Raw genomic sequence first — 51,165 nt, forward strand, 5'->3', positions numbered from 1 at the left:
GGATCGTCAGGTTCGCGCCGGCGAACTGATTGGCGATGGCACCGATTTCCAGGCTGTCGCCGGTCGTCTCGAACATGCCGGTCGTGATCGGCACGTCGCTGAGTGACCGAAGGTGGCGCAAGCGCAGGTTCAACGTGTTGCCAAGACCTTGGGCCTTCAGTTCGAAATGGAGCGGGTGAGGCGCTCCTCCTTCAAACTGCGGCCGCTCGTCTGGGCTGGCAAAGCACACGGCCCACAGGCGTGAACTCCAGAGGCGTGTGGCGTTGATGAAGATGGAAGCCAGTTGATCGCTGCTATCGGGCTTGCTGATGAACAGACGCGGCAGGGAGGCTCGGCCATCCACCGCCATCTGGTCGCCCTCGTCCGCGAAGGGCGCTTCGATCAGATCCACGCCGGTGCCGGACTGCAGAGGATGCGTCTCGTCGTCGGTCCGCTCGTAAACGGGGACATAGCCGCCGAGCGGGATGCGGATCCGCAGCGTTTCATGGCGGCCTTCGCAGGCGTAGAACTGGTTCAAGAGCTTGCGCAGCTTGCCGGCCTGGACGCGAACCAGCGGATCCGTGCCTGGATCGAAGCCGTGGCTGCGGCTGAAGACGTCGATGCCGATCGTGTAGCCCTTCAGTTGATGGGAGAGGCCGAGCTGTTCCATCTCGACGACGAACTTGAGAAAAGAGCGCAGTCGCTCGGAGCGCGCAAATGTCTGGCTCCGCAGCACGCGCTGAAGGGCTTCCGATACCTGACCGCCATCGATCCTAGCTTCCATCGACATAGCTGCTCCAAACCGTTTCGGTGGACGCCTGCGCCATCCGCCACCGCGCATTTGTGCGTTCCGTCACAATCAGGAGCTTGAGTAGCGGATGCGGGCGAGGGGTCAATACCCCAAAGTCTAGGGGGTGCGGGCAGTTGCCATGCATCAATTTCGCGCATCGGATTATTTGCGATTCTCGTTGGTCTTCAGTCTCGGGATGCCGTAAGGATGCCGCCTACATCTTCATCGCCGGATCATGCCGCCATGCCTGCCAAGCTCTCCGTCAATCTCAATGCCATCGCCATGCTGCGCAACCGCCGCGATCTCCCCTGGCCTGATGTGGCCGATCTCGGGCGGATCGCGCTGAGGGCAGGTGCGAGCGGTCTCACCGTCCATCCCCGGCCAGATCAGCGCCATATCCGCTTCAGCGATCTGCCGGTGCTGCGGGCGCTGATCGACGACGAGTTTCCAAGCGCCGAGTTCAATATCGAGGGCTATCCGAGCGAGGACTTTCTGGCGCTGTGCGAAGCGACGGAGCCGGAGCAGGTGACACTCGTTCCCGATGATCCGTCCCAGGCGACCTCGGATCACGGTTGGGATCTCGACAAGCATCAGGAGTTCCTGAAGGGTGTGGTCACGCGCCTCAAGGCCAAGGGTATGCGGGTGTCGCTCTTCGTTGATGGTGACGGACGTGCCGAGGCCATGGCGCTTGCAAAGGCGACCGGTGCAGAGCGCGTCGAGCTCTATACCGGTCCTTATGGCGGCTGCTACAACAATCCCGACAAGGCTGCGCGGCAGGTCGAACTGCTGGGACTGACGGCCGATGCCGCCATAGCGCAAGGCCTTGCTGTCAATGCCGGTCACGACCTGACGGTTGCCAACCTGCCGCTTCTGGTGAAGCGTATTCCGCATCTCGCGGAAGTGTCGATTGGCCATGGCCTGACGGCCGATGCGCTCGAATATGGCATGGCCGAGACCGTCAGGCGCTTCTGCCGCGCCTGCGGCCAGACGATCTGAGCCTCAGGCGGCCTGTCTGCCAACCATGCCGGCAAGCGCGAACTCCACGGCCGCGTCCGCATGGATGGTCGTCGAGTCGTAGCCGGGAAGCGGCAGATGCGCCGGATCCAGGATCAGGCAGATCTCGGTGCAGCCGAGGATGACGCTGTCGGCGCCGTCTGCGCGTGCCTTTTCGATGATGCCCATCAGTTTCTCCCGCGAACAATCCTGGACGTGTCCGGCGCAGAGTTCGTCGAAGATGATGTCATGCGTTGTGGTGCGGCCTTCCGCATCGGGAACCATGACCTCGACGCCCTGGCGGCGCATGCGCTCGGCATAAAAGCCGTGTTCCATCGTATAGCGGGTTGCGAGTAGAAGCGGGCGGCGGGCGCCATTCCTGACAAGGCTTGCGGCAGTTTCGTCGATGATGTTGATCAGCGGGACCGCGACGCGGGCAGCGACCTCATCGGCAACCAGATGCATGGTGTTGGTGCAAATCAGGATGCAGTTCGCGCCTGCGCGCTCCAGGCCTTCGGCGGCGCGTGCCAGTCGGTCGGCAGCCTGGTCCCAGCGACCGGCCTTCTGCAGGGCGACGATCTCTTCGAAATTGACGGAGTGCATGATGATTTCGCCGGAGGCGAGGCCGCCCAGCCGGGCGCGCACGGTCTCGTTGATCTGGCGGTAATAAACCGCCGAGCTCTCGAAACTCATTCCGCCAATCAAACCAATCGTCCGCATGTTCATCCCTCGTGTCTGTGGTGGGGAAAGAATGCTGCAAAAGCCGTGCGCAGCGTTTGCGTTTTGACGGACAAATGCGGTTGTTGCGGCGCTGGAGTTTCGGCCATATGATTGCGAGGCGCTGATTTTTTGCGCGCTTGTCCAATTGCATCGGAGCAGACGGCGTGATCGACGATAGAGACAGGAAGATTCTCGACATCCTGCAGCGCGATGCCGCGACGCCTGTCACGGACATTGCCGAGAAGGTTTCCCTCTCTGTGTCAGCTTGCTCGCGGCGCATTCAGAAGCTTGAGGAAAGCGGATACATCGCGCGGCGGATAGCGGTGCTCGACCGCGAAAAGAGCGGCGTGCCGACCACGGTCTATGCGCTGGTGAAAACCGCTCACCATGCTGATGACTGGATCGAGGAGTTTCGGCGGGCCATCAGCGACATTCCGGAGATCGTCGAGGCGCATCGGCTCACAGGGCACTACGACTATATCCTGAAGGTCGTGTTGCCGCGCGTGGAGCACTACGATGTCGTCTATCGGAGGCTCGTCAAGCGGGTCGAACTGTTTGACGTGTCCGCCTCCATTTCCATGGAAACGCTCAAGCAAGGCTTTGCCGTGCCGGTGGACTACGCCGAATAAAGCCCACGCCATCCCTTTAAAACGCAAAAAAAGGCCCCGGGGCCGAAGCCCCGAGGCCCACCACGCACCCTTGAATTAGGAGGCGTTGGACACCGTGCGGTTGACGAGGGTCACCGACTTGTCGGCGTTGACCTTGTAGATCTCGCGAACATCGCGGCCGTCACCGTTCGAGAACGTGTGGAAGAAGGTCGAACCGGCCGGAGCCTTTTCCAGCATGACGTTTGCGTTGTCGTAGGTGATCGAGCCCGGGATCGGCTGAACGGAAGCGAAAGCGGCCGAGCCAGCCGCGAGGGTGATGAGGGCTGCAGAGATGATGGTCTTCATGGTGATATTCCTTGTGTAGCGTTTGGGTTGCCGGCGACCCGGTTGGGGGAAGGGGGAGAGGGGAACCGGGCCGGCCGCCGAAGAGTGCGTCTTGGGAGGCGCGTTGATTAAGAAGCGTTCGAGACAGTGCGGTTGACGAGGGTCACCGACTTGTCGGCGTTGACCTTGTAGATCTCGCGAACGTCGCGGCCGTCACCGTTGGAGAAGGTGTGGAAGAAGGTCGAACCGGCCGGAGCCTTTTCCAGCTGAACGTTTGCGTTGTCGTAGGTGATCGAGCCCGGGATCGGCTGAACCGATGCGAAAGCGGCCGAACCGGCAACGATGGAGATGAGGGCTGCAGAGATGATGGTCTTCATGATCTTAGTTCCTTTGTGCGTTGTGTGTGGCGGCGGCTCGGGGCGGTGGAGAGGGGCCGAGCCTGCCGCTGGAGGTCTTTTGCGTCTTGGGAGGCGCGTTGATTAGGAAGCGTTCGAGACAGTGCGGTTAACCAGGGTCACCGACTTGTCGGCATTGACCTTGTAGATCTCGCGAACGTCGCGGCCGTCACCGTTGGAGAACGTGTGGAAGAAGGTCGAACCAACAGGTGCCTTTTCCAGCATGACGTTTGCGTTGTCATAGGTGATCGAGCCCGGGATCGGCTGGACGGATGCGAAAGCGGCCGAACCAGCTGCGAGGGCGATGAGGGCTGCAGAGATGATGGTCTTCATGGTGATGTTCCTTGTGTAGCGTTTGGGTAGGCGGCGGCTCGGTGTCAGGGGGAGGGGCCGAGCCAGCCGCCGGGGTCTTGTTTGCGTCTTGGGAGGCGCGTTGATTAAGAAGCGTTCGAAACCGTGCGGTTGACGAGGGTCACCGACTTGTCGGCATTGACCTTGTAGATCTCGCGAACATCACGGCCGTCACCGTTGGAGAAGGTGTGGAAGAAGGTCGAACCGGCCGGAGCCTTTTCCAGCATGACGTTGGCGTTGTCATAGGTGATCGAGCCCGGGATCGGCTGAACGGCGGCGAAAGCGGCCGAGCCAGCTGCGAGGGTGATGAGGGCTGCAGAGATGATGGTCTTCATGGTGATATTCCTTTGTGCGTTGGGTGGTGTGGCGGCGGCTCGGGGCGGTGGAGAGGGCCGAGCCTGCCGCTGGAGGTCTTCTGCGTCTTGGGAGGCGCGTTCGTTCAGGCGCTTCGAATTAGGAAGCGTTCGAGACAGTGCGGTTGACGAGGGTCACCGACTTGTCGGCATTGACCTTGTAGATCTCGCGGACGTCGCGGCCGTCACCGTTCGAGAACGTGTGGAAGAAGGTCGAACCAGCAGGTGCCTTTTCCAGCATGACGTTTGCGTTGTCATAGGTGATCGAGCCCGGGATCGGCTGAACGGCGGCGAAAGCAGCCGAACCGGCAACGATGGAGATGAGGGCTGCGGAGATGATGGTCTTCATGGTCGTTTTCCTTATCTAGAATTGAGCGACACGCTTTGTGTTCAGCTCAGGATTGTGGTTGTGGGTGTGGTCAGTCTGTAGTCTCGGTCGTCAGTCTCAGAGATGTGTCTCTGGTCGTCTGGGCGTTCAGTCGCTGTTTGATACGGAACGCGAGACGAGGGAGACGGTCCGGTCTGCATTCACCTGATAGATCTCGTGGACCTCGGATCCATTGGCGTAGAAGGTATGGAAGAAGTTCGAACCGGTGGGAGCCTGTTCGAGCCTTGGCTGCGCACCGCCATAGGTGATCGAGCCTGGGATCGCCTCTACCGCGAAGGCGGCCGATGTGCCTGCGAGGGTGGTGAGGAGTGCTGCTGCGATGATCTTCATTGTGGTGTACCTTTAGAACCTTGCTAATCGAACTGCTCGGTTCGATGAGATGTATTTGGCGCAGAACGATTGGGATTACAATACCCCTTTGCGCACAATCGAACTGATTGGTTCGGTGAAAATACCCGGTATCCAGGTTGGCACTTGAAAAATGGAGTAAGGAAAATCAGTGGCTTAGGCTGTCTTTTTGCCGTCATTTAACTATGACATACAACGATTATTTTTTATTCTTTTCACCCTTTTGTGACTGCCGTTTGAGCGGTTTGAAGGGTGGCGGGGGCTGATTTCGGAGCCTTTAAAATGTGCGAGCTGCCCAAGAAGCAGACTCGGCCGTAGCGGAATTGCCGAGAATTTCTTCAGTCGGGGGATTGACCTCTCAGGCTTCGCCGGACATAAAAGGTCAGAACCGTACCGTACGGTACTAGGAGGCGTCCATGTCCATTGATAGCCAGACCTCGGAATTCACACCGCGTCAGAACGCCGTTCTGGCCGAGGCGCTGCGTCTGCTCGTTGAGGGTGGCGACAAGGCGGTGACGACGGCTGGTCTGGCGCGGGCTGCGAATTGCTCGAAGGAAAGCCTCTACAAGTGGTTCGGCGATCGCGATGGCCTGCTGTCGGCGATGATTTCCTACCAGGCAAGCAAGGTTCGTACATTTGAGCGTCCCGGCGAAAGGCTGACCGTCGCCAGCCTCACCGAGCATCTCGACGTGTTTGCCCGTGACCTGCTCGAAGTTCTCGCCGGTGATGTCTCGCTGGCGCTCAACCGTCTTGCCATCGGCCAGTCGAGCCGCGACGGCTCCAAGCTCGGCACATTGCTTCTGGAACGCGGCCGCCGGCAGATCGATCGCCGCGCCCGGGCCTTGCTTGATGCCGGTCAGAGGGACGGCCTCTTGCGCTTCGGCGACGGCGAAGACGCTTATCGCACGCTATACGGCCTCATCGTCAGCGATCTGCATGTCCGCATGCTGCTCGGTGAAGCGCCGCAGACCCACAAATTCGGTGGCCGGGCAGCCAAGGCGGTTTCTGCCTTCCTCGCCCTTTACGGCACCGACCGCGTATTGGCGGGCCTCGACGGGGCATCCCGTTCAGGCTCGCCGACCAACAACATCCACCACAACTGACAAGCATAGGGAAGGACACTACAATGCGCGTCTATTACGATCGTGATGCCGACTTGAACCTGATCAAGTCGAAGAAGGTTGCTATCATCGGCTACGGCTCCCAGGGCCGCGCGCATGCGCTGAACCTCAAGGATTCGGGCGCACAGAACCTCGTCGTTGCCCTGAAGGCCGGTTCGCCGACCATCAAGAAGGCTGAAGCCGACGGTCTCAAGGTCATGACGGTTGCCGAAGCTGCCGCCTGGGCCGACCTGATGATGATGGCGACCCCGGACGAACTCCAGGCCGACATCTACAAGGCCGACATCGCACCGAACATCCGTGACGGCGCCGCCATCGCGTTTGCTCACGGCCTCAACGTCCATTTCGGCCTCATCGAGCCGAAGTCGACCGTCGACGTCGTCATGATCGCTCCGAAGGGCCCGGGCCACACGGTCCGCGGCGAATACCAGAAGGGCGGCGGCGTTCCTTGCCTCGTCGCCATCCACCACAACGGTTCGGGCAACGCCCTTGAACTCGCGCTCTCCTACGCCTGTGGCGTTGGTGGCGGCCGTTCGGGCATCATCGAAACCTCGTTCAAGGAAGAGTGCGAAACCGACCTCTTCGGCGAACAGGTCGTTCTCTGCGGCGGTCTGGTCGAACTGATCCGTGCCGGCTTCGAGACGCTGGTCGAAGGCGGCTATGCCCCGGAAATGGCCTATTTCGAGTGCCTGCACGAAGTGAAGCTGATCGTTGACCTGATCTATGAAGGCGGCATCGCCAACATGAACTACTCGATCTCGAACACGGCCGAGTGGGGCGAATATGTCACCGGTCCGCGCATCATTACGGCTGAAACCAAGGCTGAAATGAAGCGCGTTCTGCACGATATCCAGACCGGCAAGTTCACCTCGGACTGGATGCAGGAATACCGTGCCGGTGCTGCCCGCTTCAAGGGTATCCGCCGCATGAACGACAGCCACCAGATCGAAGAAGTCGGTGCCAAGCTGCGTGGCATGATGCCGTGGATCGCCAAGAACCAGCTGGTCGACAAGGCCCGCAACTAATCTCGTCTTCGAGATAAAACGAAAGCCGGGAAGGGCAACCTTCCCGGCTTTTTCGTGCGTGTTTGTTTGCCCGTCTGCCCCTAGGCTTGGCCGAGCAGACGTTCCGTGTCGTCGTTGTCGCATACCCTGTTCCGGCCGTCTGCCTTCGCCCTGTAGAGGCGCCGGTCGGCGGTGGCGACGAGGGATGCTTCGTCTTCGTGCTGGGCGGCGACCGCCACCCCGATGCTGATCGTCAGGCTGGCCGTGCCGCCAGTTTCGGTTGGCAGCTGGAGTTGGGCGACGAGTGTCCGCAGTTTTTCGGCAAAGGCGGTGGGTTCAAGTCCGTCTGGGCCCTGCAGGAGAACTGCGAATTCCTCACCGCCGTAGCGGGCAGCCACGCCGTCCGCTTGCCTGATGCTGTCCAGCAGCAGTTCGGCCACCACCTGCAGACACCGATCGCCTGCCTGATGGCCATGGGTATCGTTGAAACGCTTGAAGTGGTCGACGTCGATCAGGAGGAGGGCCAGCGGCCGGCCGGTGTGGCGCATCAGGTTAAGGCGACGGGAGAGTTCCTCGTCGAAGCCCCGTCGGTTGTCGAGGCCGGTGAGTGAGTCGGTGCGTGCATGCCGACGCAGCTGCTCGTTGGCGCGCGTCAGTTTCTCGTTGCTGTCTGCAAGGGCCTCGACCAGCACGCGGGTTTTCCGTTCGGCTTCGATGCGCTTTTCGTCGAGGCCGATCAACCGGACCATGTAGCTGGCGAGGAAGCCGACATAGGCCGCACAGATCGGCACCATGATCCAGTTGCCTTCGCGGATGGCTGCAGCATTCACCAAGGCGGTGACGATCAGGATCACAAGCAGCGTCGAGCGCGGCGCGAGGTAGGCGCGGGCGGCACTGGACTGGACGATGCCGCAGCCTACGGCAAGCACGACGACCTGGGTGTCGGGGCTGCCACCGGTATAGAGGATGCCGAGCGCGCTGCCCCAGGCCACGCCCGAGACGAGGGAAAGAAGGACAAACCGGTCGAGCCAGGGCTTGAGGCAAGCGTCGGCGGGGCGTCGACGATAGCTGTAGTCACCCCAGCCACGAAGTCCGACCTGCAGCGCGAGGATCAGGCAGATGATACCGACCTTGGCCGTCTGTCCTTCCAGATAGGGCAGAACCGAAGCGGACAAGATCGCAGCCGCGGCAATCAGATGCGGTGTGATGCTGAACAGAACGGAGAGGTGATCCCACGGGGGATTTGTTTCATCGTCAGTGCCGAGGATGGGCAGTGTAAGCTTTTGCAGCAGCAAGTCATATGTCCTTCAGATTCCCCGGCAAACATAGGGGATTCTTCCATAAGTTTCAGTGCAAACTCTAAAACAAGCCCGTCATGGTTTCAGACTGGTGAATTCCCGTCGAGAGGTAAAGAACTCGATAGGTCAGCATTGTTGACCTATCGGGATTTTCGTGGTCTTCTCGGGCCATAACAACAAGCCCGAGGAAACACCGATGCTGAACTGGGATCACGTCTTTGCCACGCGGTCTTCGCGCATGCGCGCGTCCGAGATCCGCGAATTGCTGAAGCTGCTCGACAAGCCCGATATCATTTCGTTTGCAGGAGGCATCCCTGACCCGGCACTGTTCCCGCAGGCGGAATTCGCCAAGGCCTATGCCGATCTCTTTTCAGACGGGCGTGCCGGTTCAGCGCTTCAGTATTCGGTGTCTGAAGGCTATCTGCCGTTGCGCGTCTGGCTGAAGGAAGAGATGGGTCGGTTAGGCATCGCCTGTGATGTCGACAATATCTTCATCACATCCGGCTCCCAGCAGGCGCTCGACTATCTCGGCAAGCTGTTCATCTCACCCGGTGATACCGCACTCGTGACTTGGCCGACCTATCTCGGCGCGCTGCAGGCCTTCAATGCCTATGAACCGCAATACGACCAGCTCGGAACGGGCAATCGGACGCCGGCAAGCTACCGCGCGACGGCAGAGGCGCACGGGAGTGCCGTCAAGTTCGCCTATCTCTCCACCGACTTTGCCAACCCCACGGGGCAGACGGTGAGCCTCGAGGAGCGGCAGCAGATCCTGGCACTTGCCGACGAACTCGATATCCCTGTGATCGAGGATGCCGCCTATCAACATCTGCGCTATGACGGCGACCCGATCCCGCCGATCCTGTCGCTCGACATCGCCCGCAGCGGCGGGATCGACGCCTCCAGGACGATCTATTGCGGCAGCTTTTCCAAGACGCTCGCTCCCGGCCTGCGCGTCGGCTACGTGGTCGCGGCAAAGCCCGTCATTCGCAAGCTGGTGCTGATGAAGCAGGCGGCTGACCTGCATTCCTCGACCATCAACCAGATGGTCGTGGCAGAGGTCGCAGAGACGCATTTTCCCGCCCAGATCGCCAAGATCCGTGCGGCCTATGTGGCGCGCCGTGATGCGATGCTTGCCGCACTCGACAGATACATGCCCGAGGGCGCTGAGTGGACAAGACCGGAGGGTGGTATGTTCGTCTGGGTGACCTTGCCGGAGGGCATGGACGGCGCGGCGCTGCTGGCGCGGTCCGTCGAGACGGAGAAGGTTGCCTTCGTTCCCGGCCAAGCCTTCTTTGCCGACCGTTCGGGTGTGAACACGATCCGGCTTTCCTATTCCTGCGCCAATGAGGCGATGATCGAGGAAGGCATCCGGCGTCTGGGACGCCTCATCGGCACGGCGCTCGATCGCGCGGCCTGATCGGGGCTGTTGGCGGAGCGCATGAGGCAAGCCGCGGGACTTTCGGTTGCAGCGGCGGGGAGGGCGTGGTTGAGTGCGCCCGATCCCACCGCTTGAAGCTCCTTTTGACAGGTGCCCATGTCCATACGCATCGCGACCTTCAACATCGAGAACCTGATCGCCCGGTTCGATTTCACCGGCTTTCGCAACCAGCTGAAGTCCGATCGGGTGCTGAAGCTCTTCGAGATCAAGTCGGAAGCCGACTACCAGCGACTGGAAGCGGCTCGGATCGTCTCGTCCACCGACGATACGCGCCAGCTTTCGGCGTTGGCGATTGCCGATACCGATGCCGACATTCTGTGCCTTCAGGAGGTCGACAACATGGAGGCGCTCAAGGCCTTCGAATACGGCTATCTGTTTCGCATGGTCGGCTCAGGCTATCGGCAGAAATATCTCGTCGAGGGCAATGACAGCCGCGGCATCGACGTCGCGGTGCTGATGCGCGAGGAGACGCGCGACGGGCAGCGTATCGAATTGCGCGATGTTACCAGCCACGCGGCGCTCACCTATCACGATCTCGGGCTTTACCATCCAGGCCTCGGGCCCAATGTCCGTCCCGAGGACAGGATCTTCAAGCGGGACTGCCTGGAACTCGACCTGCGTATCGGCGGACGACCGCTGACCGTCTACGTCGTGCACTTCAAATCGATGACCAATGGTCGCGACGGCGTCGATGGACGCACATCAACCATGCCGATCCGCGAGGCGGAGGCCAAGGCCGTGCGCCACATCATCGAAAATCGCTTCGGCCGTGAGAATGCAAGCCAGCAGAGCTTCGTCATCTGCGGCGATATGAATGACTATCAGGAACGGGTTGATATCGTCGGGGATCGCCGATCAGGCTATCAGTTCGTTCCTCATGGAAATCTGCCGAGTGCGCTTGATGTGTTCTCGCATGACGGCTTTGCCGAGAACGCCATGCTGCGGCGCGAGGTGCTTGATCGCTGGACGCTCTATCATGCGCGGGGACCGGAAGAGCAGCATCTCTGCCAGCTCGATTACATCTGGCTGTCGCAAGGTCTTGCTGCGGCCAATCCGCAAGCGGTGCCCGACGTGATCCGCAACGGCCAGCCGTTTCGCACACCGTTTCCGCCGGGCCAAGACGTGGAGCGCTATCCGCGCACCGGCTGGGACCGGCCCAAGGCGTCCGATCATTGCCCCATGGCCATCACGTTGCATCTGCCATGAGCCTTTCCCCGATTGACGATACCGGTCTGCCCGCCGACGGCAGCATGCATGTAGTGCGCTCGCTTGAACTGCGGGTGGCGGACGGTCCGCATCCGCTGGAGGTCGCCAAAGCGCCGAGCATCGCGGAGAATTGGGCGAGGGAGGTCGCCGCCAATCCCGCCCTCTTCAACGGCAAGATGATCCTGCAGCAGCGGATTCGTTATCGTGACGGGCATCTGGTGGCCGAGGGGCATGTATCAAGCTTTGCCACCTTCATGTGGTGGCGGCGGCAGCCGGATCTTGCCGGGGCCTGCCACCTGTTCGGCTATCCCGTCCTCGTGTCTTCCGATGGCGCGCTGATTGCGGTCGAGATGGCGCCGCATACGGCCAATCCGGGCCAGGTCTATTTCGCCGCCGGTTCGCTCGATCTGTCCGACGTGGTCGACGGGCGCTGCGATATCGAAGGCAATATGCGCCGCGAGGTGCAAGAAGAGACCGGTCTCAACCTCGATGAGGCCGAGGCAGATCCGGTGCTTCAGGCGAGCTATCGTTCCCGCCGGCTGACGCTGGTGCGGGTCTTCAGGTTCCGCGAGAAAGCCGACCAACTGGTCGAGAGGATCGATGCTTTCGCCCGGAGCTCTCCCGAGCCCGAGATCACCCGCGCGGTCGCGATCCGCAATGGGGATCCCGCCGCGCACCGCTACGGGGTGGCCATGCTGCCGATTCTGTCCTGGTACTTCGGGTCCTCTGCCTGATTTTCCTCGTCTTGCCTTGCCGTTTCGCCTCGGGCAGTGTGTGCCGCGAGCGAGACCTTCAAGGGAGACGGCCCGTGGCGAGAGACTATGCCATCTATGATGTATTCACCGACCGGAAACTGGCGGGCAATCCGCTTGCGGTCATCTTCGACGGCGGCGGCCTCTCGGACGAGATGATGCAGACGATTGCGGGCGAGATGAACCTCTCGGAGACCGTCTTCGTTCTTCCCGCCGACCATGCTTCCCATACCGCCCGTATCCGCATCTTCACGCCGGGGCGCGAATTGCCCTTTGCCGGTCATCCGACCGTGGGCACGGCGATAGCGCTTGCAGAGCGCGCCTATAGCGGCGAGACGGCCAATATGGATCTTGTTTCCGTGCTTGAGGAAACGGTCGGTCCCGTGCGCTGTGCGGTCCGAGTGAGGCCCGGGGAGGCGAGTTTCGCCGAATTCGACCTGCCGCGCCTCTCTGTCCACCACGAGCATCAGCTGGACCGCCAGGGGCTTTCCGATGCGCTCTCCGTCAAGGTGAGCTCCGTTGGCTTCGAGAACCATCAGCCGATGGTCTGGAGCGCCGGCGTGCCTTTCCTGCTGGTGCCGCTGCATGATCTCGCGGCGGTTGAAGCCGTCGAGTTCGAGCCGCAGCTTTGGGAGAGGGTTGCGCCGATGAGCGAGGGGCGTTTGACCTCCGCCTACATCTATTGTCGCGGCGGCGTGCACCATGCAGCCAAGTTTCATGCGCGCATGTTTTCTCCCGACATGGGCATATCCGAGGATCCTGCGACGGGGTCTGCCGTTGCCGCTCTCTCAGGCGCGATCCATCATTTCGACGCGTTGCCGGATGGACATCACCCGATGATGATCGAGCAGGGCCTTGAGATGGGGCGGCCCTCTCACATCCACCTCAATATCGATGTGAAGGATGGTTCTGTTTCGCGGGCTCGCATCGGCGGGCAGGCCGTGCGGCTTGCGACGGGAATGCTCGACCTCTGAAAACAAAAGGAAATTTCTGCTTTTTGAAATTTTTTTGACCAAACAGCCAAGATTTTTCGCGGCGGCGCTGGACAAGGTCCCATATCCTGTTTATACGCCCGGTCACGCCACCGGAAACGGCGGCGGACGTACCGGAAGCCGGTGCAGGCGGGTGATTAGCTCAGTTGGTAGAGCAGCTGACTCTTAATCAGCGGGTCGTAGGTTCGAGCCCTACATCACCCACCAAAAACAAGCACTTAAGGCATATCTTGGCCGGTGCGCTTTACAAAAATCTTCCATTTTACAATTTGGTTCTCAAGACGTTCCGCTCGGCATGGTCTCGCGCTGGCGTCGAGTCGGTCCCCGGACTGATTCGCATCCGGCTATTTGGATGTGCCTCGGCTGATGGCATCGATCACTTCATGGCCCGCCAGGTAGTGCCGGCGGATTACCGACTCAGCCTCCTCCCTTGAATGACCTGAGATCTCGGCGATGAGCTGGATCTTCTCCTCATGCGACCTGTTCAGCATGGCATAAGCGTAGGTGATCGCGGTCCCTCTGAGATCGTGGAATGTCACCCCAGACACTCCGAGCCGTGCCATCTCTTTTCGCCAAGACGCCCGGAAGCCGCTCGAGGTCCAGTTCTGCCCAAACGAGTTGACGAGGACACGTTGTCTCTTCAGCGTTTTGGCTTCTTCCAGAATTGGCAGGATGGCAGGGGCGACAACCACTCGAACCCGAGCTCCTGTCTTTTGCTGCTTGATCGACACCCTCTCGCCATCGAAGGCGAGGGTGGGCATGGTCAGAAGGTCGGACTGTCGCTGCATAGTCCACAGCGCCATGCAGGCAACCTCCCTGATCTGAGGGGAGGCTTGAGTAAGAACCTTGTTGATCTGCTCGGTAGACCAGACTGTATCGCGCCTGCTGCCCTCATGGAGGCGCTCGACGCGTTCTAGTGGGTTCCTGAGGATGAGCTCATTGTCCTTGGCCCAAGCGAACATGCGCGCTAGGAGACCGAGATGCATGTCTGCTGAGCGTGGGGCCTGCTTCATTGTGTCTCGCCATTCCAGAAACTCTCTGCGGCTTCCACGGGCTTCCACTGCGGACAGCGGGAACGTCTCGAACTCCAGCTTGATCGTCCCAAAGATCCGCTCATAGTCGCGGCGGGTGCTGGCTGCCAGTTTCTGATACTTCGCAGTCGCCCTGAACTCCTCGATCAGCGAACCGATCGTCCCCTGTTCAGCCGCTTTAGCTGGGCGATCTCGAGTGAGCCGGACGTACTCCTGGGTAAAGGCCTTCGTTCCCGGCTTGGCCATGATCCGAGGAGCACCTTTGCCGCGCCATGCATAATAGTAGGTGGCATGGGTACCGTCAGCGAGCTTCACGTTGACCTTATGCACGCCCACGAGCTTTCCTTCCATCCTTCCACTCCCTCAATGCTTTCTCTGCGGTGTCTTCTTCTCGATCGACCGCAGTGAAGCTCTTCGGGGCGAACTCGATTTCACCCGACGGGTGCATGACGATCCGGACGTTGTGCAGTGCTGCGGCGGCAGCAGCATCGGTGATCTCGCCCTTGGTGTAAGTGCGGGGTTTGCTCATCGGGGTTTGTCCACATTGTTTCCACAGCTCGGCGGCTCGAACCTCTGAGCCAAAGCTCGCCGACGATAGAAGCCTTTCAGGATGTCGCCGGATCGGCGCGCGCGGAGATAAAAGACCATCCACGCCGACTTGCGGGCTGCGATCTTCAGCCCCTGCTCGTATGTGGCTCCCAGGTTCTTTCGGATCATCACTCCCCCACCTCCCTCGGTTGGGGCGATGGGGTGGAGCGGAGATATTGGCAGCGATGAGAGCAACGATATTCCCGCATATCAACGTCCTTAGCGTACTGGCACTCTGCTGCGCATCCAGGGGCGATAGAAGGAAACGCCGCTTCGAGTTCGCGATCAAACTTGTTGATCAACTCGCAGGTCTCGGGGCTGATGTGCCCCTCACTGTCTAGACTTTCAATCATCGATCGCGCAGACGCCACCAGGTTGGCGAACGGCTCTTCTACAGCCACATGTTTTTCGGGCGCTGGGATGCTCGCCTTTGCTCGTTCCTCTTCGAGTGCTCCCGCGATTGCGCCGGCAAGGTTGTCCATGTTCAGGGATCCAGAGGCGACGTGCTCAAGCACGATCTTCTCAGCCGTGACCCGGATATCGTCTTCAACAGCGATCGAGACGCTGATTGTCGGCGCGGGAAAAATCACGATCTCACCTGGGGCGCATGCGTCCATATGCGCAAAGGCTTCTTCTTTCGGAAAACGCCCTGCTTCGTGGACCGACGCGGTATAGCCCCGCGCATTGGGCCGGTAGTAGTAGCCGCCTTTGCGGATGAGGAAGAGTTCAGGCATCAGCCGAGCCCTCCGTGGTGGCGAGGGCGGCGACCTTTTTGCGGACGGCGTGCTTCATCACTTCCATCAGTTGAGGGATAGGGAGCGGGCCTATGACTTCCTCTCCAAAGCCGTGCTGCCAGCCATCGTAATAGCCTTTGCTCAGCGTCGGATCGGCTCCGAGATCCTGATAGACCTTCCAGTGCAGCTTCGGGGCCGTCGCGGCGACAAACGCCTCGAAGTCCTTCATGTGCTGGTCAACTGTGACCGTGTCGGACGGTGCCACATGTGTCTGGGGTGGTGGGGTGAGCATAATCCGAAGGACCTCAGACGAGCTCTCCTGATATCCGCGACGGATATCTTCCCCCACTTCGTCGCTGCCAAGCGCCGCCGGTTCAGACATCCTCGATTGGAAATCTGTCATCGCCACCCGCAAGGTCATGGCCTGCGCTTCTGTCAGGCTCTTGCCGTTGATGATCACTGTCGGTTCGCTCATTGCACTCTCTCCATGGAATGGTCGGGCAGGGCGATGACCAGGTCGGCGACGTGTGACGGTTGCGCTGCAGCCTCGCCCTTGCCGAATTTCGTGTTGTAGGCTCGGAGGCCACGCTCGGTGATCTCGAACTCGTCGGCGCCATGCATCACGGCCAAGTCGCCGTTGGCGATAAGCAGGCCACCGAAGACGATCTGGATCTTGACCGCGTCCGGCAGGGCACTGCTCAGGATCTCGCGGCGGTGGACGCGCGGAACGCCTTTCGATCTTGCCCTGATCAGGATGTCGAGGAAGCACCACTGGGCGTCTGTGAGTTCAGGTTTCATGCCGCACCTACCTTCTCGTCATAGAGACGAGTATGATTGGCCGGCCACGTCTGCATCTTGTTGTCGACGAGCTGCACCCAGACGTCGTCGCCGTTCGTGGCCTTCACGGTACCGACAGGGCCAGCGGTCTCAAAACCGTTGTCATAGATGACCAGTTCGTCGGGCTTGAAGTGTGGCCTGACAAGCGAGACACATTCCGGCTTTACAGAGACCGATGCGTATCGGCCATCAAGATTGATTGCGATCTCCGTCGCTGCATCCGCTTGGTCGTAGATGACGGTTCCTGTCACAGCGACGATGTCACCTTCTCGGAAGGGGCGGCTCATGCTTCCGCTCCTTCCACCTTCGCCTCGATCGGCGGGATCACCACTTCCGGCAGGGCTCCGCCGATGAGATCAGCAAGAGCGCGGAGAGTGTTGGCGGCGCTGCCGGCTTCCTTCTGGTGCCGCAGAACGCGGTGATGGTATTCATAGGCGGCAGAGACCTTGATCTCTGTGCCAACCTTCACCTCCCGCCCGCCGTTGTGAGCTTCCCAAGCGGAGTCATAGGAGCAGGAGAAGCCGGCCGCCCGGATGATTTCGTCCTGCGTCATCTCGACGATGAAGCGCTCGCGTCCTGCTGCTGCGATGATCTTCATGCTTCCTGCTCCTTGAGAACCTTGACCTTGGTGATGATGGCGCCGGGGCGAAGTGCCTTCGCTCTCTCTCGGGCCTCGGACGCGGTCAGCGCCTCGACGTCGACCTGGTCTGCCTGCATGTGGATCCGAAACTTGGTCAGCTCCGGCGCTTCAGGTGTCTTGCTCATAGCTCCCTCGTCGGAAGTTTGCCCCGCATGGCGAGGTGTTGGTTGATGATGGCAACGGCATAGGGCTCAGCGTCTTCACCGTGGTCGGACCACACTCCGAAGAGGGACAGGGCCAGCGTATGAGGATCGACGCCGTGGCGAGCCCAGAAGCCGAGTTCATTTCCTTGGTGCTGCTCCCGATGGAGATCGGGGTGCAGAGGGAGCGCCCACCGGTCAGGGGCCTTCGTTCCCTTGCCCCTTCCGTAGTGCCCCATTGGCGGGTTTGCCGTTGAGAGATGGGCTGCTTCCACGGGCCGGCGGCCAGAAACCGCGCAGGGCAGGGACCGGATGAAGTCGAGGTAGTCGCCCCGCTTCCTCGGCTTCGCCTTCGGGATCGGCGTCGTCGGTTGCTTGCGGATCTCAAAAGCCATCAGGATTTTCCCTCAAGCTTGTCGGCCAGCTCCCGCAGGTTCGCTGCGACGCGAGCAACAGCGGACGGTGAAGCCGGCTTCAGGACAGGGGCAGGGGCGCGGAGATCTTCGAGAACCGCCTCACGGCGCATCTCATGCTTGATCTCCACCAGCGCCTTCTCCAGGCGCATGTTGGGACGGCGCTGGGCCAGAGATTCGGCGATCGCGATGGGGTCAGGCATTGACCACCCCCACGATCCAGTCGGCCAGTTCGCCGACAGTTGCCTCCCGTGCAGGAGCATTGGCGTCGGGGACCTCCGTGTCGAGGTCGAGCTCCATCTCAACCCCGAGCAGAAGCTCGAGATATTCCAGGCTGTCGCCACAGAAGTCGGAGATATTCATCTCCTCGGTGACCGCGGGGTGGAGGTTGAGCATGCTGGCTGAGGCGACAATAGCCCCCAGCACCTGGGTGCGATCGGTCACCATTGGCGCGGCCCTCCCAGCTGGTGGAAGAGGTAGAACGACACCGTGCCGGCCACCAACGCGAGGCCGAGATAGAAGCCGCGCGGGAGCTCTCTGTCGGCTTCCTTGGCGTTCACCAACAGCAGGGACGCGAGCGACATGAAGCCGGTAAACGCGCAGGTCAACCAGGCAGCGAACGAGAGGGCGAGGAGGATCATGCCTTCCTCCCGGAGCGCTCGACGAGCACCTTCTCCTCGACGCCTACGATGCCGGCCACGATGGCAAGACCATCGGAGGGTTCGACTTCGCCGGCCACCACAGACATGCAGTGGTTGAACGCAGAGTTCGCCTTGTCACGGAACGGCTTAGGGATGCCTGACGGATCGTAGCAGTCCATCGCGATCTTCTTCTGGGACTTCAGGAGTTCCTGGTCGCCGTTGAAGTTAGTGGCCGCCCAAAGCATGCCGGCGACATTGAGCAACCATTGCTTGCCATCAGGTTCGGAGGGAGCCGAAGACTCACCGACTGCAACATCGGCTCCCTCTCCACCTTTGCCGGCCTCGGGGGCAGGGCCGGAGTTATCCGAGGTGGAAGACGTGGGGGCGCCCTCCACCTCTTCTACGGAGGCTCCATCTCCGGATGAGGCCTCCTCGCCACTGCGCGGCGGCGCAGCGGTGTTCAAATCTTTATTGACGCGATCGGCATCGAAGCCGGCCGCATTCTGGCTCTGTTTCGCCTTGAGGGTGTCGATAACGGACTGACCGGCGCCAGCTGTGGGGGCGGCGGGGGTGATGTCACGGGCGTTGTACGCGGGATCGTATTCGTCCTCGGTGATGACCCCCAACATGACGCCTGGTTCATAGATACGGGCGAACTCGCGGGTGCCACGGTAGACCAGCATGACGCGATTGCGGCCGACGCGCCAAGGGGTGTTGGCCCCAGTCGTTTTCCATCCCCCGACGTGCCCATCGACGTACCGCCCGGTGAAGACAGCTACGCCATCCTCGTATCGGCCTTCACCGATCCGGATGGCAAGGCCATCGCCAGTTCCGTCCTCGCCCAGAATGCAGGCCTCTTTTGCCGGGTCCCACTTGCCGTAGGCATGGACCAGCTTGATGCCGAGCTTGGCCTCGATGACGGAGGAAACCAGCTTGCCTTCGAACATCAGGCGGCCATGGACAACCGAGCTGCACTGCGCCACCGCGAAGGGGTCCATGCCCCAGTTCACGGCCTGGTTGGCAACCAAGAAGCAGTTGGCGCGGACAGTCTCGGGTGGCAGGGGCTTCTTCTTGTCCCCGGACCCCTCGTAAGCCAAGCTCTCAGGAATCAGCGAGGCGGAAGCCATGATGGAGGCGATCTCAGCGATCTGCTGAAACGTTTCCTTGTCCATCAGAGTGCTGGGGCGAGCGCTGATGCCGCGCTCCTGGTAGGTGGTCAGTTCGTTCACTGGCTGAATCCTTCTTGTTTCAGGGCGGCTTCGATGCGCTTGCGGGAGAAATCGTTCATGCCGATCGGCAGGTTTTCGCGGGCATAAGTGCTGATCCCGGGCCACTCACCGGTGGCGAGGCCGTGGCGGATCTTGGAGAGGCCGTAGCGGATCACCTTCTCCCCGAGGAGGATGTCGCCCTCGTAGGCGACACGGAAATCGGAGTCCGCGTATCCATCGGTCAGGGTGTAGAGGAAGGTGAAGCTCTGGAACGGGATGCCGAGTAGGTCACAGACCATCTTCGTCATCGCGGGCTGCAGGTAGTAGCCGGCGTCGTGGAATTGCCGCTCCAAGAACTGCTGGTCCAGAGATCCAGCAGTCTTCAGGTCGACATAGACACCGTCGGCCGCGAGGTTGTCGGGGCGCGACTTCAGCCAGATCCCGGTGACCGGATCCTTGGCGAACATCGAGACTTCGACCTGACCGTTGAGGCCGCCGGCGATGACCAGAGGATGCTGGGCGAGATCTTCCGCCATGAGACGGATCTGATCGATCTGCTCCTCGGTGACGACTGTGAGGCCTTCCTGCTGCTGCTCCCGGTACCAGCGCTTCCACACCGTCTTCTGGCCGTGGTAGGTCTCGCCCTCAACCTTCTCCGGTCGGATGATGAACTTCTCGTCGAAGACTTCGTCCCCAAGGATCAGGGCGTGGACAGCCTTGCCGAAGTCCATCGCCTTGGAGGACTTCGACTTCACTCGCCGGGGGTTCCCGGCCCATGTCTGCCAGAACTGCTTCGGGCTACCATCGGGAGGAGCGATAGCCTTCAGGGAGGACTTGGAGACAGAGGGGCCGGGGAGGAGACTCTGGTCGTTGTGATAAATTTCAATATCGATGCCCGAATAAAGACCGGGCTCCTTGATGGTGGTGCCGTCCCACTCAATGATGTGCATGCCGGCCTCCTTTGATGAGAGACTCGGGCGAGACAGCACCACCGATATGCGACCACCGGCCGCCTGTAGCGGCCAAATAGATCGTGTCCCACTTGACGCTAAACAGCTTTGTTATCTCAGCGATCGTGGAGCCTGATGCGGCGAGCTGCCTGATTTTAATGACATCGGCTTCGGAGAGCTTCGCCTTTGCGCACTTCTCTCCAAGAGCTCGAATTGCTCTTCCGCGGCGAACAGCGTCCAAGCAGTTGTCGAGTTGAGTTCCTGGAACCAAATGCTCAGGATTGATGCAGCTCGGGTTGTCGCAGCGATGCCGCACAACAAGGACAGCAGCAGACCCTTTGCCGTTCTCCGCTTCAAAGCTACAGCGGTGGGCGTAGTAGGATGAGCGCTGAAATGTCAGGTTCCCGTAGCCAGCTTGCGTCTGAGACGCGATCCATAGCCAGCAGCCAGACATCGGCTCTTCGATGTAGCGCTCAAAGAAGCGTTCAAAGAAGTTTGGGATGAAGTCGTCGGTTTTCGCGGCCATGGTCACGCCTCGAACCGGACGTGGCGGATCTTGCCGTCAACAATGTCCCGAGCAATCCTCGTGACCATGTTCGTCGCCACAGATGGCTCAGCGCCCACACCGAGAATGGCGGAAAACAGGTCATCTTTAACCTCATCGAACGCGATCGCTTTAGCTTCGACCTTGTTGGCCGCCACCTGCGCTTCTCTCTCGGCGGCAATTCGCACATTTTCGGCTCGACGTTCGTCCGCAGCGCGCTCCTCCGCCTGACGGCGGCGCTCATCCTCGGCGGCACGTTCAGCGCGCTCCTGAGCCTCCTTCGCGGCCAGTTCAGCCTCAGCTGCTTTGCGGTTGGCCTCATCGAGTTGGCGCTGCAGTTCCGCCTGCTGACGCTCCATCGCGGCGCGTTCAGCCGCAACCTTCTCCTCAGCTTCACGCTGGGCCTGCTCTCGACGAGCTTCCTCGGCCTTGCGGGCCTCCTCATCGGCGCGTTCCTTGGCAAGGCGCTCCTGCTCGGCCTGGCGGAGTCGGGCAAGCTCTGCCTGTTCGGCGGCGCGGGCCTCGGCTTCCTTCTCCGCATTGAGCGCAGCGGTCTTGGCAATGGAGAGGCCGTTAAACGCAGCCTGAATGACCAGATCGGCCTCGTCCTTGAACTCTGCGTACCAATCGAGGTCATGCGTCGGGAGCTTGTCCATACGCTCCTGGATCTGCTGGGATGTCTCGCCAAAGCGGACCTGGCCAAGCGAGCGGGCGTCCTCGATCGTCTTCCGGATGGTTTCGACACGCAGCTTCTCCGCTTCCTCCCAGTCGGTCAGGGGTTTGCGGACTTCGTCATGCAGCTCTTCCAGACGCTCGACCATGTCGCCGCCACGGGCGTTGATCGATGCGATCTTCTTGCGCATGTCCTCGGTGAGATCCTTTCGGACGTCGTCGATGCGCGCCTTGGTCTTCCGGATCTTGAAGCAGAAGGACTTGTGAGCCTTGCGGCCCTTGTCGGTGGTGAGATCCGGCTGGACCTCGTGGGCGAGCGCCTTGATCTGGTTGAACATGGCGTCAAAGGCCTGTTCGTCGGTGAAGGCTTTCAGAGCGTCTTCGCGCTCGATGACAAGGAGTTCGTCGCTCATTTCAGCGTCCTTTGGTGAGTTGCAGGTAGACTGTGATTGCGGCGCGGGCTTCAGCGATGAAGTATTCCCGGACCTTCGGCTTCAGGTTCGACCAGCGGCGGTCGAGGTAGGTCGGGTCATTGATCCGGGCGAACTGCCCGTACACGTGCTTCCCCGCCTCGATGATCGGGTCCAGATCGTCCATGAATGGCCTCGTAGGTGTTGTGGTATTCGGTGATGGCAGCGGCGCGCAGGGCGCGGTCGGGCTCGTTGCAGATCAGCCATTCGAGTTCGTCCAGGCGGATGTCTCGGGGGAGGGCGAGGCTCATGGCTTGGCCTCCAGAGCGGCCGAAAGCTGGTCCTTGGCCCACGCGATGTTCTCGCCGTAGACCCGTTCCATCGCCTCCTCCCAGCCGAGAGACATGGCCTTATAGCGGTCGGTGATCCCGCGATCCTCAAGTCCGCAGCCCATACCCGACTCGTGGTATTCGGGCTCACCCTCAAGGCTTTCGAGGGCGGCGGATATTGCCGTCCGAAGACTCTCGTTCTCTGCCTCAAGGCGGGCGACATCAGCCGCAAGAAGGTGATGCTTGGGAACTCTGCGTTCGATGTGGTCGCCGTTCTGGTCAACGTCAGTGGTAGAGACCACTTCAAAGCACTCGGCTATGGCCTGATCGAACTCAGTCGCAAGCGACATGCGACCTGCGTAGAAGGCCGCCCAAAGTGAACCGATCACGCCTTCCGGGCGCAAAGCCCAGCGCTTCGTATTCTCGAACTCTGCGTCGGCTTTAAATGCTTCCCAGGCTACCATGACGGGGTGATCTGCAGGGAGTTGAGTGTGCGCGCTCATGCCGCCACTCCCTGCTCTTCCAGAAAGGTGATCTCAGCCTTCACAGACCGGATCTCAGCATCGTCCGAGCGCTTCCGGCCGGAGCTGACATAGAAGTTGTCGGACATGGAGGAAGCCATCTTAGCGGTCTCCAGACGGGTGAGATCGGCCCGGAGCTTCATCAGTCTCTCGGAACGGGACAGCGCTTGGGCGCCGGCCACACCTGCCTGCTGCATGCCGATATCGGGATTGACGCGAGCCTTCCGGCGCTTGTCCTTCAGGATTTTGATCTGGCGGAGCTTTTCAGCGGCGAACCGCGACTCCTCCTGGGTAACAAACCCGGCAAAGCTACCCTGCAGGTCCACGCGGGCAGCGCCCTTGATCACAGCCTTCAGGTAATTTGGACCACCGCAGTAGTCGCGGAGGAAGGCGTCGATCAGCCGGCGAGACAGCGTAGGAAAGTGCTCCCGCGCTGCGGCCATGAGATCCTGACGGATGCCAATCTTGAGGGGTTTCTTCTTGCCGCCTTTGCAGGCGATGCACTCCGGGAATGCCAGCGATAGCGCTGCACGGACCTGCTGAATTTCGGGCTTAGAAGCCTTGTTCTTGCTCATGCCACTGCTCCGTTCGATGTTCAGAACGTAGCAATCACCATGTTACGTGTCAACACGCAAAATGTTTGTTGGCAGAAATCGTGTTGACATCAACACGGAAGGTGGAGCAAATAAAAAGGCCTCCGAGGGAAACCCTGGAGGCCTTGCAAGCTTTGAACGTGGCATGTTCGGGATTCGTTCTATCAGCGAATCTCAGTTCCATCAATCCCTTGCAAGTCCAAGTCGCAGGTACAGGGTGCAAATCCCTTACTGGTTCGTCTGCGGGCGCGGGGAGCGAAAGTCCTACTGTGCTGCCAGAAAATGAGGACGGATTGCTGAGAGGCGTCCTGACACGTGTCCCATCCCGGCTCCGGCCTTCAGGATGTGTCATGCGCTCCTCCTTCCTCCTTGGGGTTTCCTGAGGGGGAGGGGGGAGCTTTGACCGGAACCCTCCCTCACCATCCTTCAAAACCTCCAGTTTAACTCAACCTTAATGATGTCTCCTTCATCAGAGACATTGAGATTCAGGAGAATCGTCATGGCTGATACAGCTATCGAATGGACAGACGCGACTTGGAATCCGGTTGCCGGCTGCAGCATCATGAGCGCGGGCTGCACGAACTGCTACGCGATGCGGATGGCAGCGCGCCTCGAGGCCATGGGCGTTGAAAAGTACCGCGGATTGACCCGGAAAAGCGGCGGCAGGGCGAAGTGGACCGGTGATCTGTATCTCGACGAGAAGGCTCTGGAGATCCCAGCCAGCTGGTCGAAACCCAGGAACGTTTTCGTAAACTCGATGTCAGATCTCTTCCACCCGGATGTCCCGGTGGGTTTCATCCGCAAGGTTTGGGATGTGATGTCCGCAACCAAGCGTCATACCTACCAGATTCTGACGAAGCGGCCGGACCGAATGGCCGAGATTCTGTCTGATGGGTTCCCCGTCCTGCCGAACGTCTGGCTGGGCAGCAGTGTTGAAGACGGCAAGGTCATCCATCGCCTCGACGAGCTGCGCGCCGTCCCTGCAGCTGTGCGCTTCGTCTCGTTTGAGCCCCTGATCGGCTCAGTTTCCGCCGGTCGGCTCGATGGAATTCACTGGGCGATCGTCGGCGGCGAGAGTGGCCCTGGTGCTCGACCCATGGATCCAGCCTGGATCGATGAGATCTTTGACATGTGCGAGGAATCTGGATCTGCGTTCTTCTTCAAGCAGTGGGGCGGGAAGAACAAAAAAGCGGCGGGCCGTTCCTATCGTGGTCGGACCTGGGATGAGATGCCACAAGCTGCGGCCTAAAACAGCGAACCTTGCTTCTCAAGGTTTGAGGCGTCTTTCCAGAACTTATGAGCCAGTTCGTGGCTAGCGAGCAGTAGGAGCCAGTAGAGATGCTGGCCCTTTTCTCCCTTCAGTAGCCGAACGTCGCGTGACGCCCTTGTCCCCGTCTTGGCGACCAGATCGCGCCAATACTCAATGACCTCTGTCCGGATGCCGCCCTGCTGTTGGTCGATGTTCACGTTGTCTCGCCAGCCCGGGGCAAAAGCGTCAAACGCTTTGTGAACTCCAGCGATGTTGTGCGAGAGGTTCCGCTGCAGGTCCATCTTGCTGAGGTGAACCAGGACATCCAAGCGTTTTATATTGTGCAGCGTTTCCAAGACCTTGAAGTCGAGAGACTCGAGATTGTAAGGGTCAAGAAAAGCAAAGTTGAGCCCGTAGGCCGGGGTCCGTTGCCTGGCCCAAAAAGCAGTATCCACAGCCTTTCCGACATGCCCTACAGCAGGTGCGCCTAAGACTTCCAGCCTCTTCATGGTGGCGTCGAGCCGCACTGGATCGGCATCGCAGACGATGACTTTCGAAAAGGGTGCCCCGCCGGCGACACTCGTCTTCCACGCTGCTACAGCGCCGCCGTCGATCCATTCTCCCGTTCCTCTTACCTGACAGCGCCCAGGTCCGCAAAAAAGGTCAATGTAAGCCGCTCCGCCACTGTTCGTCGGCCCGATATATTTGCTTCGGGTCGCTCGCGTGATGTCGATGTAGCGACAGAGAAGTTCATGCTTCTCCTTAGCCCAAGTTCCGACCTCCTCAGCCGGGAGCCCGTCATCGCCGACAGTTAGTTCGCCCAAGCCCGCCCCCTCGATTATTCGCTATTCTCTTACCTCAGCCTGCTCATAGGCCAACGCGAAGAGATGGCCGTTCTCATTCACCGTGGCTTTGAGGTAGAGCCGGCAGCTCGGTCTAACCGTCCCTGATGGGAGGCGGCCGTTCCCGCATTCGGTCACCAGATCCGCCCCGGCTTTCGGGTCGATCTGCTCAAGGAAATACATCGCGCGTCCGGACTCCTCATCGACCTCGTTGAGGACCGCGCACTGAATTGCAGTGACATCAACTTCGATCGCGAAGCACAGGGCTTCGATCTCCTTGCCGACGAACGGGGCGCTATTGATTGCGACCTCAAGCCCGGTTCTCCGGGCGGCCTCGAAGCGTCCGTCTGAAGCGGTTGCTGCGCTAGAAAGCAACGCGGCAGATATAGCGACCCAGTATGCTGATCTCATTGAGCAGCAGCTCCTTGTCCCGGTAATGCGGGTTGTCGGACGAGACGCGAACCACCACATCTTCGTCTCTAGGCTTTGAAATCACTTCAAGTCTTTTCACTACGACCCCGCCAAATTCATCGGCGATCGCATAAATGCCTGGCGGCGAGGGGACCCGATGACGGGTGTCGATGAAGATCACATCTCCGTCGCTGATCGTGGGGGACATGGAGTCGCCCTGACAGGGGAAGCAGGCGACGTTGTGGGCCCGAACGTTTAGCTTGCTGAGGACCCAGGACGGCATCTCCCAGTGGGCCCTTACCACTTCGGACTGAAACGAAATCCCGTTGGTCGTGGAAATCTCGGTAGCGGCAAGCCCGCCACCACCCATGCCGGCGACAAGGTCAATCTCAGCGATCTTTCCGCTCTCACGCCCGTCAGCGAACGTACGGGGCTGCGTCGCAGCTACCGCCTCACGCTCTTCGGCTCCCTTGTGGGCACGGCTCCACCAAATCTTAGTCTCGGACAGCGGGGGAGGTTGCACAAACTCGCCGTCGACAAACAGCCGGCTCTCGTCGTCGGCCTCATCTGCTGGTGTCCGACCGATAGCCCGAACCATGCCCATCTGGGCGTGTCTGTCGCTTGGCTCGATGGGCACACCTGTCAGCAGCCAACTCGCGGACACTCCGAAGGCAGACGAGTAAAGTTCAGCATCTCGCGGCTTGAAATTGTTTTGTCCGTTCTCGTGAGCGCCATAGGTCGAGGGATTTATGCCGATCGCCAAGGCGGCCGACCGCGCGCTGTTGAAGCCTGCAAATTCCCGGGCAAGCCGGAGCCTGTCGCTCATCGAGTGATTCATAAATTCCACGCTAGCTCCTTTCGCGACAGAAATCATGTTGACACGTGACCACGTTTCATGTTCACATGATCAACATGAGCAATGTTGATAAAATTCGATCCGTAGCCGATGTCATCGAAGCCCTTGGCGGCAACGCCGAGATCGCTCGCTACATGGGCTGGCAGCCCAGCCGTGTCAGCGAGATCAAGCGCCGTGGCCAGATGAAGGCTCAGGACTTCCGTTCCTTCCTTCGTATGGCCGAGGACAAGGGTATCGGGACCATCACCGCCGACCTGCTCATCGATTTGCACTGGGTCCGCCCGGAGCGCTTCGCATGATGTCCATCTCCTTGCGTTCGTTTCGTCGAGCCGGAGATAGCAGGGAGGCGCTGTCGTGAGGGCCATTCCTGTTTCCGAATTCGCCAAAAGTGTTTCCCCGGAGAACGTGGTCGAGACCGCCACGTTCTGGTCTGAGGAAATGCAGAAGGCCTTCTTCCGCGGCCTCGGGGATACCCGTGACGCGGCCCGCGGGCGCCTCGCCAGAGAGATCGGGGTGCCGGAGAGCTATCTGAAGCGCCTCCGATACAAAGTCCGCGATCTCTCTGACATCCCGGGCTCGATCCTGATCCGTCTCGCCATCGGCTACGACCGGATCTGCTTGTCCGCTGAGCAACGGGCCGCCGCCATGAAGGCGGAACGCGCCGAACTGAAAGCACCCCATGCGTCTCATCAGGAGCTTGGTGGCTCTTGCCACTGAATGGCTGCTTCTCCGCTGGGAGAGGCTGAAACAGAGGAAACGGAAATGACTGAATCAGCAAAGGCAGGCCACAACAGCGGCCTCGATCCCGCCCAGGAACGGGCCTTCATCCGGGAATTCGGCGCCATCAAGGAAGCCGAGGCTGAAATGGCCGAGCAGAAGGGCGTCCTCTCCGGCGTCTACAAGCGGCTCGAGAACGCCGGCTTCACCAAGGACGATGTGAAGTGGGCCAAGGATCTCGAGAAGAAGAACGTCTCCGAGGTCGTCGCCACCATGCGTCGTCGCATCGCGATCGCCACCATCATGGGCCACGCCGTCGGCCGACAGATGGACATTTTCGAGAAGGACCGGACCCCGCTCGAGGATGCCGCCTATCTCGAAGGTCTCGGCGCTGGCCGCATGCGCAAGGCCAACGCGAACCCCTACGGCATGGAAACTGCTGCCGGCCAGAACTGGCAGAAGGGTTTCAACGAAGGGACCGCAGAGGCGAACCAGGCGCTCGCCGAGGCCATGAACGACAACCTGATCAAGGCTGGCGATGAAAGCTCCGAAGACGGCGAGGGCGGCGATGCCCCGGAAACCGAGACCGAGGAAGCAGAAGGCGCCGAGGAAGACGGCGACGACAATGACGACGACTGGGAAGCAGCAGCGCCGGACGCCAACGTGACGGCTGCTCCCCTGCACTGACGATGCCTGATCCGCCGGCGGCCCGGATATGGCCGCCACTCATTCCCTACATCGAAATGGACCGAGGCTATGGCCAAGGAATTGAAAGCGGAGTTCGCCTCTGAGGCGGAGCTTTGCGCGACATTCATCAAGCAGCTGCCCCAGGGCTGGACCGCCTATGCGGAAACTGCCGGGTTTGACCTACTGCTCGTCCGCGATGCCGACGGCGCTCAGATCGGCGTGGAGGCGAAGCAGACGCTCAATGCCAAGGTCGTTCTGCAGGCCGCCGAAAGCCGAGGTGTGTATCTCGTCGACCACTCCGGTCCTGACTTCCGAGCGGTGCTAGTTCCTTACGGCAAGGCAGGATCGGAACTGGCCGCTGTATGCCGGCTCCTCTCCGTCACTGTCATTGAGATGAAGACGAAGGTCATCTTCCAGCAGCAGCAGTGGGGTCCAAAAAAGAAATTCACTCCAGATCTGCCCGCTGTCGGCGGTTGTTCCTGGAGAGACGACTGGTTCGACCTGGCGCCGTGGAAGCGCTGCGCACTGCCTGAATACGTGCCGGATGTCGTCGCCGGGGCTTCAGCTCCTTCGACCCTGTCGAGCTGGAAGATCTCCGCGATCAAGATCTGCATCCTGGTCGAGCGGACAGGGTTCGTCACGCGCACTGATTTCGCCCAGCTGAAGATCAACCACCGGCGCTTCCTCGACATGGGCTGGCTCAAGCAAAGCGATGAGCGCGGCAAGTACGTGCTCGGCTCATATCCCCTCGATCTCCGTGCCCAGCATCCGACGGTCTACCCACAGATCGAATCTGATTTCGACAAGTGGTGCCCGAAAGATCGGCTGAATTCGCCACTCCTCCATAAGCAGGAGGTGCTGCTGTGAGGCTCTTTCAGGAACTCTGGCCATTTGGCGATCTGCAGCCGCATGCATTCGATGTGATCATGGCCGACCCGCCATGGAAAATGCAGGAGTGGTCGGACAACGGGGACAAATCGAAGTCGACCCAGTCCAAGTACCGGCTGATGACGCTGGCTGAAATCAAGGCGATGCCGGTGCTGGATCTCGCTGCGCCGAACTGCCTGCTCTGGCTCTGGGCCACGAATCCAATGCTGCCTCAAGCGATCGAGGTTGTCCGCGCCTGGGGCTTCACGTTCAAAACGGCCGGCACGTGGGTCAAGACCACCAAGCACGGCAAGATCGCGTTTGGTACCGGCTATGTTCTTCGATGTGCCAGTGAACCTTTCCTGATCGCCACGCGCGGTGAGCCGAAGACGGCAAAGAACGTCCGGTCCGCCTTCCTCGGTCAGATCCGAGAGCACTCCCGAAAACCAGAAGAAGCTTATCGCGAAGCGGAGCGGCTGATGCCGGCCGCCAATCGCCTCGAGCTTTTCAGCAGAACAAACCGCAACGGCTGGACCGCCTTCGGAGACGAAGCCGGCAAGTTTGGAGAAGCAGCATGATCAATTGGTACTGGCTCCTCGTCATCGTGATCATCGTGACGATCATCACCGCCGCCTTCTTCGTCGACAGCGACGATTTCTGAGGAGGTGACGATGACCCGCATCCTCGCCCTAGACCCTGCCACGGTGATCGGCTGGAGCCTCTACGATACCGAGAACCCGATCTCCGCGATCCAGTGCGGCTCGATCACCTTGGAAGGTAAAGGAGCCTTCGAAAAGGTGAAGTCTGTCCGGCAACTTCTGCCGAAGCTGATCAAAGAGCACCAGCCGGATTTTGTGGTCTTCGAAACCCCGCTCTCTCACATCCCCCAATACGAGAAGAAGGGGAAAGCCGACATGCTCGGTAACGAGCAGGTGTCCACCACGATCAATGCCGGCACCATTCTCCAGCTCAACCGGATCTCCGGTGCCGTCCAGGCCGTCATCGAGGGCTTCAACATCCCCTGCGAAGAGGTCCGCCCGATGACCTGGCAGACCGTCATTCCGAAGAAGATCAAGGGCGGCACCAAGGATCGGGTCCGGCAGTTCTGCGACATGTTCAACATCATCGGCAAGAACGCCGATGCGCGCGACGCCGCAGTAATCGCGCTCTGGGCCGCTGGTCGCAGCCAAGTTCTCAAACTCAACAAGATGACCGGAGGCGCAGCCGCATGAATATGCGAACCCTTTTCGATACCGCGGCGCCGATCCACACGCTGAAACTCTGGCAGGGCCGGCCGCTTATCGTTGACAGCTTTGCCGGAGGCGGTGGCGCTTCGACCGGTATTGAGATGGCGCTGGGCCGGTCGCCCGACATCGCCATCAACCACAATGAGGCGGCGCTTGCTCTGCATGCGGCCAACCATCCGGAGACGCTTCACCTCTCAGAGAACGTCTACAAGGTCGATCCCCTCGATCATATGCGCGGCTGCCATATCGGCCTGATGCACTTCTCGCCGGACTGTAAACACTTCTCGAAGGCTAAGGGCGGCAAGCCGGTCGAACGCAACATCCGCGATCTCGCCTGGATCATTCCGGGCTGGATCGAGCGGATCCAGAAGAGTGGCGGCAAGGTCGACGTCGTCACCATGGAGAACGTTGAGGAGTGGAAAGACTGGGGCCCGTTGATCGAGACTGAACGCGGGCTGATGCCTTGCCCTGACCGGCGCGGGCAGACTTTTGAGGCCTGGTGCAAGAAGATCCGCAAGCTGGGCGGCAAGATCGAGTGGCGTGAACTCAAGGCCTGCGATTATGGCGCGCCGACGATCCGCAAGCGGCTGTTTCTGGTCATCCGATTCGACGGCAAGCCAATTGTGTGGCCGGAGCCAACCCACGGACATCCGGACAGCGACGACGTGATCGAGGGGCGCAAGCTGCCTTGGCCCGGCGCCTACACGATCATCGACTGGTCGTTGCCTTGCCCCTCAATCTTCGACACCAAGGCCGAGATCTGGGAAAAGCATCGCCTGCGCGCAGTGCGTCCGCTGGCCGACAATACGATGGCCCGGGTGGCTCGTGGCATGAAACGCTATGTGCTCGATGCCGAGCGGCCATTCTTGGTCAACCTCACCCACGGCGGACGTGAGGAAGACCTTACTGAGCCGCTTAGAACAATCACCGCTGCCCATCGCGGAGAGAAGGCGCTCCTGGCTCCTTCAATCAGCCGGTTCAACACAGGCGCCACAGGCAGCGCCATGGACGAGCCTCTGCCGACGATCACGGCGAACAGCTACATCAAGAAGCCGGGCGGGGCGGCACCGGTCGGTATGATCGCGCCTGTCCTCACCTACGCGCAGCAGGGCGGCGGTGTGCGATCTGTCGCGGATCCGCACCATACGATCACAGCTAGCGGTAAGGATCAGAATGCCGTGATCGTGCCACATCTGACGGCCTTTTACGGGCCCGGAGCCGGTGGCGAAGATCGATCTGCCGATGTTTCCGAGCCACTTCGCACCATCACGACGGAAAACCGCCATGCAGTGATCGTTCCCACGCTCGTCCAAACGGGCTATGGCGAGCGGGAAGGGCAGGCACCTCGCTCTCTCGACATCGATAAGCCTCTCGGAACGATCGTTGCTGGTGGCGTAAAACATGCAGTAGCGACTGCCTTCGTTGCCCAGCAGAACAACGACAGCCGACGGCTCGGTGGCGTCAACCCAGGTCGTAGTGCGGATGAGCCGTTGTCCACGGTTACCGCCACTGGGGCGCAACAGTCACCCGTCATGGCCTTCATCGCTCGGCAGTTCGGGACAAGCACCGGCCACGGTCTGGAACGGCCGCTGGGGACGACGACGGCTGGAGCAAACAAGTCCCAGCTGATCGCGCCGTATATCTCGGCCTATTACGGCGTCGATCAGGATACGCCGATGAGCGACCCCCTTCATACCGTCACAACGCGAGAGCGCTTCGGTCATGTCGAGATCTTGGTCGACGTTCCGCCGTTCCGGCCTGAGCAGGAAGACCGGGCGCGTCAGGTAGCGGATTTCCTTCGGGCTCACGGGCTTTGGGATGAGCGGGAGTTCGTCACGCTGGAGATCAACGGGCACACCTTCGTCATTGTTGACATCGGCATGCGCATGCTGACGCCGCGCGAACTCTTCAATGCCCAGGGGTTTCCCCCTGATTATGTCATTGAGGGTGTCTGGCAAGGCGAAGGAGAAGCTCGGCGGTTCGTGCAGTTTCCGAAAGACGTGCAGGTCAGCTGCTGCGGAAACAGCGTCAGCCCCTATCCGTACGCCGCGATCGTGGCATCGAACTGCGAAGACCTAGCCGAGGTGCTGGAGGCCGCAGAATGACCAGCCCAACCAGTGTGGCTCACCAATTCATCGCAGCAAACCCAGAAGCCGCTGAGATCGTGCACCAGCTCATCTCTGAACGACGGATGATGGGTCTGACCCCGACCCAGCGGAAAGCCCTTGAGTTCGTCCGGTCCTTCTCGGAGCGCGAGGGCATCATGCCGACCTTCGATGAGATCCGAGCCCACCTCGGTCTGGGATCGAAAAGCCGGGTCCACACCATTCTCACAGCTCTCGAGCAGCGCGGCCACATCGATCGGCTTCCCGGCAAAGTACGAGCAATCAGACTGAAATGACCATGACAGAGCAGGAACGCCAACAGGCGCACTACAAGGAGGTCCGCGAGCGGATCTGGGGCGCCAAGCCCAAACTGAAGAACCCCACCGGCGTTGTGACGACCGTGGTCAGGGGGGCGAGCTATAAACCTCTCCGTCCGCTCTGGACGCAGAAGCCCATGCAATTCGATGCCCATGTCACTGCCTACTGGATGTGGGTGGCGGAGCAGTCATCTCCAAAGCGGGCCTACATCAAGCAGCGCGCCCTCGAGCTTGGTTTCACCTTCGAGGACATCGTTGGTGACGGCCGAACCCGCAAAGTGGTTGCCGCGCGTCATCTCATTGTCTGGGAAGTGAAATCTATTTGGCCAGATGCCTCCTGGCCCGAACTAGGCCGCATTCTGGGCGACCGAGACCACACCACGATCCTCTACTCGTTCCGCAAGATCGAAGAGCAGATGAGGTGCGATCTGTGAAAAGCACCGTCCGCGAAATGCCGAACAACCTCGAGGCGGAGCAGGCCATTCTGGGTGCTGCGCTGATGAACAACCAGGCTTACCACGTCGTCTCGTCGTATCTGATCCCAGAGGATTTCTACGAGCCGATCCACCAGAAGATCTGGAAGGCGATCGGCGATATCGTGATGAGCGATCGCGTCGCCACCCCCATCAACGTCAAGTCGTTGCTGCCCGAGATTGATCTCGGCGGGATCACGATATCGGAGTACCTCGCCAGGCTCTGCGCCGAGGCCGTCACTGTGGTCAATGCCAAAGACTATGCCTCGGTCATCCATGACCTTTCACTCCGCCGCGCGCTGATCGTGATTGGTCAGGACATGATCAACGAGGCATACGACGCGGCCTACGAGAACACCGTCCAAACCCAGATCGACGACGTCGAGCAGCGCATCTTCGAACTGTCGGCCGCACACCGGGAGCAGGCTGGGAAAGGGCGTTTCGCCGGCACCGCGGTGGTTTCTCAGTATCTCGAGTTGGTCACCCCAGACCCCCGACGCCGGTCGATGCATGGCGTCCCGATCGGGCTGAAGGAGCTGGCCACGGTCCTCTCTGAGCGCGTGTTTGAGCCGACCAACGTCTACGGCCTCCTGGCATCATCAGGCGAGGGGAAGACGTCTCTGTTGCTCGTGCTGGTCAGAGCCGCGATCGCCAACGGGAACCCGGTTCTCATCCTCTCGTACGACCAGAGCGGTCAGCAGATCGTGGCCCAGATGGTGGCCCAAGAGCTGGGAATTGAAACCCGGATCCAGCGCGGCGGCCACATGACCGACAAGCAGATCGACCGTGCCACCGAGTACGTCCGGAGGATTGCCGAGGCCCCGTTCGAGGTGAAGGACTGCGACTCCTCCAAGGACACGGCCAAGCGCCTGACGAAGTACGCGAAGGAGTTCATTCGAAAGAACGCCAACGGCAAGACCCCTTTCATCGTCGTCGACCACGCCTCCACCATCAAACCGGAGAAAGAGGACATTCACGCCGACCAGGGCACAAAGGCGCGCAATGCCATCCAAGAGATCAAAGCGTGCGCCAAGGGTACCCAGGCCGCCTTCCTGGTGCTGATGCAGCGCGGCTCTGAGGGCACGAAGCGCTTCAACCCGCGTCCCATCAAGTCCGACGTCTACGGTGGCCAGGCAGCAATCCAGCCCTGGGATGCAATCGCCTTTCTGTATCGCGCCGAGGTCTACCTGCAGGAGCAGCTCAACACCGCGAAGAACGACAAGGAGAAGAACGACATCGAGACCCGGTTCCATCAGCAGTACGGGCCCGACATCGAGAACACGGCCGAGATCGGCGCGCTGAAGGTCCGCTTCGGCACCACCACCCAGCGGCGCAAGGTCCGCTTCATCCCAGAATTCACCCGGTACGAGTCCATCTATGTGGCCGACTACGAAGACCAAGGAGACCTCCTGTGAAGTCCGATTTCCTCCCCGAGTACGGTCACATGTCCCTGAACGGGCAATATGCCGCCCTCTACCGGTTCTTCACCAACCAGTCATGGCGGCACGTCTGTGACCCGAAGACCAAGAAGCCACTCCTATTCGGGAGCGTCGGCAAGGCGATCGAGGCTGCCAAGGAGCATGTCCGAGAGAAGCTCAACCCCGACCTGAAGATCGCCGAACCCGTGATCGACGAAGACGACAAGGCGCTGCAGGACGTCCTCGGGATTGAGCAGTGGCGCGCTGCGAAGGTCGAGGAGCGGGCGGAGAACCAGATCATTCGAAACCGGAAAACAAAGTCCCGCGTCCAGGTCGAGCGCAAAGGGGAGGGCCGGCGCCGTGTCGGGAAAAAGGTCTAAGCCGCCTCCGACGAAGAGGCATCACACCGAGCGTTTCCGGTTCCCGGGGGCGCGCACTGAAAGATGGACAAACGCGAAGGCGGCATGGATCGCCTTCCACCTCGGGCAGCAGCTTTCCTCCGTGGATGTGGCGGAAATGATGCGGGACGGCACCTCTGCCCCGACAATCCGGAGGATGATCAAACTCTGGGGGCTACCGATGAAGGGCATGCGGCGAGGAATTGTGGTATCCATCCCTCGCCAGAGCCGTGTAAGGCTCGAAAAGCTGGCTTCCAAACGTGGCATCACCCCAGAGCGGTACTTGGATCGGATCTGCCTCTTCGCGATCCGAGACGACATGTTCGATGCAATCGTGGACGAGGGCGGCGATGACGACTGAATGGACACCTGAACTGGTGAAGGCGGCTTTGGTCGATGCCTTCGAAATCGACTATGACACGGGCGGCCGGGTCGGTCCGAAGATGTATGGCTCCGCCATGCCGGACTACCTGGTCGACTCCAAGGATCTCTGGTGGCAGCGGGAATCCGGCTCGAATAAGGTCGGCCGTATGCGGGCGAAGGTTCAGCGGCGATCGGTCGAGATCTCCCGTATGGAAATCGTCCTGCTCGGGCACCGAGACCAACGGGGCCGAGAGCTACCGAACTGGCTAGGCGGTTATCTCCGGGACATGGAGGGCCCGCGGAATTGCCTCGAGGCGCATGCGGTAAACTCAGCGTTCTGGAACATCCGGGGCAAGCAGTTCGATGCTAAACGGTTCTGCAAGCGGGTCTCCTGGAGTTATTGGACTTACCGGTCCCGCCGCGATCGAGGGGCTGCCATCATTGCTCATCACCTCAACGAGCTCGGCTTGCAGCCATGGCGGTAGAACGGATCTCGTGCTGCGTCCCGTTCTGCCGTCGGACCCGCCATAATCGCGAAGGCTTTTCCGAGTGGATGTGCCGGGATCACTGGATGGCAGTCTCGTCGACCAAAAGACAGCGGTACTACAAGCTGAGACGGCGGTACCGCAGGAGGTTCGGAGATAACGGCTTCTGGGCATACCCTGCGGGTTCACCAGATCGCATTGAAGCCGTCAGGCTGGATAAGCTTCTCGGCAAGACGTGGGAAGCCTGCCGAGTGGCAGCAATTGAAAGGGCGGCCGGTATCTAGGGCCGCCCTCCTGATTTCAGATCAGCGCTCGAAATGCAATGACGCTGGAGCCCAGCACCGGGATCCAGAATAGCAGCCGGCGCACATAGTAGCCTCGTCCCGGCCCAGGAGTGGCCCTAGGCGCGAAATCTGGAACGAACCGAGCATACGACCCCGGAACCCACGGCTCTGCGCTCTCCATTGCTGGACGGGCCAGCCCGCGCGCCTCACGCATCCGGTCACGGAATTGCCAAACGGCTTCCTCCGAATTCTCCACATCTGCATAGCGAGCGAGCAGGGGTGTCGAGGCCATCACTGCATCCCGTTCGATCAAGGAAATCGGTCCGACCTGAGCTGAGGGCGGTAGGATTTCAACCTTCTCCACCTTGGTGGGGACGCCTGTATCATCGAGCACCGAGATCAGAGCTTCACCAACGGCGAGCTTGGTGATTTCTGCTCTGACATCCACACCACGGTTCTCCCTGAAGGCCTGAGCCGCGGCCTTCACCATGCGCTGGTCCTTCGGGGTGTAGGCGCGCAGCGCATGCTGGATCCGGGAGCCGAGCTGGGCCAGCACGGTATCCGGGATGTCAGCCGGCGACTGGGTGACGAAGTAGACGCCGACGCCCTTGGAGCGGACGAGACGGACGAGGCGTTCAATCTGCTGCACCAATTCCTTCGGGGCGTCCGTGAAAAGCAGGTGGGCCTCATCGAAGAAGAACACCAGTTTCGGCTTCTCGATGTCACCAGCCTCCGGCAGGACCCGGAACAGCTCGGTCAAGAGCCAGAGCAGGAAGACAGCATAAAGCTTCGGACATTCCATCAGGGTGTCGGCATGTAGGAGGTTGATCACTCCGCGGCCGGAATCGTCGACCCTCATGAAGTCGGTAATATCGAATGGCGGCTCTCCGAACAGCTTTTCGCCGCCCTGGCTCTCCAGTGACAGCAATTGCCGCTGGATCGACGCAATGGAAGCCGAGGTGATGTTGCCGTATTGCCGGCAGATATCCTCGCGATTGTCCATCATGTCGTTGAGGGACCAGCGGAGGTCATCGAGGGTCAGCATCCAGTCCCGTTCATCCTCGGACTTCCTGAAACAGATTTCCAGCGCACCTTCCTGGGTCTGGTTCAGCTTCAGCATGCGGGCGAGCAACCCGGGGCCGATTGCCTGCACCGAGGTCCTGATCCTGGTGCCGTGCGTTCCGAAGATGTCCCAGAGCTGCACGGGGAACCGGTCCGGGGTGAATTTCCCCGCCATGGCCACAGCGCGGGTCGCCAGTGGGCTCCCGTGGTCACCGAGGGCGGCGACACCGGACAGATCGCCTTTGACGTCTGCGGCGAAGACAGGGACCCCAGCGCGCGAGAATTCTTCTGCCAAGTGCTGGAGAGTGCTGGTGTTATGGGTGACGGTGAAATCCCCCATTACGCAAAGATGATCTCCATCGAGCTCAAAGCCGAAATATTCGCCCTCGCCAATATACTCGACCTTGAATCCCGTATTCAGAACATCCTTTTTCTGGCGACGTGGTGCGGCCTGTTTCCTGGGGACCTTCGTAGGAATAGTCTCGACATGCCCACTGATGGTCACCCGCCAGTATTGTCCCTCGAAGCCCGAAGATTTGATGGTTTTCGTAGTCTGCGACCGATAAGCCGCGAGCCCCAGCGACCGCGCAACGAAGCAAAGGTCTTCAGCGAAAGTGTCGTATTTTGTGACAATTTCGAAATGGCCGTTGTGGTAGTAGCCGTCCCCATCAATCACTCCGGCAAGAAATTCACGTCTTCTCTCGATAGTGTTTCTCTTCACCCACTCAGGGACGAAGTGATCGGTTTTCTTGTGGAATCCTACAGCTCTCCAGAAGTCGTCGTCCTGTGAGAAGCGGATTTGGGTGCACCCCCGGTCTGTACTGACTTTGGCGTCAGGGAACGCCTGAAGCACCACATCATGCAGCACCGTGTCTTTCTCATTCAGGCTAAAGACCGCATTGTGCTTGCTACCTTCCGCCATGTAGAGGCCGAACAGGTACGGATCAGCAGAAATTCCGCGCTGTTGAAAGGTGCAGCCCACTCTCCAGAGCTTGAAGACATGCTTCATTGTCTTGCTCCAACCAAGGTACTCGTTCAACGGCACGTTGACGATGTGACCCTTCTGCTGGCTATCGGAGCGCGTGGAGGTAAGCCGAAGCGAGAGGATGTGAACGTCATTGCAAACCCAAGGCTCGCCTTTTGTGGGGATGATGCGGTAAAGCGGGCCGACTCCCCTGGAGACGGACAGTACGTTTCTAGGTGTGCCGTCAGGTCCCATTAGCCGGTCCCCAGGTGCCACGTCCTCGACCGGAAGGACGTCGCCTTCCCACATCAACATGGGCGTTCCCTTACCCCAACACTTGCCGGTACCCGTGGAGCCAGTGACAAGACCATGGCGATTGGCCCGGGCGAGCGGCAGCGATACGGTTTTCCCGTCCTTCGTTTTCCCAATATCAATGTTCATTGTTCAGGTCCTTCGCCAAGAACGGATATTCACCATCCTCCGGCCGCCAAGTATCGAGTCGGATCATTTCGGCCGCAGCCTGTCGGGCCTCAGGGATCGCTCCGGGGCAGTTCTTCAGAAGCCGCATGAAGACAGGCACCCAGATCGGGATATCCTGCTCACCGCTCGCCCATTGCTCGACACGCTTGGCCTCGAAACCAAGGATACGAGCAAAGGCTAGACGGGGCATGTCGATGCCATCCAAAGCCTCCCGGAACTGCTGCGGGTTCATCCTGTCATAGGTGTATCGGCGGCTCATAACGATCCTTTCAAGCTCGCCACTATTGGCTGTCATCAGCATAGCATGTCCTTTCCTAGTTGGCACAATTGCCTGTCATTCAATCAAGTCTGGCTGGCAGCTTCGTCCGCTGGCCTTGGTACGCAAAGGCGCCTTATCGCCTCCGCTCTGGTTGCAATCCGGTTAGCAAATCTGTAGTCATCGATCGCCTTCAGCTCGTCGTCCGTGAACATCACGGGCACACGGTTATTCCGGGGCGCATCAGCTTTTGTCATTGCGCTTGTCCTCCTCAATTGCCCTGCGGATCATTCGCCTGACAGCCTCACTCGTAGATCTGATGCGGTGATCATAGCAGTATTCCTCGAGTGCCCGCTTTTCGGAAGGCGTCAGGAACATGTTGAACCGTTCGCTCTTGGTCTCCTTCATGTTCGTCGCTCCAGTGCTTCGACAGCTGCCTCTAGGCGGACCACTAGGGAAGTTAGATCAGGAGACGACTGCAATGAATTCTCCAGCCGCGCAACTATTTCCGCTGTCATGCTTCGGTGTGATCGTGCTGCAGCATCTTCGATCCGCGCTTTAATTGACTCTGGCAAGCGAAGGCGGAAGTGGGGATCGGCGCGGCTCATAGATGGGGCTCCTGCTTCTGAGAAAAGCTCATGACTTGCTGAGGTCAAATACCTTTCGATGGCGATGACGATTTCGGTGTTCATGCTCCGGTGGTTCTCTTTAGCCACCTTGGCAATTGTGCCTCTCATACCATCAGGGAAGCGGACCATGAATTTGTCGGCGGTTTGAGCGTATCGGATGTTTTGGCTCAACGTGGTCATTCGCCGTGCTCCTTTTTGTCGGCTTCCAGCCCCATTTTGCAGAGCCGACGGACGGCCTCGGAGAGACTCGCGACGCGGTTCTGAAACCGCCATGCTTGAATCGCCTCTAGTTCCTCACCGGATATCTTCATGTGAATTCTGTCGGCCTCAGCTCCTGAGGCGCTAAGCTTGGGTCGCGCCATGGTCAAACCTCCGCCTCTATGCGAGCCAGAACGGTTTCGGCCTGCTGGACCTCGGCGAAGTCAAGCCACCTAGATTTGCAGGTCTCGACGAGCGCCCGCAGCGCGGATTCCAGATCGCTGGCCAGCCATGCGGCGCCCTCGCTGCAGTCGATGACCCGGCCGCCTTCGCCGCTCATCTCCTCGCCGTACTGCTCGGCGTAGGCATCCCGCATCTTCTCGCGGGCTTTGGCCTCGGCGTCTTCGTAGCCGGTCGCCCGGACATAGCAGCCGAATTCGCCTTGTTCGGGGTCGTTGTCCTGCCAGGCCAGCAGGACGGAATAGGTTTTCAGGTCGGTCATATTCGTTTCCTTTTGAAGTGGCCCACAATTGGGCTGGCTCAGAGCTGGCGATATCCGGGCCCATAACAGGCCCTGCATTCCAATCGGTCGAATTGAAAGCCAAGATCGGCGGCACGGCGGAGCATGATCAGTTGGCCCTCTCTGGCCCGTATGCGCCGTAGCTTGCTGTTAATCTCGGGTTTGGCATCGAGCATATCGAGCGGGAGCAATACCCCGCAGGTATCGCAGCCGGTGCAGGCCTCGAGAATTGGCGTTCCGCATGCAATGCAGCGGTCGCCGCCATCCATGGCCGTTTCTCCGCAGTTCTCGCATGCCCATTCGGTCTCGCTGTCATTGTGTTCAGAGCAATCTGGATCGGTGACTATCTGACGACCTTGAAAGAAACAGCCGCAAGACAAGGTGGTGAGGGGTTCAGCCATTTGCGAAGGCCTCGCAGAATTCCCGGATCAACTCGTATTCGTCCGGATTGTCTTCCTCGACATGCTCCAGCGCTGCGGCATGTGGCGCGCTGCCTTCCTGCATTCGCTGCCAGATGTAGCGCCATGCGTCTGTATCATCCGCGAATGTCCCGGCCTCGTCGTCGCGCTGGATTGTTGCGCCTTTGCCGCCGTAGAAGACGCCCCAGCCCTCGGCCTTAGCGGCCTCCTGCCATTGCTCGGCAGGCTCCGACAGGTCAACTGGCACGCTCTCGCCATCGCTGTCGAATTCGATCACGGTAAAGGCATTGGCCGACGAGCCGGGGCGCTGCATGATTTCAAAAGCCTGTCGCGCGGCGTGGAAAGGCGAGGTGGCCGCCGCAATGTCAATTTCCCATTGGACGAGATAGCGGGGCATCAGCGCGCTCCCTCTGCCTGGGAAATAGCCGCATCGCATACCCCAATCAGATAGGCTTGGCGGGTCACCCACTCTTCGCCTTTGCCCTCGGCCTCGTATTGCCGGCGGAGCATTTCCATCTCGACACGGCAGAGCTTGAGAGCGTCCAGCATGACAGGGGCGGCAGCGCGCACGGGGTCAACGGCTGCATTCAATTCGCTATCGTTGCAAAGCCCGTAGAAGGTCATGGCTGACGACATGAAGTCATCATCTTCCATTGGCAAATCTTCGCTGTCCATGTGGTCATAACTGCCGATCTTGTCCCGGCTCCCTGCATATCGCTCGGCAACAATTGCCGCCGCTTCGTCGTCGTTGTTTGCGGGAACGTAGATCGTCACCGCTGCCCAGACGTCGACGCCGATCATCTCGAGTTCGTTGCTCATTGCTTTCAGCCTTTCAAATCGAGCCACAATCGGCCCAGGGGTTAGCCGTGGACGGCACCGGCGATCACCGGAAGCCAGTAGATGAAGGCGCTAAGAAACAGCACCATCGAAGAGAATTCGCAGACCAGGCGGATCATCGACCCGCCACCAGTTCGGCGTGAATTTTCTGAATAACGGCATCCTGCGAGATGGCTTGGCCCGTGGTTGTGCGACCCCATACACAGAGACCGGCAAAGTCCTTATCGACCTTCTCGCCGTGCTTAGTTAGTTCATCGGCCAGCCAGTCCGAAACGATCCAGTGCTCGAAAACTTCCCACTGGTAGGGTTCGATTCCATGCGTTTCGCAGAGGTCCTGCCACGTCGCCACGGTGATATCGAAAATGCCGTGTTCCGGGTGGCGAACAAGCCCCGCACCGTGGCCGATCCAGCCCTCCTGCGTTGCCGCCTCTTCCCAGTCTTCCACCGAATAGCAGAGCTCCTGCGCCTGTTCGTGCAGAGCATCCATATCTTCGTTGACGTGGTCGACATTCCAGCCGCTCGCGAGCGTGGCGACGAGAGAGGAAACGCAGTGAAAAACCTCGCGGGAAACGAGTTGATCAGCGGTGATGGTCATCGGTTGAACCTTTCAAAATCGGGCACAATTGCCCCTGTCTGGCTTGCGGCCATGTATCCGGCCCCCATGGGGGTGAGGGCCGGTAACATCGCGGCAAGGTCAGTGAATGCGGACGGTCAGACCATCGATCAGGAAGGCGGATTTCCGGGCGATTGTGGCGCGCCGATCATTGCGGCGGACCTTGCCGGGAAGGCGCTTTGCGAAGGTGTCGCGGCGGTTCTCGTGGATGGTGGTCATGGGGAAAGTCTCCTCTTCTAGCTGTCACAGTTGACGGGGGTGGAAAGGCTTAGGTCATGAAACTGGTTACGGTGGTTCCGCATCATCGGCGGCAAGGGCATCTCCGGCGAGGGCAAGGGCGAAACAGGCAAGGAAGGTGCGGCGGTTCATTGGTCACGGCTCCCACTGTTCGACGGCCTGCAGGATCACGTCCCAGTCATCGGACTGGATTTCGCCGCTTGCCTCCTGAGACCTGCCATTGACGAAGACGACGGCAAACCGTGGGCTTTCCGGGATATCCCGCGCCGATGGATCGGGGAAATCAATGAAGACATGAGCGAACGGCCCTTGGCAGGTGAAATCACCGGCCGCGATGAATGAAGGGCAGATATCCCCGGACCAGCTGCAGTCCTGCCAACCCGCCGGCATAGCGGGCAAAGTGCTTTGATCGAATGAGGGGAAGGCGTCGGCCATCTTCTGAAACTTGCTCATGGTCACGCCTTCGCGAAGAACTTGATGTTGGCGAAAAGAGCGTTGACCTCGGCGCCGATGCCGACGGCCTTGAACCGGTCCCCGGACTTGATGCCGTCGGGAGCGTCACCGGCCTTGCATGCTGCCTCGAGCTTCTCCGACTTCACTGCGGGGCTTTCACATACCTGCCGGAACTGTTCCGGAAGATCAGCGGAGAGGGCGGGGAATGACACAAGCGCGAGGCTTGCCGCGATCAATGCGGTTTTCATGGTCTCACCTTTCGATATGGCACTGTTGCCAGATAACGGCCCGCAGGCCGTTGCCTCGGAACAGGTCAGGCGGCGGCCTTGGCATCGATTATGCGGAAGAGGGCCAGACGAGTGGCGGACGCGTCCCGGCTTGCCTTGTTTTGCCGTCCAACGGTGGCGGCTTCACAGAAACCAGCGATCCGCGAGTAACGGTAACCGATGGCGTCATCAGCCTGCCAAGCGGCAAGCGTCTCCAATGTGGGGGCCGTGGGGAATGAATGGTCGTCAGAAACGAAGATATGGGAAGAGTTCGGGTTGCTGGTGGTCATGGTCTTAAGCCTTTCAGGTCCGGCACAGTCGCCGATGGTGGTTCTAACGGTTGATCACCCGCAACGGTGACCGCCTTTCCGTCATGCTGTCCCGACAAGCTACCTTGCCTCACGCTTAGGACCGTATCGCCTCACCCGCACTGTTTAGAGCCGTTGCTAGTGGTTCGTCCCGGCTGTCGTCTGCGTCTCCGCTTTCGATGGTTTGACCATACCAGAAACACAGATCATGTCAACATGAAACGTGTAGATAATGCGCAGATGCTGCAGAAAGTTTGGGAGAAAATGCTTTGTCGCCAATGCTGCCGCAATGCCTGGGACTGGCTGCAACATCCAACATGTTAACCTGATCTCTCCGCCGGTCCGCTGCCGTGGTCCTTCACCTTGCCCCGGCAGACTCCGCCGCTCCTTTGCCATCCATGCAACTGGACGGCATAAACGGCACAACAAAACGGCATGATGGCCACAGTCGACGAAGGGCGGGGGCGATACCTTCAACCGCTGCCAGGCAGCCAAGCCAAACGGTTTCGGGTTTCGGTCTGGCTCGACGAGCTGCAGGGGCTAGACCTTCAAGGCCAGCACTGCCAGCACGGGCCACGCCTTCCGGCTTTCCGGTTGCAGGGTGGACACCATGAGGGGGCAGGCAAGGGCAGGACCTGCACCGGCCACCATGACCCACGGGGCAGGGGCTGAACTGGCCAGGCCAGCAGATCACCAAGGGCAGGCAGAGAGCAAAGCCACACAGAGCGGCGAGGACAGCAGGGCTGGGCTGGGCAGTGGTGACCCAGCGCGCAACATGAGCAAGCCCCTTCCTGGGCCAGCCATGGCGGCAAATGAAGGCTCTAGGGACCGTATGAGGGCCAGGCGGCATGCGGGGCGCAGCACCCCCGATCATGGCGCAAGTTATTTTGCATAGGGGAGGTCTTCCCCTGCCGATTTTGAGAGGCCAAAATGGCGCCGCGTGAGGGCGAAAAACCTGATCTCCACTGGCCTGAAACACGGTCGATGGTTCGGGTCCATGAGGCTGAAATCAATGGGAAACCCGGCGCTGTGTGCATCGACGATGCCGGCGAGGTCGTGTTTCACAGCAACAACCGTTCAGCGGTCTGGTTCTTTGTCACCGACAACGATCTTGAGGCGGTTCAGCTGCATTGATTGAGACGGGAGTGCCGCGAGGCGCCTATGCGGAAGTATCCCGCACTCGGCGCTGAAGCCTAGGGCCACACCGACGTGGCTAGAACAGCGGCAAACATGCGGATGTAGCTCAGTGGTAGAGCAGTGGGTTTCCACCCCATGTGCGCGGGTTCAATTCCCGCTTTCCGCTCCACTTCGCCTGAAAAGGCCCGAACCGGCGGCCCCGGCAAAAGGAGAAGACGCATGAGCGCCCCAGTATGCAGAGCTAAATTTCGACTGGTTTCCCGCAATGAGAACCAGGCCGGCTATTCCTTGGCTTTCGAGCCCGTCACCGCAGGAAGCCCGGAGAACGATCAGTTTTTCAAGTGGACGCCGTGGGGGAAGGTCGAGATCGGGACCATCAACCCCGACGCAGCCGCAGGCTTTAAGGTCGGTGGCGAATACTATCTCGATTTCACGCCAGCCAACTGAGGCGTGGATCTCAAGACCACCCAGGACTTGGAATTCCGAGGTGGCTGCTTCCGGGAGCACAGACCGGATAGGAGTAGGCAAGCCTCCAAGGGCGAAACCAGGTGCGGCCTACCTGAGCATACGCCAGCCTGGGGCAGAGATACGGCGCCGATACCGATCAACCGGCATCTGCAAAGGCGCCGCCAATGGGCCTCACCGGGAAACTGGTGAGGCCTTTCGTATTCCAGCGGTTGCAAAACAGCCGCGAAGGTGCCGGCAGAGACGGCAAAACAGCACCAAAAGGTTGAAGCAGTGAAAATTCGGGTCGATGTGCATCAGGCCAAGGGCTTCGAGGCCTTCCTGAACTCGATCGGCACCGAACTTCGCCCAGCCGCGGCCATGGGCCTTAACGAGCACGTCGCCGAGCAGCGTCGTCAGTCCGTCGTTCGGATCTCGGACTTCACCGGCGTCCCAAAGGGCCGCGTCGGTGGAAAGACACGGCTGATTAAGGCATCCGCAGGCGCCACCATGCAGGCAGTGGTTCGCACCTCTGATGTCGCGATCCCGCTTGCTGAATATGGCAACCCGGTCTGGGTTCGGGATCTCAACCCGATGGCTGACGGCAAGCGAGGTGGTTCGGTGTCCTCCATGAAGGGCGCCGAGGCCACAGGCTGGAACGTCCGCCGGCAGTTCCCGGGCGCATTTGTCGCCAACGGCCAGGTCGTCGTCCGCAAAGGCAAAGGCAAAGGGCCTCTCAAGGTCCTCTCCATGGCGGTGCTCGCCAACGAACTGGCGAAACCGACAAGACCGAACACGAAAGCGGCGGAGCAATTCGCCGCGATCGATATGCAGAAGCGAGTTATGCGCCACGTAATCCGGGCGCTCGGTACCTGAGTTATGGCAAGTAAGGCGAAGACGGCAGGTCACTGGATCCCGGAGACCTGCACGAAAGCCGACTTGTCCGTAATCCTCGGGATCTCGCTGCGCAGCCTGACCGATCTCGACACCAAGGGCATCTTGGTCCGGGCGCCGAAGCGGAACCTCTACCTCACCAAGCCTTCGATGGACGCCTATCTGGGCCGCCTTCGTCAAACGGCTGCCGGCAGGTCCGAGGAGGTCCGGAACCCGCTGGCTGATGAGCGTCTCGCCAATGAGAAGCTGATCCGCCAGATGAACGAGCTCAAGCTCGCCCAGATCAAGGGCGAGAACCTTACGCTGGATGAGGTTTCTGAGAGTTGGACAGCCTTTGCCGCCCAGGTGAAGTCGGCAGTGCTGACGATCCCCGGGAAAGCCCGGACTTCGATCCCGCACCTCACCAACCATGACGGTGAGACCCTGAAAAAGATGTGCCGTGACGTCCTCAACGATCTCGCCAACGAGGTCGAGGCCGGGGTCATCGGCGGGAACAAGAACGATGTCAAACCGAAGTAGCGCTGTTCAGCGGCTCTTCGGCGATATCTCCAAGTCGCTGCGGCCTCCGCAGGAGATGTCCTTTTCCGAATGGGCGTCGTCCGGGGCCTTCAGGATCGCCACGGGGGCCTCGATCGGCCGCTTCCATCCCTGGAAGTTCCAGCGCGGCATCCTGGATGCCATGGGCGACCCGACTATCGAGAAGGTGTCCGTCATCAAGGCGGCCCGAACCGGTTACACACTATCGCTCGTGGCGACGATCGGGGCTTACGCGGTCAATGATCCAAGCCCGATCATCCTGTTGATGCCGACGGATGATGATGCCAGGGGCATCGCGGTTGACGAAATCGACCCAGCCTTCAGGCAGAGCCCTGCACTCAGGGGCCTGATGAAGGTCGGCCGGTTTGATGGCCGGAACACTCTGACGCAGCGCGCCCTCCTCGGGGGTGGCTCGCTGAAGATCCTTTCTGCGATGGCGCCGCGCAACTTGCGCCGTCACACCGCGAAGGTCCTGCTCTGCGACGAAGTCGACGGCATGAAGATCACCAAGGAAGGTGATCCCATCACGCTGGCGATTAAGCGCACGACATCGTTCGCAGATCGCAAGATCATCATGGGGTCGACCCCTACGGATCAGGCGACCTCGATCATCATCAAGCGGTACGAGGAATCGGATCGCCGCATCTTTCAGATGCCCTGCATGCACTGCGGAGATTTCTTCGAGCTGCTCTGGGAGCACTTGGACTGGAAGGCGGGGCTGCCGGAGACGGTGGTCTGTTTCTGCCCGAAATGTGGTCTCGAGATCCAGGAACGGCACAAGCCGGCGATGGTGGAAGAGGGTGACTGGTTCGCCACCCATCCCGAGGTCAAGGACCATGCCGGCTTCAGGCTCAATGCCCTGATTTCGATGTTCGCGAATGCCTCCTGGGTGAAACTGGTCGAGGAATACGAGAACGCGAAGAAGAACGGGCCTGCTGACATGCAGGTCTTTCACAACACCGTACTCGGCAAGGTGTGGTCGAACGCCATCGACTACGTCACCGAGGAGCAGCTCATCGCTCGGGCCGAGGATTTCGGCCTGGCCTGGAAGGTCGAGAAGGGCCGTTGGCGCGAGGATATCCCGACGGATGTCGCTTACATCACAGCCGGGGTCGACGTTCAGGTCGATCGCCTCGAGATCAGCTTCATCGGTCACAGCTCGCGCCACCGATACATCCTTGGCCACCACGTCATCTACGGGGCAACGAACCTGCAGACGACGTGGGATGAACTCGACGCCGTTCTGGCAACCGAGTTCAAGCATCCGCTTGGTGGCAATATCGGGATTGAGGCCGCGGGGGTCGACTCCGGTGACGGTAATCGGACCCAGTATGTCTACGACTTCTGCGAAGGCGTCCAGAGCCGGCGGATCGTGGCCATCAAAGGGCGCGCCGGCCCGCACAAGGTCATCGAGGCCAGCCGGACGAAACGGCGGAACCGGACGGCGCCGCTGTACCTGATCGCAGTCGACCAGGTGAAGACAGACATTCTGGCTTCTCTGCCCCTCGGGAATGAGGAGGAGCAGTCCATACGCTTCAGCAACGAGCTGACAGCGGAATACTACGACCAGCTCAACTCGGAACGGAGGGAGCTGAAATACAAAAGCGGCCGGCCCGAGATCGTCTTCGAGCGCATCGGCCGCCGCAAGGCAGAAGCGCTGGACACCGTCGTTTACGGCTTGGCCGTGAAGTACCTGTGCCGCTTCGATTTCGAGAAACGCTACGAGGAACTGCGCGGAGCTCCGGTGAGAAAACTGGGGCTGCGAGAGCTGTCCTCGAAACTCCATGGGTAAGAGATGACGGAACTTGCTGAAAAGCCGCGCGTCCGCGTGAAGGCGCGCGGCGCGCAGTCCGCTTTCTTCCAGGGAGGGCGCAACCCGCTCATGGTCTCCTGGAACCCGAGCCTTCGGGAGCATCAGGATGATGTGCGCAAGGACTGGGAAAAAGCGGCGGCACGTGCTGTCGAGGGCGTTCAGAACTCGGGCTTCCTGACCAAAGTTCTTGAAACAGAAGTCGGCTCGGTTGTAGGCGCTGGGCTCCGCCTGTCAGCCAGGCCGGATGCTGAAGGGCTCGGCATCTCTCAGGAGGCTGCCAACAAGCTGGCGCGTCAGGTCGAGGGCCTGTTCCGGTCCTACTCGCGCAATCCTATCGAATGCGATGCCGGCGGACGGATGTCGTTCGGCAAGATGCAGCAGGCATATTTCGCGTCCTACAAGTGTTACGGCGAAGGCTTGGCGCTGCTGCCCAAGGTGGTGCGCCCCGGCGCCCGCTACATCAGCAAGGTCGCGCTTCTTCCGCCGTCACGGCTCTGCCAGAAGACGGACGAGACCGAGAACATAGTCCAAGGTGTCCGCTGCGATCGCGATTGGGGCTACCCCACGGGGTACGTGATCAAGCGGAAGGACCGCGCGCTTGGCTGGCAGGAAGTTGAGATCGCCGCCTTCGACAAGGACGGTGCCCCGCAGGTCGTTCACACCTTCGACCCTGCCATGGGGGTCACGCGTGGCATCTCGCCGATGGCGCCGATCCTAAAGGTTGTTCGCCAAGTCGACCAGTTCGCTGATGCGACGCTAACCACAGCGTTGCTGCAGACCATCTTTGCCGCAACGATGAAGACCACGATCCCCGGTCTCGCCGGCTTCGATGGGCTGATGACCGGCAAGGACCGAGACTCAGGCATCCTCGATATGGAGGCCTTCGCTTCTGCCAAGGGTGAGTGGTACGACGGCGCGAAGATCGATCTGACCCAGCATGGGCGCATCGCCCAGCTATTTCCGGGTGACGAGCTCGTTTTCAACGAGGCTAAGGCGCCGGGAGCGCAATTCGACCAGTTCATGGGCTGGTTGATGAGGGAGATCGCGGCGGGCGCCGGAGTGACCTACGAGAGCGCCACCGGCGACTATCGTGGGGCCACCTATTCGTCGATCCGCATGGCGGGCGCCATTGAATGGCTGAACGTCCTCCGTCGGCGTGAGAACATCATCCAGCCGTTCTGCCAGGCTGTCTATGAGGCCTTCCTTGAGGAGGCCATCTTCACAGGGCGGGTGCAGTTCCCGGGTGGTTATTCGAACTTCCTTGCCAAGCGCGAAGCCGCCTGCCGAGCCTCATGGTCGGGCCCAGCCCAGCCTCAGGCCGACGATTTCAAAGCGGCTCGCTCGCACGAAGTCCTCAAGGATATGGGCGCCACCACGCTCATGGAAATCTCGGCGTCCTACGGTCGGGACTGGGACGACGACATGCGCCAGCGCGCTGAAGAAAACCGCTTGGCCGAGGAGCTTGATCTCCCGCTGCCGTGGGCCCCGACCGACCCTCTGGAGACCAAGGATGGCCAAGAGCTCGCGCTCAAGGCCCCGCCGGCAGGTGAGGGGGAGAAGAAGCAGAGCGGGAACCGAAAGAAGTCCACACGGAAGGGCGCCGAGGATCCGCCACAGCGCGATCCGGCTGATGCTCTCGAGGATGAATTGCAGGCCGACGTGGAGAGCAACGATGGCGATTGATTACACGACCCTGTTCGGGTCCGAGGAATACGATCCCTGTGCCGCTCTCCAGGCCCTCCGTCCCGCCTACATGAAACTCCGCGTCGAGGGAGGGGTGCAACGTGTTACCTTCCGCGATCGCACCGTCGAAATGTCGCGTCCGGACATCACCGGGCTCGGAAGCCTGATCGCCCAGCTTGAGAGCGAATGCGCTGCGAAGAGCGGACGTGGCCCCACCCGGTTCGCCATCACGGCCGGCAGCCGCCACATGCGGTCATAGGAGACCACCACGATGAAATTCATGGATGTCGTAGCGTCCCAGCCTTGGGCGCTCGAGGGTTCCCGCGCGCAGGAGTACAAGGCGATCCTCGAGGGAGAAGGGGACGTCAGTCCTCAGGCTCTGGAGGCCTACCGTGCCCGCGCCTCAGCCCGCGGCGAACGGATGGGTGTCCGCGACGGTGTTGCCATCCTCAACGTGGAAGGCCCGCTGTTCAAGAAGGCAAACCTGTTCGTCGAGTTCTGCGGGGCGACATCATACGAGATCCTCCGGAGAGACCTGCAGGCCGCCCTCGATGATCCCTCCATCACGGCAATCCTGCTCAATGTGGACTCGCCTGGTGGTGAAGCCAACGGCTGCGATGAGCTCGCTGCCGCGATCTATGACGCCAGAGGCAAGAAGCCGATCACCGCTTACGTCAGCGGCATGGCTGCATCCGGTGGCTACTGGATCGCCTCTGCTGCCGATCGCGTCGTCATCTCCGAGCTCGCCGTCTTGGGCTCCATCGGCGTCGTCCTCGGCGTCGAGGACCGCAGCAGCGCGGATGAGCGCCGGGGCGTCCGGAAAGTGGAGATCGTCTCCTCCCAGTCGCCTGGCAAGCGGCCGGATGTGAACACGGAAGAGGGCAGAACCCAGATCCAGACCATGGTGGACGACCTTGCCGAGGTCTTCGTCTCCGCCGTGGCGAAACATCGTGGCGTCTCTTCCGAGGACGTCATCAGCAAATTTGGCGCCGGCGGCGTCAAAGTCGGGGCGAAAGCAGTGGCATCCGGAATGGCCGACGAAGTCGGGCAGTTCGAGGCCGTGCTGGCGTCCCTCTCTCCCAGCGGCTCGGCCCGCTTCTCTAACCGATCGAAAGGGACATTCGTCATGACCGATCAGAACACCGGCCCCACCGCAGAGGAAATCGCTGCCAAGGCCACCGCAGACGCCCAGGCCCGCATCAAGGCCATCGTGTCATCCGACATGGGCAAGGCAATGCCGACGCTTGCCGGCCACCTCGCCTACGACACCACGACCTCTTCGGAAGCCGCGGTGAAGATCATGGAAGCCGCCAAAGCCGACATGCCGGAGAGCAAGCCGGAAGCGGGCGGCGAGCAGCCTCAGGGCAAGACCTACGAGCAGC

The 51,165-nt window shown here is 60.4% G+C and carries 74 protein-coding genes and 2 tRNA genes (2 of these 76 running past the window's edge); 31 read left to right on the forward strand and 45 right to left on the reverse strand.

Annotation, left to right across the window (positions count from 1 at the left end; all coding sequences use genetic code 11):
• On the reverse strand, window positions 1-769 hold the 5' portion of the coding sequence (locus AC02Y0_RS06075) for a hypothetical protein (RefSeq protein ID WP_476383029.1). The gene continues 212 nt to the left of window position 1, outside the view; the window shows 769 of its 981 coding nt (coding positions 1-769); it begins with the start codon at window positions 767-769; its stop codon lies beyond the left edge, outside the window.
• Between the two features lie 243 nt (window positions 770-1,012).
• Between AC02Y0_RS06075 and AC02Y0_RS06080 the strand changes: the two genes are divergently transcribed.
• A complete protein-coding gene (locus AC02Y0_RS06080) occupies window positions 1,013-1,765 on the forward strand; it encodes a pyridoxine 5'-phosphate synthase (RefSeq protein ID WP_476383972.1) in 753 nt (250 codons plus the stop codon).
• 3 nt (window positions 1,766-1,768) lie between these two features.
• On the opposite strand, the gene AC02Y0_RS06085 is transcribed toward AC02Y0_RS06080, so the two are convergent.
• Window positions 1,769-2,482: an aspartate/glutamate racemase family protein gene (locus tag AC02Y0_RS06085; RefSeq protein WP_476383031.1), complete on the reverse strand. Its 714-nt coding sequence runs from the start codon at window positions 2,480-2,482 to the stop codon at window positions 1,769-1,771.
• Window positions 2,483-2,646: 164 nt separating this feature from the next.
• Between AC02Y0_RS06085 and AC02Y0_RS06090 the strand changes: the two genes are divergently transcribed.
• Window positions 2,647-3,111 carry an Lrp/AsnC family transcriptional regulator gene (locus tag AC02Y0_RS06090; RefSeq protein ID WP_444558845.1) on the forward strand — a complete coding sequence of 155 codons (465 nt, stop codon included), beginning with the start codon at window positions 2,647-2,649 and terminating at the stop codon, window positions 3,109-3,111.
• Between the two features lie 75 nt (window positions 3,112-3,186).
• Here AC02Y0_RS06090 and AC02Y0_RS06095 read toward each other — a convergent pair whose 3' ends face one another.
• The 6 genes from AC02Y0_RS06095 to AC02Y0_RS06120 form a co-directional block, all read right to left on the reverse strand.
• The gene (locus AC02Y0_RS06095) at window positions 3,187-3,435 is read right to left on the reverse strand and encodes a hypothetical protein (protein WP_444559475.1); all 249 of its coding nucleotides are present in this window, start codon (window positions 3,433-3,435) and stop codon (window positions 3,187-3,189) included.
• 107 nt (window positions 3,436-3,542) lie between these two features.
• Window positions 3,543-3,791 (reverse strand): hypothetical protein, encoded by a 249-nt coding sequence (locus tag AC02Y0_RS06100; protein WP_476383034.1) that lies wholly within the window; start codon window positions 3,789-3,791, stop codon window positions 3,543-3,545.
• 102 nt (window positions 3,792-3,893) lie between these two features.
• The gene (locus tag AC02Y0_RS06105) at window positions 3,894-4,142 is read right to left on the reverse strand and encodes a hypothetical protein (protein ID WP_476383036.1); all 249 of its coding nucleotides are present in this window, start codon (window positions 4,140-4,142) and stop codon (window positions 3,894-3,896) included.
• A gap of 104 nt (window positions 4,143-4,246) precedes the next feature.
• Window positions 4,247-4,495 (reverse strand): hypothetical protein, encoded by a 249-nt coding sequence (locus tag AC02Y0_RS06110; protein WP_476383038.1) that lies wholly within the window; start codon window positions 4,493-4,495, stop codon window positions 4,247-4,249.
• A 118-nt stretch (window positions 4,496-4,613) separates the two neighbouring features.
• Window positions 4,614-4,862, reverse strand: a complete 249-nt coding sequence (locus AC02Y0_RS06115; RefSeq protein ID WP_476383040.1) for a hypothetical protein — start codon at window positions 4,860-4,862, stop codon at window positions 4,614-4,616.
• Window positions 4,863-4,988: 126 nt separating this feature from the next.
• On the reverse strand, window positions 4,989-5,231 hold the full coding sequence (locus tag AC02Y0_RS06120) for a hypothetical protein (RefSeq protein WP_476383042.1): 243 nt from the start codon (window positions 5,229-5,231) through the stop codon (window positions 4,989-4,991).
• 434 nt (window positions 5,232-5,665) lie between these two features.
• On the opposite strand from AC02Y0_RS06120, the gene AC02Y0_RS06125 reads away from it, so the two are divergent.
• Both AC02Y0_RS06125 and ilvC read left to right on the forward strand, forming a co-directional pair.
• On the forward strand, window positions 5,666-6,352 hold the full coding sequence (locus tag AC02Y0_RS06125; protein WP_444558326.1) for a TetR/AcrR family transcriptional regulator: 687 nt from the start codon (window positions 5,666-5,668) through the stop codon (window positions 6,350-6,352).
• A gap of 23 nt (window positions 6,353-6,375) precedes the next feature.
• Window positions 6,376-7,395: a ketol-acid reductoisomerase gene (gene ilvC, locus AC02Y0_RS06130; protein ID WP_054151077.1), complete on the forward strand. Its 1,020-nt coding sequence runs from the start codon at window positions 6,376-6,378 to the stop codon at window positions 7,393-7,395.
• An 80-nt stretch (window positions 7,396-7,475) separates the two neighbouring features.
• On the opposite strand, the gene AC02Y0_RS06135 is transcribed toward ilvC, so the two are convergent.
• Complete coding sequence (locus tag AC02Y0_RS06135; protein ID WP_476383044.1) at window positions 7,476-8,669, reverse strand: GGDEF domain-containing protein; 1,194 nt, start codon at window positions 8,667-8,669, stop codon at window positions 7,476-7,478.
• Window positions 8,670-8,868: 199 nt separating this feature from the next.
• Between AC02Y0_RS06135 and AC02Y0_RS06140 the strand changes: the two genes are divergently transcribed.
• The 5 genes from AC02Y0_RS06140 to AC02Y0_RS06160 all read left to right on the forward strand — a co-directional run bounded on the left by AC02Y0_RS06140 (window position 8,869) and on the right by AC02Y0_RS06160 (window position 13,270).
• Entirely contained in the window at window positions 8,869-10,092 is a 1,224-nt protein-coding gene (locus AC02Y0_RS06140; protein ID WP_476383046.1) for an aminotransferase-like domain-containing protein, read from the forward strand.
• Between the two features lie 117 nt (window positions 10,093-10,209).
• Window positions 10,210-11,319, forward strand: coding sequence for an endonuclease/exonuclease/phosphatase family protein (locus AC02Y0_RS06145; RefSeq protein WP_476383048.1), 1,110 nt, complete (start codon window positions 10,210-10,212; stop codon window positions 11,317-11,319).
• Window positions 11,316-12,053, forward strand: coding sequence for an NUDIX hydrolase (locus AC02Y0_RS06150; protein ID WP_476383050.1), 738 nt, complete (start codon window positions 11,316-11,318; stop codon window positions 12,051-12,053). Before AC02Y0_RS06145 ends, AC02Y0_RS06150 begins: the two co-directional genes overlap by 4 nt.
• Window positions 12,054-12,127: 74 nt before the next feature.
• Window positions 12,128-13,045 carry a PhzF family phenazine biosynthesis protein gene (locus AC02Y0_RS06155; protein ID WP_476383052.1) on the forward strand — a complete coding sequence of 306 codons (918 nt, stop codon included), beginning with the start codon at window positions 12,128-12,130 and terminating at the stop codon, window positions 13,043-13,045.
• A gap of 149 nt (window positions 13,046-13,194) precedes the next feature.
• Window positions 13,195-13,270 (forward strand) — tRNA-Lys (locus AC02Y0_RS06160).
• Between the two features lie 137 nt (window positions 13,271-13,407).
• Here the strand turns inward: AC02Y0_RS06160 and AC02Y0_RS06165 are convergent.
• The 19 genes from AC02Y0_RS06165 to AC02Y0_RS06255 form a co-directional block, all read right to left on the reverse strand.
• Entirely contained in the window at window positions 13,408-14,445 is a 1,038-nt protein-coding gene (locus AC02Y0_RS06165; RefSeq protein ID WP_476383054.1) for a tyrosine-type recombinase/integrase, read from the reverse strand.
• The gene (locus AC02Y0_RS06170) at window positions 14,417-14,623 is read right to left on the reverse strand and encodes a hypothetical protein (RefSeq protein WP_476383056.1); all 207 of its coding nucleotides are present in this window, start codon (window positions 14,621-14,623) and stop codon (window positions 14,417-14,419) included. The genes AC02Y0_RS06165 and AC02Y0_RS06170 overlap by 29 nt, the downstream gene beginning before the upstream one ends.
• A gap of 187 nt (window positions 14,624-14,810) precedes the next feature.
• Window positions 14,811-15,416, reverse strand: a complete 606-nt coding sequence (locus AC02Y0_RS06175) for a hypothetical protein (RefSeq protein WP_476383058.1) — start codon at window positions 15,414-15,416, stop codon at window positions 14,811-14,813.
• Window positions 15,409-15,891 carry a hypothetical protein gene (locus AC02Y0_RS06180; RefSeq protein WP_476383060.1) on the reverse strand — a complete coding sequence of 161 codons (483 nt, stop codon included), beginning with the start codon at window positions 15,889-15,891 and terminating at the stop codon, window positions 15,409-15,411. The genes AC02Y0_RS06175 and AC02Y0_RS06180 overlap by 8 nt, the downstream gene beginning before the upstream one ends.
• Window positions 15,888-16,214 carry a hypothetical protein gene (locus AC02Y0_RS06185; protein ID WP_476383062.1) on the reverse strand — a complete coding sequence of 109 codons (327 nt, stop codon included), beginning with the start codon at window positions 16,212-16,214 and terminating at the stop codon, window positions 15,888-15,890. The genes AC02Y0_RS06180 and AC02Y0_RS06185 overlap by 4 nt, the downstream gene beginning before the upstream one ends.
• On the reverse strand, window positions 16,211-16,540 hold the full coding sequence (locus AC02Y0_RS06190; RefSeq protein ID WP_476383064.1) for a hypothetical protein: 330 nt from the start codon (window positions 16,538-16,540) through the stop codon (window positions 16,211-16,213). Before AC02Y0_RS06190 ends, AC02Y0_RS06185 begins: the two co-directional genes overlap by 4 nt.
• On the reverse strand, window positions 16,537-16,851 hold the full coding sequence (locus AC02Y0_RS06195) for a hypothetical protein (protein ID WP_476383066.1): 315 nt from the start codon (window positions 16,849-16,851) through the stop codon (window positions 16,537-16,539). Before AC02Y0_RS06195 ends, AC02Y0_RS06190 begins: the two co-directional genes overlap by 4 nt.
• The gene (locus tag AC02Y0_RS06200; protein WP_156378532.1) at window positions 16,848-17,018 is read right to left on the reverse strand and encodes a hypothetical protein; all 171 of its coding nucleotides are present in this window, start codon (window positions 17,016-17,018) and stop codon (window positions 16,848-16,850) included. Before AC02Y0_RS06200 ends, AC02Y0_RS06195 begins: the two co-directional genes overlap by 4 nt.
• Window positions 17,015-17,428, reverse strand: coding sequence for a DUF968 domain-containing protein (locus tag AC02Y0_RS06205; protein WP_476383068.1), 414 nt, complete (start codon window positions 17,426-17,428; stop codon window positions 17,015-17,017). Before AC02Y0_RS06205 ends, AC02Y0_RS06200 begins: the two co-directional genes overlap by 4 nt.
• Window positions 17,428-17,649 carry a hypothetical protein gene (locus tag AC02Y0_RS06210; protein ID WP_476383069.1) on the reverse strand — a complete coding sequence of 74 codons (222 nt, stop codon included), beginning with the start codon at window positions 17,647-17,649 and terminating at the stop codon, window positions 17,428-17,430. The genes AC02Y0_RS06205 and AC02Y0_RS06210 overlap by 1 nt, the downstream gene beginning before the upstream one ends.
• Window positions 17,642-17,893: an acyl carrier protein gene (locus AC02Y0_RS06215; protein ID WP_476383071.1), complete on the reverse strand. Its 252-nt coding sequence runs from the start codon at window positions 17,891-17,893 to the stop codon at window positions 17,642-17,644. Before AC02Y0_RS06215 ends, AC02Y0_RS06210 begins: the two co-directional genes overlap by 8 nt.
• Window positions 17,887-18,087 (reverse strand): hypothetical protein, encoded by a 201-nt coding sequence (locus AC02Y0_RS06220; protein WP_476383073.1) that lies wholly within the window; start codon window positions 18,085-18,087, stop codon window positions 17,887-17,889. The genes AC02Y0_RS06215 and AC02Y0_RS06220 overlap by 7 nt, the downstream gene beginning before the upstream one ends.
• Window positions 18,084-19,316, reverse strand: coding sequence for a hypothetical protein (locus AC02Y0_RS06225; RefSeq protein ID WP_476383075.1), 1,233 nt, complete (start codon window positions 19,314-19,316; stop codon window positions 18,084-18,086). The genes AC02Y0_RS06220 and AC02Y0_RS06225 overlap by 4 nt, the downstream gene beginning before the upstream one ends.
• Window positions 19,313-20,245: a PD-(D/E)XK nuclease-like domain-containing protein gene (locus AC02Y0_RS06230; protein WP_476383077.1), complete on the reverse strand. Its 933-nt coding sequence runs from the start codon at window positions 20,243-20,245 to the stop codon at window positions 19,313-19,315. The genes AC02Y0_RS06225 and AC02Y0_RS06230 overlap by 4 nt, the downstream gene beginning before the upstream one ends.
• Window positions 20,232-20,771, reverse strand: a complete 540-nt coding sequence (locus tag AC02Y0_RS06235; RefSeq protein WP_476383079.1) for an HNH endonuclease — start codon at window positions 20,769-20,771, stop codon at window positions 20,232-20,234. The genes AC02Y0_RS06230 and AC02Y0_RS06235 overlap by 14 nt, the downstream gene beginning before the upstream one ends.
• A 2-nt stretch (window positions 20,772-20,773) precedes the next feature.
• Entirely contained in the window at window positions 20,774-21,874 is a 1,101-nt protein-coding gene (locus tag AC02Y0_RS06240; protein ID WP_476383081.1) for a hypothetical protein, read from the reverse strand.
• A gap of 1 nt (window position 21,875) precedes the next feature.
• The gene (locus tag AC02Y0_RS06245) at window positions 21,876-22,058 is read right to left on the reverse strand and encodes a hypothetical protein (protein ID WP_476383083.1); all 183 of its coding nucleotides are present in this window, start codon (window positions 22,056-22,058) and stop codon (window positions 21,876-21,878) included.
• Between the two features lie 120 nt (window positions 22,059-22,178).
• Window positions 22,179-22,703 (reverse strand): hypothetical protein, encoded by a 525-nt coding sequence (locus tag AC02Y0_RS06250; RefSeq protein ID WP_476383085.1) that lies wholly within the window; start codon window positions 22,701-22,703, stop codon window positions 22,179-22,181.
• Window positions 22,700-23,296 (reverse strand): ProQ/FINO family protein, encoded by a 597-nt coding sequence (locus AC02Y0_RS06255; protein ID WP_476383087.1) that lies wholly within the window; start codon window positions 23,294-23,296, stop codon window positions 22,700-22,702. The genes AC02Y0_RS06250 and AC02Y0_RS06255 overlap by 4 nt, the downstream gene beginning before the upstream one ends.
• A gap of 517 nt (window positions 23,297-23,813) precedes the next feature.
• Between AC02Y0_RS06255 and AC02Y0_RS06260 the strand changes: the two genes are divergently transcribed.
• Window positions 23,814-24,563, forward strand: coding sequence for a DUF5131 family protein (locus AC02Y0_RS06260; RefSeq protein WP_476383089.1), 750 nt, complete (start codon window positions 23,814-23,816; stop codon window positions 24,561-24,563).
• Here the strand turns inward: AC02Y0_RS06260 and AC02Y0_RS06265 are convergent.
• Genes AC02Y0_RS06265 through AC02Y0_RS06275 form a run of 3 tightly spaced genes read right to left on the reverse strand, consistent with a single transcriptional unit; the run spans window position 24,560 to window position 26,654 of the window.
• Window positions 24,560-25,387, reverse strand: a complete 828-nt coding sequence (locus AC02Y0_RS06265; RefSeq protein WP_476383091.1) for a three-Cys-motif partner protein TcmP — start codon at window positions 25,385-25,387, stop codon at window positions 24,560-24,562. The genes AC02Y0_RS06260 and AC02Y0_RS06265 overlap by 4 nt on opposite strands.
• Before the next feature lie 21 nt (window positions 25,388-25,408).
• Window positions 25,409-25,816, reverse strand: a complete 408-nt coding sequence (locus AC02Y0_RS06270; protein WP_476383092.1) for a hypothetical protein — start codon at window positions 25,814-25,816, stop codon at window positions 25,409-25,411.
• Window positions 25,770-26,654: a S24 family peptidase gene (locus AC02Y0_RS06275; RefSeq protein WP_476383973.1), complete on the reverse strand. Its 885-nt coding sequence runs from the start codon at window positions 26,652-26,654 to the stop codon at window positions 25,770-25,772. The genes AC02Y0_RS06270 and AC02Y0_RS06275 overlap by 47 nt, the downstream gene beginning before the upstream one ends.
• A 65-nt stretch (window positions 26,655-26,719) precedes the next feature.
• On the opposite strand from AC02Y0_RS06275, the gene AC02Y0_RS06280 reads away from it, so the two are divergent.
• From AC02Y0_RS06280 to AC02Y0_RS06335, 12 genes are all read left to right on the forward strand, one after another.
• A complete protein-coding gene (locus AC02Y0_RS06280) occupies window positions 26,720-26,971 on the forward strand; it encodes a hypothetical protein (RefSeq protein ID WP_476383093.1) in 252 nt (83 codons plus the stop codon).
• Window positions 26,972-27,026: 55 nt separating this feature from the next.
• Window positions 27,027-27,389, forward strand: a complete 363-nt coding sequence (locus AC02Y0_RS06285) for a hypothetical protein (RefSeq protein ID WP_476383094.1) — start codon at window positions 27,027-27,029, stop codon at window positions 27,387-27,389.
• Window positions 27,390-27,434: 45 nt separating this feature from the next.
• Window positions 27,435-28,076 (forward strand): hypothetical protein, encoded by a 642-nt coding sequence (locus AC02Y0_RS06290; RefSeq protein WP_476383095.1) that lies wholly within the window; start codon window positions 27,435-27,437, stop codon window positions 28,074-28,076.
• A gap of 69 nt (window positions 28,077-28,145) precedes the next feature.
• On the forward strand, window positions 28,146-28,943 hold the full coding sequence (locus AC02Y0_RS06295; RefSeq protein WP_476383096.1) for a hypothetical protein: 798 nt from the start codon (window positions 28,146-28,148) through the stop codon (window positions 28,941-28,943).
• Between the two features lie 59 nt (window positions 28,944-29,002).
• Window positions 29,003-29,521 (forward strand): MT-A70 family methyltransferase, encoded by a 519-nt coding sequence (locus AC02Y0_RS06300; RefSeq protein ID WP_476383974.1) that lies wholly within the window; start codon window positions 29,003-29,005, stop codon window positions 29,519-29,521.
• Window positions 29,522-29,614: 93 nt separating this feature from the next.
• Window positions 29,615-30,175, forward strand: coding sequence for a hypothetical protein (locus AC02Y0_RS06305; protein ID WP_476383097.1), 561 nt, complete (start codon window positions 29,615-29,617; stop codon window positions 30,173-30,175).
• A complete protein-coding gene (locus AC02Y0_RS06310) occupies window positions 30,172-32,295 on the forward strand; it encodes a DNA cytosine methyltransferase (protein ID WP_476383098.1) in 2,124 nt (707 codons plus the stop codon). Before AC02Y0_RS06305 ends, AC02Y0_RS06310 begins: the two co-directional genes overlap by 4 nt.
• Window positions 32,292-32,591, forward strand: a complete 300-nt coding sequence (locus AC02Y0_RS06315) for a LexA family protein (protein WP_476383099.1) — start codon at window positions 32,292-32,294, stop codon at window positions 32,589-32,591. The genes AC02Y0_RS06310 and AC02Y0_RS06315 overlap by 4 nt, the downstream gene beginning before the upstream one ends.
• 2 nt (window positions 32,592-32,593) lie before the next feature.
• Window positions 32,594-33,046: a helix-turn-helix domain-containing protein gene (locus AC02Y0_RS06320; protein WP_476383101.1), complete on the forward strand. Its 453-nt coding sequence runs from the start codon at window positions 32,594-32,596 to the stop codon at window positions 33,044-33,046.
• On the forward strand, window positions 33,043-34,500 hold the full coding sequence (locus tag AC02Y0_RS06325) for a replicative DNA helicase (protein ID WP_476383103.1): 1,458 nt from the start codon (window positions 33,043-33,045) through the stop codon (window positions 34,498-34,500). The genes AC02Y0_RS06320 and AC02Y0_RS06325 overlap by 4 nt, the downstream gene beginning before the upstream one ends.
• Entirely contained in the window at window positions 34,497-34,883 is a 387-nt protein-coding gene (locus AC02Y0_RS06330; RefSeq protein ID WP_476383104.1) for a hypothetical protein, read from the forward strand. The genes AC02Y0_RS06325 and AC02Y0_RS06330 overlap by 4 nt, the downstream gene beginning before the upstream one ends.
• A gap of 368 nt (window positions 34,884-35,251) precedes the next feature.
• Complete coding sequence (locus AC02Y0_RS06335; RefSeq protein ID WP_476383106.1) at window positions 35,252-35,749, forward strand: hypothetical protein; 498 nt, start codon at window positions 35,252-35,254, stop codon at window positions 35,747-35,749.
• Window positions 35,750-36,049: 300 nt separating this feature from the next.
• Here the strand turns inward: AC02Y0_RS06335 and AC02Y0_RS06340 are convergent, their stop codons facing one another.
• The 14 genes from AC02Y0_RS06340 to AC02Y0_RS06405 all read right to left on the reverse strand — a co-directional run bounded on the left by AC02Y0_RS06340 (window position 36,050) and on the right by AC02Y0_RS06405 (window position 43,257).
• Window positions 36,050-38,500 (reverse strand): helicase HerA-like domain-containing protein, encoded by a 2,451-nt coding sequence (locus tag AC02Y0_RS06340; RefSeq protein ID WP_476383108.1) that lies wholly within the window; start codon window positions 38,498-38,500, stop codon window positions 36,050-36,052.
• A complete protein-coding gene (locus AC02Y0_RS06345) occupies window positions 38,490-38,840 on the reverse strand; it encodes a hypothetical protein (RefSeq protein ID WP_476383109.1) in 351 nt (116 codons plus the stop codon). Before AC02Y0_RS06345 ends, AC02Y0_RS06340 begins: the two co-directional genes overlap by 11 nt.
• A gap of 198 nt (window positions 38,841-39,038) precedes the next feature.
• Entirely contained in the window at window positions 39,039-39,203 is a 165-nt protein-coding gene (locus AC02Y0_RS06350; RefSeq protein WP_476383111.1) for a hypothetical protein, read from the reverse strand.
• Window positions 39,200-39,604, reverse strand: a complete 405-nt coding sequence (locus tag AC02Y0_RS06355; RefSeq protein ID WP_476383113.1) for an Arc family DNA-binding protein — start codon at window positions 39,602-39,604, stop codon at window positions 39,200-39,202. The genes AC02Y0_RS06350 and AC02Y0_RS06355 overlap by 4 nt, the downstream gene beginning before the upstream one ends.
• On the reverse strand, window positions 39,601-39,786 hold the full coding sequence (locus AC02Y0_RS06360; RefSeq protein ID WP_476383115.1) for a hypothetical protein: 186 nt from the start codon (window positions 39,784-39,786) through the stop codon (window positions 39,601-39,603). Before AC02Y0_RS06360 ends, AC02Y0_RS06355 begins: the two co-directional genes overlap by 4 nt.
• Before the next feature lie 2 nt (window positions 39,787-39,788).
• Window positions 39,789-40,124, reverse strand: coding sequence for a hypothetical protein (locus AC02Y0_RS06365; RefSeq protein WP_476383117.1), 336 nt, complete (start codon window positions 40,122-40,124; stop codon window positions 39,789-39,791).
• Between the two features lie 38 nt (window positions 40,125-40,162).
• Complete coding sequence (locus AC02Y0_RS06370; protein WP_476383119.1) at window positions 40,163-40,543, reverse strand: hypothetical protein; 381 nt, start codon at window positions 40,541-40,543, stop codon at window positions 40,163-40,165.
• Entirely contained in the window at window positions 40,536-40,958 is a 423-nt protein-coding gene (locus AC02Y0_RS06375; protein ID WP_476383121.1) for a hypothetical protein, read from the reverse strand. The genes AC02Y0_RS06370 and AC02Y0_RS06375 overlap by 8 nt, the downstream gene beginning before the upstream one ends.
• Window positions 40,958-41,380, reverse strand: a complete 423-nt coding sequence (locus AC02Y0_RS06380; RefSeq protein WP_476383123.1) for a hypothetical protein — start codon at window positions 41,378-41,380, stop codon at window positions 40,958-40,960. Before AC02Y0_RS06380 ends, AC02Y0_RS06375 begins: the two co-directional genes overlap by 1 nt.
• Before the next feature lie 133 nt (window positions 41,381-41,513).
• Window positions 41,514-41,993, reverse strand: coding sequence for a hypothetical protein (locus AC02Y0_RS06385; RefSeq protein WP_476383125.1), 480 nt, complete (start codon window positions 41,991-41,993; stop codon window positions 41,514-41,516).
• A gap of 99 nt (window positions 41,994-42,092) precedes the next feature.
• A complete protein-coding gene (locus AC02Y0_RS06390) occupies window positions 42,093-42,230 on the reverse strand; it encodes a hypothetical protein (RefSeq protein ID WP_476383126.1) in 138 nt (45 codons plus the stop codon).
• 153 nt (window positions 42,231-42,383) lie between these two features.
• Window positions 42,384-42,683, reverse strand: a complete 300-nt coding sequence (locus AC02Y0_RS06395) for a hypothetical protein (protein ID WP_476383127.1) — start codon at window positions 42,681-42,683, stop codon at window positions 42,384-42,386.
• A gap of 20 nt (window positions 42,684-42,703) precedes the next feature.
• Window positions 42,704-42,949, reverse strand: coding sequence for a hypothetical protein (locus AC02Y0_RS06400; RefSeq protein WP_476383129.1), 246 nt, complete (start codon window positions 42,947-42,949; stop codon window positions 42,704-42,706).
• A 65-nt stretch (window positions 42,950-43,014) separates the two neighbouring features.
• Entirely contained in the window at window positions 43,015-43,257 is a 243-nt protein-coding gene (locus AC02Y0_RS06405; RefSeq protein ID WP_476383131.1) for a hypothetical protein, read from the reverse strand.
• A gap of 948 nt (window positions 43,258-44,205) precedes the next feature.
• On the opposite strand from AC02Y0_RS06405, the gene AC02Y0_RS06410 reads away from it, so the two are divergent.
• The 9 genes from AC02Y0_RS06410 to AC02Y0_RS06450 form a co-directional block, all read left to right on the forward strand.
• Window positions 44,206-44,409: a hypothetical protein gene (locus tag AC02Y0_RS06410; protein ID WP_476383132.1), complete on the forward strand. Its 204-nt coding sequence runs from the start codon at window positions 44,206-44,208 to the stop codon at window positions 44,407-44,409.
• Between the two features lie 98 nt (window positions 44,410-44,507).
• Window positions 44,508-44,581 (forward strand) — tRNA-Gly (locus tag AC02Y0_RS06415).
• A gap of 50 nt (window positions 44,582-44,631) precedes the next feature.
• Entirely contained in the window at window positions 44,632-44,859 is a 228-nt protein-coding gene (locus tag AC02Y0_RS06420) for a hypothetical protein (RefSeq protein ID WP_476383133.1), read from the forward strand.
• A 291-nt stretch (window positions 44,860-45,150) separates the two neighbouring features.
• Window positions 45,151-45,732, forward strand: coding sequence for a hypothetical protein (locus AC02Y0_RS06425; protein ID WP_476383135.1), 582 nt, complete (start codon window positions 45,151-45,153; stop codon window positions 45,730-45,732).
• A gap of 3 nt (window positions 45,733-45,735) precedes the next feature.
• On the forward strand, window positions 45,736-46,269 hold the full coding sequence (locus AC02Y0_RS06430; RefSeq protein WP_476383137.1) for a hypothetical protein: 534 nt from the start codon (window positions 45,736-45,738) through the stop codon (window positions 46,267-46,269).
• Entirely contained in the window at window positions 46,253-48,079 is a 1,827-nt protein-coding gene (locus tag AC02Y0_RS06435) for a phage terminase large subunit family protein (protein ID WP_062274271.1), read from the forward strand. Before AC02Y0_RS06430 ends, AC02Y0_RS06435 begins: the two co-directional genes overlap by 17 nt.
• A 3-nt stretch (window positions 48,080-48,082) precedes the next feature.
• On the forward strand, window positions 48,083-49,783 hold the full coding sequence (locus AC02Y0_RS06440) for a phage portal protein (protein ID WP_062274268.1): 1,701 nt from the start codon (window positions 48,083-48,085) through the stop codon (window positions 49,781-49,783).
• The gene (locus AC02Y0_RS06445; RefSeq protein ID WP_476383139.1) at window positions 49,773-50,042 is read left to right on the forward strand and encodes a hypothetical protein; all 270 of its coding nucleotides are present in this window, start codon (window positions 49,773-49,775) and stop codon (window positions 50,040-50,042) included. Before AC02Y0_RS06440 ends, AC02Y0_RS06445 begins: the two co-directional genes overlap by 11 nt.
• A 12-nt stretch (window positions 50,043-50,054) precedes the next feature.
• Window positions 50,055-51,165 carry the 5' portion of a S49 family peptidase gene (locus AC02Y0_RS06450; RefSeq protein WP_476383140.1) on the forward strand. Its footprint extends 116 nt past the window's final position, so only the first 1,111 of its 1,227 coding nucleotides appear in the window; its start codon is at window positions 50,055-50,057; its stop codon lies beyond the right edge, outside the window.

The organism is Allorhizobium sp. nf9_anc, from assembly GCF_056323085.1.

Bases quoted from the DNA above. Each gene is read 5' to 3' on its own strand.
- AC02Y0_RS06080 (WP_476383972.1), top strand. From the start codon at position 1,013: ATGCCTGCCAAGCTCTCCGTCAATCTCAATGCCATCGCCATGCTGCGC.
- AC02Y0_RS06085 (WP_476383031.1), bottom strand. From the start codon at position 2,482: ATGCGGACGATTGGTTTGATTGGCGGAATGAGTTTCGAGAGCTCGGCG.
- AC02Y0_RS06095 (WP_444559475.1), bottom strand. From the start codon at position 3,435: ATGAAGACCATCATCTCTGCAGCCCTCATCACCCTCGCGGCTGGCTCG.
- AC02Y0_RS06100 (WP_476383034.1), bottom strand. From the start codon at position 3,791: ATGAAGACCATCATCTCTGCAGCCCTCATCTCCATCGTTGCCGGTTCG.
- AC02Y0_RS06105 (WP_476383036.1), bottom strand. From the start codon at position 4,142: ATGAAGACCATCATCTCTGCAGCCCTCATCGCCCTCGCAGCTGGTTCG.
- AC02Y0_RS06110 (WP_476383038.1), bottom strand. From the start codon at position 4,495: ATGAAGACCATCATCTCTGCAGCCCTCATCACCCTCGCAGCTGGCTCG.
- AC02Y0_RS06115 (WP_476383040.1), bottom strand. From the start codon at position 4,862: ATGAAGACCATCATCTCCGCAGCCCTCATCTCCATCGTTGCCGGTTCG.
- AC02Y0_RS06120 (WP_476383042.1), bottom strand. From the start codon at position 5,231: ATGAAGATCATCGCAGCAGCACTCCTCACCACCCTCGCAGGCACATCG.
- AC02Y0_RS06125 (WP_444558326.1), top strand. From the start codon at position 5,666: ATGTCCATTGATAGCCAGACCTCGGAATTCACACCGCGTCAGAACGCC.
- ilvC (WP_054151077.1), top strand. From the start codon at position 6,376: ATGCGCGTCTATTACGATCGTGATGCCGACTTGAACCTGATCAAGTCG.
- AC02Y0_RS06140 (WP_476383046.1), top strand. From the start codon at position 8,869: ATGCTGAACTGGGATCACGTCTTTGCCACGCGGTCTTCGCGCATGCGC.
- AC02Y0_RS06145 (WP_476383048.1), top strand. From the start codon at position 10,210: ATGTCCATACGCATCGCGACCTTCAACATCGAGAACCTGATCGCCCGG.
- AC02Y0_RS06150 (WP_476383050.1), top strand. From the start codon at position 11,316: ATGAGCCTTTCCCCGATTGACGATACCGGTCTGCCCGCCGACGGCAGC.
- AC02Y0_RS06165 (WP_476383054.1), bottom strand. From the start codon at position 14,445: ATGGAAGGAAAGCTCGTGGGCGTGCATAAGGTCAACGTGAAGCTCGCT.
- AC02Y0_RS06170 (WP_476383056.1), bottom strand. From the start codon at position 14,623: ATGAGCAAACCCCGCACTTACACCAAGGGCGAGATCACCGATGCTGCT.
- AC02Y0_RS06175 (WP_476383058.1), bottom strand. From the start codon at position 15,416: ATGCCTGAACTCTTCCTCATCCGCAAAGGCGGCTACTACTACCGGCCC.
- AC02Y0_RS06180 (WP_476383060.1), bottom strand. From the start codon at position 15,891: ATGAGCGAACCGACAGTGATCATCAACGGCAAGAGCCTGACAGAAGCG.
- AC02Y0_RS06185 (WP_476383062.1), bottom strand. From the start codon at position 16,214: ATGAAACCTGAACTCACAGACGCCCAGTGGTGCTTCCTCGACATCCTG.
- AC02Y0_RS06190 (WP_476383064.1), bottom strand. From the start codon at position 16,540: ATGAGCCGCCCCTTCCGAGAAGGTGACATCGTCGCTGTGACAGGAACC.
- AC02Y0_RS06195 (WP_476383066.1), bottom strand. From the start codon at position 16,851: ATGAAGATCATCGCAGCAGCAGGACGCGAGCGCTTCATCGTCGAGATG.
- AC02Y0_RS06200 (WP_156378532.1), bottom strand. From the start codon at position 17,018: ATGAGCAAGACACCTGAAGCGCCGGAGCTGACCAAGTTTCGGATCCAC.
- AC02Y0_RS06205 (WP_476383068.1), bottom strand. From the start codon at position 17,428: ATGGCTTTTGAGATCCGCAAGCAACCGACGACGCCGATCCCGAAGGCG.
- AC02Y0_RS06210 (WP_476383069.1), bottom strand. From the start codon at position 17,649: ATGCCTGACCCCATCGCGATCGCCGAATCTCTGGCCCAGCGCCGTCCC.
- AC02Y0_RS06215 (WP_476383071.1), bottom strand. From the start codon at position 17,893: ATGGTGACCGATCGCACCCAGGTGCTGGGGGCTATTGTCGCCTCAGCC.
- AC02Y0_RS06220 (WP_476383073.1), bottom strand. From the start codon at position 18,087: ATGATCCTCCTCGCCCTCTCGTTCGCTGCCTGGTTGACCTGCGCGTTT.
- AC02Y0_RS06230 (WP_476383077.1), bottom strand. From the start codon at position 20,245: ATGCACATCATTGAGTGGGACGGCACCACCATCAAGGAGCCCGGTCTT.
- AC02Y0_RS06235 (WP_476383079.1), bottom strand. From the start codon at position 20,771: ATGGCCGCGAAAACCGACGACTTCATCCCAAACTTCTTTGAACGCTTC.
- AC02Y0_RS06240 (WP_476383081.1), bottom strand. From the start codon at position 21,874: ATGAGCGACGAACTCCTTGTCATCGAGCGCGAAGACGCTCTGAAAGCC.
- AC02Y0_RS06245 (WP_476383083.1), bottom strand. From the start codon at position 22,058: ATGGACGATCTGGACCCGATCATCGAGGCGGGGAAGCACGTGTACGGG.
- AC02Y0_RS06250 (WP_476383085.1), bottom strand. From the start codon at position 22,703: ATGAGCGCGCACACTCAACTCCCTGCAGATCACCCCGTCATGGTAGCC.
- AC02Y0_RS06255 (WP_476383087.1), bottom strand. From the start codon at position 23,296: ATGAGCAAGAACAAGGCTTCTAAGCCCGAAATTCAGCAGGTCCGTGCA.
- AC02Y0_RS06260 (WP_476383089.1), top strand. From the start codon at position 23,814: ATGGCTGATACAGCTATCGAATGGACAGACGCGACTTGGAATCCGGTT.
- AC02Y0_RS06270 (WP_476383092.1), bottom strand. From the start codon at position 25,816: ATGAGATCAGCATACTGGGTCGCTATATCTGCCGCGTTGCTTTCTAGC.
- AC02Y0_RS06275 (WP_476383973.1), bottom strand. From the start codon at position 26,654: ATGAATCACTCGATGAGCGACAGGCTCCGGCTTGCCCGGGAATTTGCA.
- AC02Y0_RS06280 (WP_476383093.1), top strand. From the start codon at position 26,720: ATGATCAACATGAGCAATGTTGATAAAATTCGATCCGTAGCCGATGTC.
- AC02Y0_RS06290 (WP_476383095.1), top strand. From the start codon at position 27,435: ATGACTGAATCAGCAAAGGCAGGCCACAACAGCGGCCTCGATCCCGCC.
- AC02Y0_RS06295 (WP_476383096.1), top strand. From the start codon at position 28,146: ATGGCCAAGGAATTGAAAGCGGAGTTCGCCTCTGAGGCGGAGCTTTGC.
- AC02Y0_RS06300 (WP_476383974.1), top strand. From the start codon at position 29,003: ATGGCCGACCCGCCATGGAAAATGCAGGAGTGGTCGGACAACGGGGAC.
- AC02Y0_RS06305 (WP_476383097.1), top strand. From the start codon at position 29,615: ATGACCCGCATCCTCGCCCTAGACCCTGCCACGGTGATCGGCTGGAGC.
- AC02Y0_RS06310 (WP_476383098.1), top strand. From the start codon at position 30,172: ATGAATATGCGAACCCTTTTCGATACCGCGGCGCCGATCCACACGCTG.
- AC02Y0_RS06315 (WP_476383099.1), top strand. From the start codon at position 32,292: ATGACCAGCCCAACCAGTGTGGCTCACCAATTCATCGCAGCAAACCCA.
- AC02Y0_RS06320 (WP_476383101.1), top strand. From the start codon at position 32,594: ATGACAGAGCAGGAACGCCAACAGGCGCACTACAAGGAGGTCCGCGAG.
- AC02Y0_RS06335 (WP_476383106.1), top strand. From the start codon at position 35,252: ATGACGACTGAATGGACACCTGAACTGGTGAAGGCGGCTTTGGTCGAT.
- AC02Y0_RS06340 (WP_476383108.1), bottom strand. From the start codon at position 38,500: ATGAACATTGATATTGGGAAAACGAAGGACGGGAAAACCGTATCGCTG.
- AC02Y0_RS06345 (WP_476383109.1), bottom strand. From the start codon at position 38,840: ATGCTGATGACAGCCAATAGTGGCGAGCTTGAAAGGATCGTTATGAGC.
- AC02Y0_RS06350 (WP_476383111.1), bottom strand. From the start codon at position 39,203: ATGAAGGAGACCAAGAGCGAACGGTTCAACATGTTCCTGACGCCTTCC.
- AC02Y0_RS06355 (WP_476383113.1), bottom strand. From the start codon at position 39,604: ATGACCACGTTGAGCCAAAACATCCGATACGCTCAAACCGCCGACAAA.
- AC02Y0_RS06360 (WP_476383115.1), bottom strand. From the start codon at position 39,786: ATGGCGCGACCCAAGCTTAGCGCCTCAGGAGCTGAGGCCGACAGAATT.
- AC02Y0_RS06365 (WP_476383117.1), bottom strand. From the start codon at position 40,124: ATGACCGACCTGAAAACCTATTCCGTCCTGCTGGCCTGGCAGGACAAC.
- AC02Y0_RS06370 (WP_476383119.1), bottom strand. From the start codon at position 40,543: ATGGCTGAACCCCTCACCACCTTGTCTTGCGGCTGTTTCTTTCAAGGT.
- AC02Y0_RS06375 (WP_476383121.1), bottom strand. From the start codon at position 40,958: ATGCCCCGCTATCTCGTCCAATGGGAAATTGACATTGCGGCGGCCACC.
- AC02Y0_RS06380 (WP_476383123.1), bottom strand. From the start codon at position 41,380: ATGAGCAACGAACTCGAGATGATCGGCGTCGACGTCTGGGCAGCGGTG.
- AC02Y0_RS06385 (WP_476383125.1), bottom strand. From the start codon at position 41,993: ATGACCATCACCGCTGATCAACTCGTTTCCCGCGAGGTTTTTCACTGC.
- AC02Y0_RS06390 (WP_476383126.1), bottom strand. From the start codon at position 42,230: ATGACCACCATCCACGAGAACCGCCGCGACACCTTCGCAAAGCGCCTT.
- AC02Y0_RS06395 (WP_476383127.1), bottom strand. From the start codon at position 42,683: ATGGCCGACGCCTTCCCCTCATTCGATCAAAGCACTTTGCCCGCTATG.
- AC02Y0_RS06400 (WP_476383129.1), bottom strand. From the start codon at position 42,949: ATGAAAACCGCATTGATCGCGGCAAGCCTCGCGCTTGTGTCATTCCCC.
- AC02Y0_RS06405 (WP_476383131.1), bottom strand. From the start codon at position 43,257: ATGACCACCAGCAACCCGAACTCTTCCCATATCTTCGTTTCTGACGAC.
- AC02Y0_RS06410 (WP_476383132.1), top strand. From the start codon at position 44,206: ATGGCGCCGCGTGAGGGCGAAAAACCTGATCTCCACTGGCCTGAAACA.
- AC02Y0_RS06420 (WP_476383133.1), top strand. From the start codon at position 44,632: ATGAGCGCCCCAGTATGCAGAGCTAAATTTCGACTGGTTTCCCGCAAT.
- AC02Y0_RS06430 (WP_476383137.1), top strand. From the start codon at position 45,736: ATGGCAAGTAAGGCGAAGACGGCAGGTCACTGGATCCCGGAGACCTGC.
- AC02Y0_RS06435 (WP_062274271.1), top strand. From the start codon at position 46,253: ATGTCAAACCGAAGTAGCGCTGTTCAGCGGCTCTTCGGCGATATCTCC.
- AC02Y0_RS06440 (WP_062274268.1), top strand. From the start codon at position 48,083: ATGACGGAACTTGCTGAAAAGCCGCGCGTCCGCGTGAAGGCGCGCGGC.
- AC02Y0_RS06445 (WP_476383139.1), top strand. From the start codon at position 49,773: ATGGCGATTGATTACACGACCCTGTTCGGGTCCGAGGAATACGATCCC.